Here is a 52,771-nt window from a genome sequence, read left to right on the forward strand (position 1 = left end):
TGATGATCGCGGCCGGCCGCGCCGTAGGCATCGACCCCTGGGAGTGGGTACTGCACGGGGGAGAAGACCACACGCTCCTGGCCTGCACCAATAAAGCCACCCCCTCGGGCTTCCGCACCATAGGAAAAATCCTCAGCGCGCAAAACAACCAACACCCGCAGGCAGACACACACAGCCCCATCACCCTGGACTCGCAACCCGTCCAGCCCCACGGTTGGGACAGCTTCGCATGAGCACCCCCGCTGAACACCATGGGTGCGACTACACAGAGTCAGCCCTGCTGGCCCCCATCGACCGCAGCTGGTTCGATGCCGGCCTGCAACCAGAAGCGCTCCGCGACGTCATCAATAATCTTGCCCAGGACACGCGCACGATCCACCCTAAACCCGAGCTAGTCCTGCGGGCTCTCAGCATGCCGGTTGCGCACGTCAAAGTGCTCATCCTCGGCCAAGACCCATACCCCACGCCAGGCCACGCCGTTGGCCTGAGCTTCGCCAGCGACGCACCCAGGCTGCCTCGAAGCCTCGCCAACATTTACAAAGAACTATACGATGACACAGCCACCACCCGAACCACCGGCAATCTTGATGACTGGGTCGACCAGGGTGTGCTGCTGCTCAACACCACCCTCACCGTGGTCTCCGGGCAGGCGGGCTCCCACAGTCGCATCGGGTGGAAGAAGGTCACTGACGCCATTATCGCTATCGTCGATCGCCCCGGCGTCGTGGCACTGGCATGGGGCGCCCACGCGGGACGCGCACTCGCAAACTGCCAGCACATGGAGGTCATCGCCAGCGCACACCCCTCGCCGCTGTCCGCGCGCAGGGGCTTCTTCGGCTCCCGCCCCTTCAGCCGAGCCAACGAGACACTCATCGCCGCTGGCCGTGAACCCATCAACTGGTAGAGTTTCACCCTATGGATTCAAAGGTTACGGGGGCGTCTGCGGATTCCCCCTATCCGACCGCCCTTGACGGCGCAGGCGTGTACCGCTGGGCATGCGTAGCAGCCTCCGCGCTGGAGGAGCGCCGGGCGGAAATCAATGCCATGAACGTCTTTCCCGTCCCCGATTCCGATACCGGATCCAACATGGCACACACCATGGCCGCTGCGGTGGAAGAAGTGCACCGGCGCTTCGGGCCCGACCCCGACGTAGAATCCCTCACTCTTGATGACGTCGCGGGGGCACTGGCTGCAGGCTCCGTGCGCGGCGCACGCGGAAACTCCGGAGTCGTCCTGAGCCAAGTGTGGCGTGGCATTGCCGAAGCAACCACCGGTGGTCGCGTGGATGGCACCACCATCAGCCGGGCCCTCACCCTCGCCCGGGACATGGTCGACCGGGCTATCGCGGAGCCCGTCGAGGGAACCGTCATCACCGTGCTGCGCTCCGCAGCAGTCGCCGCCGAAGACGCAGTCAACCACAACGCCCCCCTGTATGACGTCGTCCAACAAGCCACAACAGCTGCAAAAACGGCGCTACAAAACACCCCTTCGCAACTGAGTGCCTTGCGTGAAGCAGGGGTAGTAGACGCTGGCGGTGCGGGCTTTGTCGTGCTCCTGTCCAGCTTGCTGTCCTATCTCGAGGGCACACCTGTTGAAACCCACCCCACAGTCGTCCATGACCTAGCCAATCAGCCAGAAATGGAGGTCATGGCGTACCTTGAATCGACCGGGGAACAGCAGGTCGATTTCAATGCCCTGTACGCCGCACTCGCGGATATGGGCAACAGCCTGATTATCGCCCCCGCGGGAGACGCGGGAAACGCCGCCCAGATCCACATCCACACAACCCAACCAGGTGCGGTGGTGGAACTGCTGTTTGCTAGCGCCCCGAGCGTCACCGGCCTGAGGCTCGAAGTGCTTCCTCCAGCCCCCGCGACGTCACAACCCGAACGCGTCCTGGTCGCCGTGGTACCCGAAGGGTCGCTCGTCACGCTCTTCGAAGATGCAGGCGTCCGCGTGCTCAGCCCCCGCAACAACACAAGCCCTACAGCCACCTTCAACGAAGACGCAGTCAACACCTTTGCCGGATCCCTACGGGCAGAAGCGGCGACAGAAGTGGTACTCATCCCCAACGGTGTGCTCAGCCGCCGCGACCTGATTTCCGCGGAACTAGCATGCACCGCAGCAGGCAAGACCCTCAGCATCGTCCACAGTGACTGCCCCGTTCGAGGCATCGCCGCCCTCGCCGTGCACGACCCCGCATCCCCGCTTGCATTCGACTGCTTCAGCATGAGCGACGCGGCCTCCAGCATGAGGGTCGCGCGGATCGTCGACAACGCCGCCCCCGACATCTCTGACACCATTGACACTTATGCTTCTTACGCGGACTGGCAGTACGGAGCCTTCAACGCGCGCGTATTCGACGACGCACCACTGGCGACAGCAACCACCGTCCAGCAATGCATCTTGGACACCTGCACCCAGATGCTCCAACGGGGCGGCGAATTAGTCACCCTGCTGCAGCGCGAACCCTTCCTAGATGACAATGACGTCGCGGAACTACAGCAACAACTCAACCAGGCGCGCGATGGGCTCGACGTGGGCGAGATCTCCGTCGTCAGTGTCCATGCCGAAGGCATCCGCCCACTGGTTGAAATCGGGGTCGAATAATGCTCGGCTGGCACGACGACCGCCCACTCGGCAGCATCATCCCACCCAAACAAGCCACCAAACTCGATTTCGACAACGTCTACGAACTACTGACCTACTACCCGCGCGCCTGGGCATCCCACGGCAGTGGGGTAGATATTGACGCCGCGAACGACGGCGACATCGTCACCTTCGTCGGCACCATCGCCCGAGCCCAATCCGGCTACACATCCACCGGAAAATTCATGCATCGGGTCGACGTTCACGTCCAGTCACCCCTCGGCACACGCAGCATCAACGCCACCTTCTTCCAAGCTCGCCTGCCCGCCAAACAGCTCACCCAAGGCGTGCGCGTAATGATGTCCGGAAAAGTAAGATTCTTCCGCGGCAATCCCCAAGTCTCACACCCCACCTACGTTGTCATCACCGATCCGGACGCGCAGGACACCGCACCCCGCCGACGCACCCGCGGCGGAGGCGGCCTGACTCAACTCAGTGACTACGGATCCCCCGAACAACTCCAACAACTCATGGAGTCCCTGGATTACCTCGCCGTGTACCCCGCACGCAAAGGCACAACCTCCTGGGCTATCCTCGGCGCCGTCAACGCTGTCCTCCAATCCACTCCACCCATCCCAGAACCACTCGGCGACACACCAGAAGACCTCCCCAGCTTTGACGAAGCAATCCGCGGCATCCACCAACCAGACCACCGCGGCCCCCGCCCCTTCATCGACCGCATCAAATACAACGAAGCCCTCGCCCTCGCACTCGTCATGGCACTGCGCCGCGCAGACACCGCACACCGCACAGCACCCCCATGCCCACCCACACCAGAGCCCTCATGGCAGCAACTCACAGCAAGCCTGCCATTCGAGCAAACCAGCGGCCAACGCGACGTCATTGCTGATATCTCACGCGACCTCAGCAGCACCCACCCCATGAGCCGCCTGCTACAAGGCGAAGTCGGCTCCGGAAAAACACTGGTTGCACTCGCAGCCATGCTCCAAGTCGTCGACGCCGGCAAACAATGCGCCTTCCTCGCACCCACCGAAGTACTCGCAGTCCAGCACGCGCGCGGCATCACCAACATGCTCGGCCGCGCCGGGCTGGGAACCTCCGTGGTGTGCCTGACCGGATCCATGAGCACCGCCGCCAAACGCGACGCCCTGCTATCTATCGTCTCTGGCCAGGCGGACATCGTCGTTGGCACCCACGCACTCATCCAAGACAACGTCGAATTCTTCGAACTGGGGCTAGTGATCGTCGACGAGCAACACCGCTTCGGCGTGCAACAGCGAGACCGCCTGCGGCACACCGGTAGCGACGTCATACCCCACCTACTGGTCATGACGGCCACCCCCATCCCACGCACCATCGCGATGACAACATTCGGCGACCTGGACGTGTCTACCCTCACCCAGCTGCCCGGCGGTAGGAAGCCCATCACCAGCGTCGTCGTACCCGAAGAAAAACCCACCTGGGTGGCGCGCGCCTGGGAACGCATACGCGAAGAGGTACGTGCAGGCCACCAAGCCTATGTGGTGTGTCCGCGAATCGAAGGCGACGGTGGGGTAGAGGCCGTTGCCCTCATGCTTGAACAACAGATCTTCCCCGACCTGCGGGTAGCGGCGCTCCACGGCCGCATGCACCCAGAAGACAAAGATGCTGTGATGGCATCCTTCGGCCGCGGCGATATTGATGTTCTGGTGTCGACCACCGTCATCGAAGTCGGCATTGACGTACCCAACGCCACCGTCATGTACATCCGCGAGGCTGATAATTTTGGTGTGTCACAGTTGCATCAGTTGCGCGGACGTGTCGGGCGTGGCGGGCACGCGTCCTTGTGTTTGCTGCACACCCACCAGCCGATCGACAGTGATTCCTACACCAGGTTAAGCGACATCGCGGCCACCAGTGATGGTTTTAAACTCGCCGAACTAGATCTGCGCTCCCGCCACGAGGGCGACGTGTTGGGCACCGCCCAGTCCGGAAAAACAAAGTCTGTCAAGCTGCTGTCATTGATTGATGACGCCGCGTTGATTGAACGCGCAAACCGTGACGCGGCGTCATTAGTGGACAAAAATATTGAACTCGCCCGTCGCTTAGTCAGTGATGTGGAAGTAGACGCGCGCGAGTTCATCGACAAGAGTTAGACTTTATCCCCATGAATATTTGTGCCCCTTTCGCTGGCATCGTGCATTACCGGGTCGACCCCGGTGCACAGGTTAATACCGGCACTATTTTGGCGACGATTGAGGCAGTAAAGCTGGAGGCCCCATTGGTAGCCCCAGGCCCAGGTATCGTTGGGCAGAAATTGTGCGCCGACTATGCCGATGTCGAAGGCGGGCAAGCGGTGTTGACCCTAGAGGAAGGCTGACAGCACAGTGGGACAAACTCGAATAATTTCCGGTGTAGCCAGGGGACGCAAGATCAGCGTGCCGCCGCGAGGCACCAGGCCGACCTCCGATCGCGCACGGGAGGGGCTTTTTTCTTCCCTTGCTGTCCGTTTCGGATTCGAAGGACGCCGCGTGCTCGACCTGTTCGCTGGTTCAGGCGCGCTAGGGCTGGAGGCGGCCTCGCGCGGGGCAGAAGAGGTCATTCTGGTTGACGACTCCGCGGCCGCTGTCGACACAATCCGGCGCAATATCGCGGTCGTCGGGCACCCTCGTGTCAGCGTGCTGGAGATGAAGGCCTCCAGTTACGTGGCGTCTGCGCCGGCAGAATACTTCGATATGGTTTTGGCGGATCCCCCGTACGACCTAGCTGATGAAGCCGTCAACGAGATGGTGCGGGCGCTGCTACCGTCTTTGCGGGACGGCGCCGCCGTGGTTGTCGAACGCCATGTGGATTCCCCCAACACCGATTGGCCGGACTGTCTAGTTCCCACCACCCAGAAGTTAAAGAAACGTACGTTTGGCATCGCACGCATGGACATGGCTGTGTTCGATGCGGAACTATACGCTCCCACGAGCGGAGAGGAGTCCTAGTGCGCGTTGTATGCCCAGGCTCATTCGACCCTGTGACGATGGGGCACTTGGATGTGTTTGAACGAGCCGCACGGCAGTTTGAGCGCGTCACGGTGCTTGTAACGCACAACCCCAACAAGCAGGGAATGTTCACTGTCGAGGAACGCATGCAGCTGATCGAAGATGCCACTGCAGACCTAGACAACGTTGATGTTGATTCATGGAGTGGGCTGCTGGTTGATTACACCACCAAGCATGGGGTGAGCGCGCTGGTTAAAGGCTTGCGCAGCGGGTTGGATTACGAATACGAGCTGCCCATGGCTCAGATGAATCACCGTATGACAGGCCTGGATACGTTTTTCCTGCTCACCGACCCCAAGTATGGCTATATTTCCTCTACACTGAGCAAAGAGGTAGCCCGCTACGGTGGGGACACATCGGAGATTCTTCCACCGAACGTGGTTGAAGCTTTGAATAAGAAATTGGCTTAAGCGCTATGACGTTAGCGTTGGTCGTTGGGCTCGTTGTGGCGCTTGGAGCTGGTCTGCAACGTGTTGCGGGCATGGGGCTTGGCTTGATTGCCGCAACCATTCTGTCGATCGTTATCGGCCCCGTTGAAGGGGTGATGATTGTCAATGTGCTGGCGATTATCACGGCCTTCGGGACAGCCTGGGCCGCGCGCGCCGATATCGACTGGAGACATTTCGCGTTGATCGCGCCTGTACTTGTGGTCGGGTCGATCCCCGCGGCGTTATTAATCACTCGAATTGATAAATCGGGCCTGCAGGTACTCGTCGGAGCAACACTGCTGATAGCTCTCAGCACGGTGACATACGGGCAGCGCCATATTCCACGCGTGCATTCACCTGTGTGGGCTGTCATCGCTGGCATCATCGGCGGATTCACCAATACCCTTGCCGCTATCGCCGGACCCGTCATCACCGTTTATGCTCAAGCATCCCGCTGGGACCACCACAAGTTCGCGGCCACTTTGCAGCCTCTGTTCATTGTCACTGGTGCGGTGTCTGTGGCCACGAAAACTCTGTTTGGTGCCGGCAGTGTCGCGCATACGGCGCCCAGCGTGTGGGTGGCTGGTGTCATCGGCTTGACTGTTGGCCTCGTAGTAGGCGGTAAGGTGGCACGCTGTGTGTCACGGGAACGGGCCAGACAGCTGGCGCTCAGCGTCGCTTTTCTCGGGGCGATCGCTGCGCTGGTTCGTGGCCTAGTCGGCTAAAACAGCGCGGTGAGGCTCTCTTGTGGGGATGAGCCCCACCGATGAGAACAGTGGCCTAGAGCAGGTTAGACAAGAACTCACGGGTACGAGTGTGCTGGGGGTTGTCGATAACTTGCTCGGGAGTGCCATGCTCGACGATGACACCACCGTCGATGAACGCAACCTGGTCCGCGACTTCGCGGGCAAAACCAATTTCGTGCGTGACCACAAGCATGGTCATACCTTCGCGTGCAAGCGAGCGCATGACCTGCAACACTTCGCCCACCAATTCGGGGTCAAGTGCAGAGGTCGGCTCGTCGAAGAGCATAAGCTTGGGCTGCATCGCCACCGCGCGGGCGATGGCTACACGCTGCTGCTGACCACCAGACAATTGGACGGGGTAGGCATCGGCCTTGTGCGCCAAGCCGACTTGTTCGAGCAGTTCCATCGCGCGTTGCTTCGCCTCTGCTTGCGGCTGCGACTTCACGTGTACGGGCGCTTCAATAATGTTGTCCAGCACAGTGCGGTGGGGGAACAAGTTGAAGTTCTGGAAGACCATGCCGATGTCCGCGCGCTGGCGGGCGGCTTCCTTCGCAGAAATTTCATACAGGACGCCGTCTTTTTCCTTGTAACCGATGAGCTCGCCGTCCACATACAACCTGCCTGCATTGATTTGCTCAAGGTGATTGACGCAGCGCAGAAGCGTGGACTTGCCTGAGCCCGATGGGCCGATAAGGCAGGTCACGCTTCCACGGCGAACCTGGAGGTCGATTCCCTTGAGGACTTCCAGGTGGCCGAAGCTCTTGCAGACTTTCTGCGCATCGATCATGAGTTGTTCGTCAGTCATGGGAAGTCCTTAATGTTCGTCCGTGATTGTCACGTTTGCCGGCGGTTTGCCTTCAGCATCGGCAAGGGCCGCCAGTTGGCGCGCCGTCAGCTGCCGGGAAGCACCCCGAGAGAAGTAACGCTCAAGATAGTGCTGGCCGACCATCAACAGTGAGGTAATGACCAGGTACCAGGTTGCGGCGACGAGAAGCATCGGCACAGGCAGGAAGAGGTTGTTTGCGATGTCCATCGAGCGTCCGTACAGCTCGAGGCTGTAGGGGATCGCAACGACCAACGAGGTGGTTTTGAGCATGGAGATGAGCTCGTTGCCGGTAGGCGGGATGATGATGCGCATTGCTTGGGGAAGCACCGTGCGGCGCATGGTGAGCCACCAGCTCATGCCCAACGCCTTGGATGCCTCAGTTTGTCCTTCGGGGACGGCCTGGATACCAGCCCTGACGATTTCTGCCATGTAGGCGGATTCGTTGAGGCCTAAGCCGATGACGGCCAAGAAGAAGGCGTTTGAGAGGATAGTTTCGAGGCTGATCTGGGTAAAACCAATATCGATGAATTTATAGATGTTACTGAGCAGGCCCCAGAACACCAGCTGAACATAAACCGGAGTGCCGCGGAACACCCACAGGTAGGCGAGGCTGACCGCGCGTAAAACGGGGTTGGGCGACATGCGGAGCACAGCCAGGATCGCACCGAGTACCACACCAATGAGCATTGCCAGAATGGTGATTTCGAGGGTGTGCAGAGCAGCGACTGCCACTCGAGTGTCCAGGAGATACGCGAAGTAGGTGTCCCAGTGGTACGCCTCGTTAGTGGCGCTAGACCACACGAACTTCGTGGCAATGAGCAGGAGTATCGCGGCGGCGATCCAGCGTCCAGGATGATGAAGCTGCTTTGCTTCGATCGGTGCGGGCGTTGCGGGGGAAGAAGAATGTGTAGCCATTATTGTCCGTTCATTACAGCTGTGTCGACGGCGCCGGCTTCGACGCCCCACATGGTCAGGATGCGTTGGTAGTCGCCACTGTCGATGAGATGCTGCAGTGCAGCTTGTAGAGCGGGCCCAAGGTCGGAGCCTTTGGCCACTGGCCATCCGTAGGGTGCTGCATCAAAAATCTCACCCGTCAGCTCGATGGCCCCGTCGGAGCGTTCAACCGCCCAGGCGGTCACCGGTGAGTCAGCGGAAAAAGCATCAGCTTTGCCAAGCACGAGCGCTGTAGCGGCAGCATCGGAAGAATCATAGGCAAGTTTCTTGATGGGCTGTTTACCGGCTTCCACGCAAGCGTCTGATCGGAGAGTGATGTCGTCAGTATCGGAGACGGTAAGACGCTGAACCGACACAGTCAGTCCGCAGGCATTGTCGGGATCAACCGGTGCGCCTGTTTGAGAGGCCCACTGGATTCCAGCGTTGAGAAAATCCACAAAGTCGAATTGCTTGCGGCGTTCCTCGTTATCGGTAAAGCCCGAGGCTCCGAAGTCCACGGAGCCGGCCTGCACTGCAGGCAGAATCATGGGAAAGTCTTGGTCTTGAATGTTGAGCTCGAGGCCCATCACTGCGGCAGCTGCGCGAGCAAGGTCAATTTCGAAACCAATGATTTCACCGGCGGAATCCTTGAATTCAGCCGGCGCGAAGGGGGGATTGGTCCCGATGGTGATGGAACCTTTGTCTGCGATCTCTTTGGGCACGAGTGCCTGTACTTCAGCATCGGGGGCTGGGATGACAGGCTCCCACCCTTCTGGGTGCCCGCCCTCTTCATTGGTGACGCATCCCGCGAGCGCGAGTGCGCCAGCGAGCAGTGATGCGAGGGGAGCGAGGCCCCTGGGGCGAAGGATTTTCATGGGTGATAAGTCTAGTGAACCTGAAGCAAAGTTCATGCCTGTGTACCCCCGCTTAGGGCTTCAGCATGGTGTGTGGTGTGGAGTTGGTACTGGTTTAGCCCGCCAAGTGTGCGTGGGGCTCGCGCGGGTTTGTGGACCTTAAATGGCCCCCTAGACCCCACAACGAGAAATGAGCAACACTAAACGTGCTGCTCATTGGTGCCCCAGGTGAGACTCGAACTCACACTGGACGGGTTTTGAATCCGTTGCCTCTGCCAATTGGGCTACTGGGGCGCGCTTGGATAGTTTAGCGCATGGTCAACATTGTTCAAATTTAAGTAGGATCGACGCCGTGACTTCCCCCAAACGACTCATGCTCATCGACGGCCACTCCATGGCCTTTCGCGCTTTCTATGCACTGCCAGCAGAGAAATTTTCCACCTCTTCGGGACAATGCACGAATGCCGTCTATGGCTTTGTTTCCATGCTGTCCAACCTGATCTCCAAGGAAAAGCCGACGCATATTGCAGCGGCCTTTGACGTCGGGCGGACAACCTTCCGCAGTGAGATGTTTCCGGAGTACAAGGCCCAGCGGGAAAGCGCGCCAGAAGAGTTCAAGGGGCAAGTGGGGCTGATTAAGCAGCTTCTCGAGACACTCGGTATCGCAACCCTCGAGAAAGAAAACTACGAGGCAGACGACATCATCGCGACCCTCGCCACCGAAGCTACCGCCGAAGGGGATTTTGAAACCCTTATCGTTACCGGCGACCGCGACTCTTTCCAACTAGTCAATAGTGCGACTACGGTTCTGTACCCGATGAAGGGCGTCAGTGTGCTGCACCGCTTCACGCCGGAGGCTGTGGAGGAGAAATACGGGTTGACTCCCCAGCAGTATCCAGACTTCGCGGCGCTACGAGGGGACCCTTCGGACAACATGCCGGGGATTCCCGGTGTGGGGGAAAAGACGGCACAAAAGTGGATCGTTGGCTACGGCAGTCTCACCCAGCTGCTCGAACAAGCAGATTCCGTTAAAGGCAAGGTCGGCGAGAAGCTGCGCGAGCGTATCGAGCAGGTGCGTCTCAACCGCGAACTCACCGAGATGGTCAAGGATCTTGACTTGCCCTATGCTCCGCAGGACCTCCAGTTCCGCGAGGCCGACGTTGTTGCGATCGCGGACGCCTTCGATTCTCTAGAATTCGGCAATCAACTGCGTCAACGAGTGTTGGCCACACTGCCCAACTTGGGTGCCGCTACTGATCAGCAACAGCATGGCCAGTCGGATGCAGGGGAGTCCAGCGGTAGCGCCACTAGCGATGTTGATCTTTCCTCAGTCGAGCTTGTCGAAGAACCCCTTGCGGATTTTCTCAACAACCAGGGTGGTCGTGCGGTGGTGTGCGCGGGTAACGCGAAGCCGGGGGATGGCGACTGCACAGCGTTAGCGATTGTGGATGAGAACTATCGCGGCGTCATTATCCGTACGTCCGAGATGTCTGAAAACGACGAGCGCGCCTTGGCCCAGTGGCTGGCAAGCGAGCAGCCGAAGTTCTTCCACGGGGCGAAGGCTGCCTGGCACATGCTGCGCGGCCGAGGGTTCGACCTAGATGGCATTGCACACGACACCCTTTTGGCTGCCTACCTGCTGCTGCCAGGTCAGCGCACCTACGACCTGCACGATGTGTACCAGAGGCACACCAAGAAATCCCTCGAGATCGAGCAGCCTTCCGGCCAAATGTCTTTGCTTGATGACGCCGCGGATGATTCTGCTGCATTGAAGTACCTGCTGCACGAAGCGGCGGCGGTGATGGAACTGTCAGCCGTGCTCACCCAACAACTCCAGGAGATTGAATCCTTCGAGCTCTACGTCGACCTAGAGCTGCCACTAGTGCCGATTTTGGCGCAGATGGAGGCAGTGGGTATCGCTGTTGACATCGACAAACTGCAGGAGCTGAAAGACCATTTCCAGCTGAAGGTCAATGAGGCCCAGGATGCGGCACGAGAGCTTGCCGGGGATCCCAATCTGAACCTGTCCAGCCCCAAGCAGCTACAAGTGGTACTTTTTGACACCCTGGAGATGCCGAAAACCAAGAAGACCAAAACCGGATATTCCACGGCTGCGAAGGAAATCGAGGCGCTGGCTAAAAACTACCCGCACCCATTCCTCGATCAGTTGCTGGCTCACCGTGAAAACCAAAAGATGAAGACCACCCTGGAGGGATTGATCAAGTGCGTTGCCGCTGACGGTCGCATCCACACCACGTACAAGCAGACCGTGACCTCCACCGGACGCTTGTCTTCGACCGACCCGAACCTGCAGAACATTCCGGTGCGTACCCCTGCGGGACGCGAGATTCGCTCCGCTTTTGTGGTTGGGGATGGCTACGACACGCTGTTGACGGCTGACTATTCCCAGATTGAGATGCGCGTTATGGCGCACCTGTCCGAGGATGCAGGTCTAGTCGAGGCATACCGTCAGGGCGAAGACCTCCACAACTATGTTGGCTCTCGGGTGTTCGAGGTGCCGGTTGAAGAGGTCACCCCGGAACTGCGACGCAGGGTGAAAGCCATGTCTTACGGGCTGGTGTATGGCCTGTCCGCCTATGGCTTGTCCGGCCAGTTGGACATCACCCCTGGCGAAGCCAAGTCCATCATGAACAATTACTTCAAGCGTTTTGGTGGGGTCAAGGCTTATCTGGATGGTGCAGTGGCGCAGGCGCGCCAGTCGGGCTACACCGAAACGATGTTCGGGCGGCGGCGTTATTTGCCGGAGCTTGACAGCGATAATCGGGTTGTGCGGGAAAACGCGGAGCGTGCAGCACTTAATGCGCCCATTCAGGGCACTGCAGCTGACATCATCAAGGTTGCGATGCTGCGTGTTGACGCCGCGTTGCGTGACGCAGGCGTGCGCAGCCGGGTGCTGCTGCAGGTACACGACGAGCTAGTTGTTGAGGTGGCGAAGGGCGAGCTGGATAAGGTGCGCAGGATCGTTGAGGATGAGATGGACAACGCCATCGAGCTAAGTGTTCCTTTGGAAGTCAGCAGTGGGCACGGTTCTAACTGGGACGAGGCGGCGCACTAGGCGGCATAAGCAGCGGGTATGTGCTATTGTTGTTTCCGCGCGTCAGCTCGCGGTTTCGCAGCTCGGGTAAACACTAGGAAGGCCCGGCCGCGTCGCTAGCAGGAAAGCCTCTCGGCTTGGAATTATATCTTCCAGTTCAAGGGTGTTTTCTGACGTGCCTAATCTGTCCGTTTACAGACTTCCTAGGCCATTTTCGGAGCACTTTTACATATGCCCACCAATAACGTCCCTCAGGTAGCCATTAACGACATTGGCTCTGCTGAGGATTTCCTCGCCGCGGTCGACGCAACCATCAAGTACTTCAACGATGGTGACATCGTCGAAGGTACCGTCGTCAAGGTTGACCACGACGAAGTCCTTCTGGACATCGGATACAAGACCGAGGGTGTCATCCCCTCCCGCGAGCTGTCCATCAAGCACGATGTTGACCCCGGTGAAGTTGTCGCCGTCGGTGACCAAATCGACGCACTGGTCCTCACCAAGGAGGACAAGGACGGTCGCCTGATCCTGTCCAAGAAGCGCGCACAGTACGAGCGCGCATGGGGCGCCATCGAGGAGCTCAAGGAAAAAGACGAGCCCGTTACCGGTACCGTCATCGAGGTCGTCAAGGGCGGCCTGATCCTGGACATCGGTCTTCGCGGCTTCCTGCCTGCTTCCCTCGTCGAGATGCGTCGCGTTCGCGAGCTGGATCCGTACATCGGCCAGCAGATCGAAGCCAAGATCATCGAGCTGGACAAGAACCGCAACAACGTTGTTCTTTCCCGCCGCGCATGGCTCGAGCAGACCCAGTCTGAGGTTCGCTCCGAGTTCCTGCACCAGCTGCAGAAGGGCCAGGTCCGCAAGGGCGTCGTGTCCTCCATCGTCAACTTCGGTGCATTCGTTGACCTCGGCGGCGTTGACGGTCTCGTCCACGTCTCCGAGCTATCCTGGAAGCACATCGATCACCCCTCTGAGGTTGTTGCAGTTGGCGACGAGGTCACCGTTGAGGTTCTCGACGTCGATCTCGACCGCGAGCGCGTGTCCCTGTCTCTGAAGGCCACCATGGAGGATCCGTGGCGCGTCTTCGCTCGCACTCATGCTGTGGGCCAGATCGTTCCGGGCAAGGTCACCAAGCTCGTTCCCTTCGGTGCGTTCGTTCGCGTCGAAGAGGGCATCGAGGGTCTTGTTCACATCTCCGAGCTGGCTGAGCGCCACGTCGAGGTTCCGGACCAGGTCGTCGCCGTTGGCGAAGAGGTCATGGTCAAGGTCATCGACATCGACCTCGAGCGTCGTCGCATCTCCCTGTCCCTCAAGCAGGCTGACGAGGACTACACCGAAGAGTTCGATCCGTCCAAGTACGGCATGGCTGACTCCTACGACGAGCAGGGTAACTACATCTTCCCCGAGGGCTTCGACCCCGAGACCAACGAATGGCTCGAGGGCTTCGAGACCCAGCGCGCCGAGTGGGAAGCTCGTTACGCAGAGTCCGAGCGTCGTCACCAGCTCCACACCGCTCAGATCGAGAAGCACCGTGCTGCTGCCGCAGAAGCTGCAGAAGCCGGCGCAACCAACTACTCCTCCGAGACCTCTGAGGCAGCTCCGGCCGCAGAGGCTACCGAGACCGCTGGTTCCCTTGCATCTGACGAGCAGCTCGCTGCTCTTCGCGAAAAGCTCGCTGGTAACTAAAAACCAGTAGCTCTAGCTAGCACAAGCCGCCGGGTGCCATCCGCACCCGGCGGTTTTTTGTGTCCGCGTCGGCACAGAAGTGGAGCAGTAGAAAATCTGCGCCTATGTTGTTTTTCACACTTCTTTGGGGTCGTGTGGAGTATCGCTCAAGAAAAGCGCAGTAAGAAGCGTGCAATGTTGTTTTTCGCGGTCAGGGGTTTTGTTTTTTGTAATTGTTTGCTTCTGTTTTTGGGCAATACACTGGGTGAGACCATTAATTGAGCACAACTTAGAAAGGTTCGCTCATGCCGACAAACACCGCGACTGTGTCCCAGTTCATCCTGGACAAGGTCGGTGGCGCTGAGAACGTCACCAATTTGACTCACTGCGCGACGCGACTGCGCTTCCAACTGGCTGACCAATCAAAAGCCGACATTGACGCACTCGACAACAATGACGCCGTGATGGGCGTCGTGCCCCAAGGATCCACTGGTCTCCAGGTGATTATGGGCGGGGGAGTCGCCGAATACTACGCAGGCATCAAAGCATTGCCTGGTATGGCCGACTCTGATGCCAAGGCTGCATCCTCCAAGAAGGAATACGGTGGCGTTCGTGGAAAGTACTCATGGATCGATTATGGGTTCGAAGTTCTTTCCGACACGTTCCGCCCGATTCTGTGGGCTCTGCTGGGCGCCTCGCTGATTATCACCATGCTCGTCCTAGCAGACACTTTCGGTCTGCAGGACTTCCGCGCTGAGAACCAGCCGCCCACGTACCAATTCATGCACGCCATGTGGCGTTCGGTGTTCTACTTCCTGCCGATCATGGTGGGTGCCACCGCAGCTCGCAAGCTGGGCGCCAACGAATGGGTGGGTGCCGCCATCCCGGCTGCATTGCTCACGCCGGAATTCTTGAAGTTCTCCGATCCGGAGTACGCCAAGGGGCTCGCAGACATTTCCGAGGTGGCCGGTAGGACGGTATACACCTACCATGTCTTCGGGCTGCCGATGGTTATCAACGACTACGGCGGACAGGTTTTCCCACCGCTGATCGCTGCCGTCGCATTGTTCTTCGTGGAGAAGCTGTTTAAGAAGATTATTCCCTCTGCAGTGCACATGGTTTTCGTGCCCTTCTTCTCCCTGCTGGTGATGATCCCGGCTACCGCTTTCGTCTTTGGCCCCATCGGTATCGGCGTAGGTAACGGCATTTCTCACTTCCTCGAAGCAGTCAATAACTGGAACTCCTTCGTTCTTGCGATCATCATTCCGCTGCTGTACCCCTTCCTCGTTCCTCTGGGTCTGCACTGGCCGCTGAATGCCATCATGCTGCAGAACATCAACAGCCTCGGCTACGACTTCATCCAAGGCCCCATGGGTGCCTGGAACTTCGCCTGCTTCGGCGTCGTGACTGGTGTGTTCGTCATGTCCATCCGTGAAAAGAACACCACCATGCGCCAGGTATCCCTAGGTGGCGCACTGGCCGGGCTCCTCGGTGGTATTTCCGAGCCGTCCCTCTACGGTGTGCTTTTGCGTTTCCGCCGCTCTTACATCTCGTTGCTGCCGGGCTGTGCCCTAGGTGGCGCTGTGATGGGCTTCTTCAACGTCAAGGCGAGCGCTTTCGTGTTCACCTCCTTGCTGACCATTCCCGCGATGAGCCCGATGCTCGGCTACATGGTGGGCATTGCAGTTGCCTTCTTTACTTCTTTCTTCCTGGTTATTGCCCTGGATTACCGCACGAAGGAAGAGAAGGCTGAGGTCTTGGCGAAGCTTGCTGCAGAGCGCGGAAACGGTTCCGAGGCTGTCGCTGCCGAGGCCGCCGACGTTAACGAGGTCGTGGAGACCAGCGAACGTGTCGACGCTGCCGAGGACGCGGTCAATAATGGAGGCAACGTTGCCGCCGCAGCTGCCGGTGCTGACGCAGCCACTGCGGTAGCTGCTAAGCCCGCGAAGCCCCTCAAGCCCGCTATGCAGCCGGGGGCCGAGACCGTTATTTCCTCACCGATGGAGGGCACCTGCGTGGCCCTGTCAGAGGTTCCGGACGCCGGTTTCGCCTCTGGTGCTGTTGGCAAGGGGGTGGCCATCGAGCCGACTGGTGACAGCGTGTATGCCCCTGCCGATGGCGTTGTGGCGGTGGCTTTCCCCACCGGCCATGCTGTTGCTCTGAAGCTGGATAGCGGTGTGGAACTGCTGATGCACGTCGGCGTGGACACCGTCAACATGAAGGGCGATGGCTTCCAGCTGCACGTCAAGCAGAAGCAGCGCGTGTCCAAGGGCGACAAGCTGATCACTTTCGACCGTGACAAGATCGCTGCAGCAGGTTACCCGGCGATTACTCCGGTGCTGGTAACCAACCACAAGAAGTTCGGTTCCGTTGAGGGCATGAACTTCGGCACCGCAGGTCTTGGCACCGACGTTATTAAGGTCAGCGCTAAGGACGCCTAAGCCACGGCTGAGCGCCTATGTTGTTAGCGCAGCGGCTCCGAAGATTCTTCGGAGCCGCTGCGCTTGTTTCTATCTGCTGCTTCGTATACCGGTGGCTGTGCTTTGCTAGGGTTGCTGCCATGCTGAAAGTTGGGCTCACCGGTGGGATTGGTAGTGGCAAGTCGACGGTTGCCGCACAGCTCGTGGAGCTGTTAGGTGATGACGTCGCGTTGATTGATGCCGACCAGATCGCCCGCGACGTCGTCACGCCTGCGATGCCCGAATTGGTCCGAGCGTTCGGCCAGGGAATTCTCCAGGAAGACGGAAGCCTCAATAGAGGTGAACTTGCAGCCCGGGCGTTCGTCGATCGCGAGCACACCGACATGCTCAACGCCATCATGCACCCCAAAATCAACGAGCTCACCGAGCGTCGATTCCAGCACGCTTCGGCGGAAGGCAAGCTCATCGTCCTCTATGACAATCCCTTGCTGGTGGACATGGGCAAGCACGAGGATGTTGACGTGGTCATAGTGGTGGATGTGGATTCGCAAGAACGCGTCCGCAGGCTTGTGGCCCACCGGGGGCTTGATCCGGATGATGCTCGCCGCCGCATCGCCCAGCAGATCGACGATGATACTCGACGCGCCGCCGCCGATCTGATTATTGACAACAATGGGGGACTGGAGCAGCTCGAGCCGCAGGTCGCGCGCATAGTTAAACAGCTGCGCCAGCTAGCGCACACCACGCCTGCTGGCAATTAGGCAGGCGCGTAGAATATCCCGCATGGCCTTCGCTGCAGAAAACCCCAAGCTGTCCTATTCCGAGCACCGACCACTAGGCGAAGTAGAACGAAGCGATGCACGCTTTGAGGTCATTTCTGAGTATGAACCTGCAGGTGACCAGCCTGCAGCGATCAAAGAGCTGACCGAACGCATCAACCGTGGGGAACGCGACGTCGTGCTCTTGGGCGCCACAGGTACTGGTAAATCTGCAACCGCTGCGTGGCTCATTGAACAGGTGCAGCGACCGACCCTCGTGATGGCGCCGAACAAAACACTCGCGGCCCAATTGGCCAACGAACTTAAACAGCTGCTTCCGAATAACGCAGTCGAGTACTTCGTGAGCTACTACGACAACTACCAGCCGGAAGCCTACATCGTGCAGACGGACACCTACATCGAAAAGGACTCCTCCATCAACGAGGATGTGGAGCGTTTGCGGCACGCGGCGACCTCTGCGCTGTTGTCTCGACGCGACGTTGTGGTTGTTTCTTCTGTGTCGTGCATTTATGGTCTGGGTACACCGCAGTCATATTTGGATCGTTCGATTCTGGTGCGGGTGGGGGAGGAAATTGAACGCGACCGATTGCTGCGCCTGTTGGTCGATATCCAATATGGGCGCAATGACGTCGCGTTTACTCGCGGCACCTTCCGGGTCAAAGGTGACACGGTGGATATCATCCCCGCCTACGAAGAGCTGGCCGTCAGGGTGGAGTTTTTCGGTGATGAGGTCGATGCGCTCTATTACATTCATCCTCTCACAGGCGATGTTGTCCGGCAGGTTGACGAACTCCGCATTTTCCCTGCTACGCACTATGTTGCGGGTCCCGAACGGATGGAAAAAGCTGTCGCGTCGATCAAGGAGGAGCTTGCTGAGCGTCTTGATGACCTGGAGAATCGAGGAAAACTGCTGGAGGCTCAGCGGTTGCGTATGCGCACCGAGTATGACCTGGAGATGATCGAGCAGGTCGGTTTTTGCTCCGGTATCGAGAACTATTCCCGCCATATTGACGGGCGGGCCGCGGGCTCTGCACCAGCGACATTGATTGACTATTTCCCCGAAGACTTTTTGACGATCATCGACGAGTCGCACGTGACTGTTCCGCAGATTGGCGGGATGTTTGAAGGCGATGCTTCCCGCAAGCGCAACCTGGTTGATTTTGGCTTCCGTCTGCCTAGTGCCCTGGATAACCGGCCGTTGACCTGGGATGAGTTTGAGTCCCGTAAAGGCCAGTGCGTGTACATGTCTGCAACGCCGGGTAACTACGAGATGTCGGCTAGTGGGGGAGAGTTCGTTGAGCAAGTCATTCGCCCCACGGGTTTGGTCGACCCTGAGATCATTGTCCGCCCAACCAAGGGGCAGATCGATGACTTGATTGGGGAGATCAACACCCGCGTCGAGCGCAAAGAGCGCGTGCTGGTGACGACGCTGACCAAGAAAATGGCCGAGGACCTCACCGATTACTTCCTCGAGCACGGCATTAAGGTTCGTTACTTGCACTCCGACATTGACACGCTGCAGCGCGTGGAATTGCTGCGGCAGTTGCGCTTGGGCGAGTACGACGTGTTGGTTGGTATCAACTTGTTGCGTGAGGGCCTTGACCTGCCCGAAGTGTCCCTGGTGGCTATCCTTGATGCGGATAAGGAGGGTTTCCTGCGCTCAACACGTTCGCTGATCCAGACCATTGGTCGCGCCGCACGTAACGTTTCCGGCCAGGTTATCATGTACGCCGACAAGATCACCGATTCCATGGAGGAGGCGATCGGGGAGACCGAACGCCGCCGAGCTAAGCAATTGGCTTACAACAAAGAGCACGGGATTGATCCGCAGCCGTTGCGCAAGAAGATCGCCGATATTCTTGATGACGTCGCGGAGCTCGAGGGCAACACAACACCCGTGTCTGCAGCGCCCACGAGGGATATCAGTTCGATGCCTTCGGATCAGGTTCGCACGTTGATTGACGAGTTGGGCGTGCAGATGAAGGAGGCGGCGCGGGAGCTGAAGTTCGAGCTCGCTGGGAGGCTGCGTGATGAGATAGCTGACCTGCGAAAAGAGCTTCGAGCGCTCGAAGACACCGGAATGTAGGCACAGGCGGCGTTGGCTCCGCTAGAGTAAAAGACAGTTATTCATCCACTTTGGAAGGTTTTTCTATGAGCTCCTACAGCACGATCGTTGTTGGCACCGACGGGTCGAAGTCTTCGATCCTCGCAGTCGAGCGCGCAGCAGCAATCGCCGCCGCTTTCGATGCCACCCTCATCATCGGGTGCGCCTACTACGAAAGCAAGGAACAAGCATCCAAGACCCTCCGCCAGGACTCCGTCACGGTCCTCGGCGATGATCCCGCACAGCGCAATCTGGAGACCGCCGCTGATGCAGCGCGCGCTGTTGGGTGTGAAAACATCAAGACAGCCATCAAGCCCGGCACACCCGTGGAGGCCCTCATGGCAATCGTTAATGAGAATCAGGCGGATCTGCTGGTAGTCGGAAACCGCGGAATCAACTCCCTGACCGGTCGCCTTCTGGGTTCGGTGCCTGCCGATGTTGCGCGCCAGTCGGAGTGCGACGTCATGATTGTTCACACCGTCAAGTAACAAGTGTGTGGGTGGTGGTTACCGTCAGACAGGCAGTAACCACCACCACGGGGGATCGACGCGACTGCGGGGTTTAAGGCAGTTCGCCGATAATGTGCAGGCTATGGGTTGCCCGTGTTAGGGCGACGTAGAGGTTGTTGCGCCCCTGGGGGGACTCCGCGATCTGCGTTGGGTTAACCACAATGACGTGGTCGAACTCTAGGCCCTTGAACTGCTCCACGTTGCTCACATCGATGATCGCTACCAGCCCTTCGCCCACCTCAACACAGTCTGGGTCGGTGCCTTCGGGGTGAAAGACAACCGCTCCGCCTTCCCTAATGGACTGGCTGGCTGTTGCGCTGCCGTAGCGTCGGGCGACCTCCATGATCGCCGCAGGCGTACGGTAATTGACAGTGAGTTCATGCGTGCGCAGGCGGCAGCCGGACAGCTCAGCAATGTCAGACCAGGCATCCATTCCCGCCGGCGAGCTGGTTTGATCGGCATCACCAACCAGCGTCATCCACCGGGAGGGGCAACGCCTGAACACCATCCGCCATTCCATCGGAGTGAGCTCTTGGGCCTCATCGACAACGACGTGTCCGTAGGCCCATTCGCGGTCAGCCACGGATCGCTGCGCGGTGGAACGCACATCCTGCTCTTCCTGGCGGGCGGCTAGCGCCTGGGCATCGATCACGTCGTAGGCACTCAGAATTTCCGCGTCGAAACCATCATCGAGGTCGGCATGCTCGGAGCTGCGAAGCACATCCAGAGCATCCTGCGCTTCCTCAACAGCCGCTCGTGCAGCTGCCTTCTGTGCATCGCCTGCAGTCGGCGTGGGACCAAGAAGAACAGCGAGCTCGTCGAGCAACGCAGCATCTGAAGAAGACCAACGGGTGTCCTCAGCACCTTGGCGGTATAGCGCAGTCTGAGTGTCCTCATCGTATTCCGCGCACACCTGAGCGATGCGCTCGCGCGACCCCAGCAACTCAACCAACACGCCTTCGGGAGTCAGCATCGGCCAGAAAGTGTCGCACGCGCCCATAAAATGCTCGTCGGCTTTGAGATCATCATGCAGCTGCGCGATGTCGCCAGCGCCCAAAAGGTTCCCGCCCAAAGGATCAGCACCAATATCCTCGGCACAGGCCCGAGCAGCTAGGGAACACATCTCATCAACAAACACTGATCGAGCAAGATTATGGGGCTTGCGACTGCGACGCGCACGCGTTCGGGCACGCTTAACCATCGCGGCGTCAACACGCACATCCATATCGGCCGCGCGGAACTCCAAAGGTGCATCCGGGACAATCTGATACGCCTTCACCGCCTGGGACAGGATGTAAGCCATCTCCTCGCTGCCCTTGATCTCGCGAGTCAGCAGGGAATCTTCGACGCTCGGAACCATCCCGGGATACATTTCGCCGACCGTAGACAACACCACACCAGTCTCGCCGAGCTCAGGCAAAACCCGAGAGATGTAATCCAAAAAGCGACGATTCGGGCCCACGATCAGCACACCGGTTTTCTCCAACTGCTCGCGCCACGTGTACAAGACATAAGCCACACGATGCAGCGCCACAGCCGTTTTTCCGGTACCTGGGCCACCCTGCACCACCATGACGCCGCGAGATGGATCACGGATGATCGCGTCCTGCTCGCGTTGAATGGTCTCAACGATGCTGTTCATGTGGGTGCTGCGAGCCGCGCTCAACGCCCGCATCAACGCGGTCTCCCCGCCAATACTTAAGTCAACAGTCGAACTGTCTACATCACTCAGACAGCTGGAATCAGCCACCAGAATTTCATCGTTGATGTCCGTGACTGTGCGGCCCTTGGTGCGAATGTGGCGTCGGCGCACCACCGACTCCGGATGAGCGGTCGTTGCCAGATAAAAGGGGCGAGCCATGGGAGCCCGCCAATCCAACAACAACGTCCGGTAATTGTCCTCACGGTCGACGATCCCCAGACGACCGATATACACCGCGGCGCCACCCGCCGAAGACGCAGTACGGTCTGTATCCCCGTCCGCCTCCGAGGGCGTAGGGCAGAGGTCAATGCGGCCAAACACCAAACCAACCTGGGCCAAAGCTAGGGTGTCGAGTTTGGCATTAAGCGAGTGATACTCCGTTTCACGGCGGATCAAGTCCTCCGGATCAGGGTCGCACCGATCCACACGGAGCATCACGTCCCGCAAAGCAGCCTGGGCTTTAGAAACATCCTCGTCGATCCGAGCAAATAGCCCGTCGACGTAAGCTTGCTCTTCAGCTAGCACAACGCTGGGCTTTTGTCGTCCCACACCCACCACTAATTAGTGCTCGATGACGTTCATCGTAGCCTTGCGTGCCTTTTTGGTCGCCCGCAAAGCATCATCGGTAACATCTTCGACCAGCTTGTTTGCACGCCACTTCAAGCCGGGCTTGCCAGCGGTATCCGCAGAAGCAATCAGCAAACCGCCAAGCAACGCGACGTCACTAATAAAACCCGAACGGCGAAGGCGCTTGACCTCAGGATCCTGAGCCTCCCAGAAAGCATTGCGGCCAACCAGAGAAGGAACCTCTAGCGCAGCAAGCACGGCGGCGCTAGTGCGCGGCGCTTTACCCAGTGCAAGAGCCAGTGCAGCCACAATGCGGGCAGCGCCGATACCCTGGGTCAACACAACCGGATTGTTCGGCACAGCCAGACGGTACTGGCGGGGGAGCATCTTACGGACATGCTGAATCACGGTGGCGGTCGTGTCGACCTCTTGCTGCGCATTTTTGACAGTGCTCACACCATCCGCAATGTAGGCGGATGCGACCATGGGGCGGGCAATCTTCCTCAACATAAAAAACGCACCTTCACAACGACGTAAAACCGATAAAGACCATGTCCAACTCTACCAACCTCTACCAACCGCGTTCGCGCCAACGATCCAAACTGCCACGTTCTTTGGCAAGGGTGGTGGGTTCGCCATGGCCGGGATGAATGATCGCGTCATCGTAGCAGTCGAACAGACGGTAGGTGACATCGTCGAGCAACTGGTGGAATTCCTCAGGGTTCTCGGTCTTGCCGACACCTCCCGGGAAGAGGCTATCGCCCACAAAGGCGTGAATGTCACCATCGATTTCAGCGATGACGGCAACCCCGCCAGGAGTGTGGCCGCGCAAAATCCGCACGTCCAGTGTGGAATCACCCAGTGTGATCGTGTCCCCATCGTCCAAACGCACGTCTACTGGGGCGGGCAAAGCGTCTGCGTCTTGGGCGGATGCGTAGTGCTTGGCACCGGTAGCCTCCAGAATCTCCTGGAGAGCTCGCACATGGTCGTCATGGCGATGGGTTGTCAGCACGGCAGTGATCTTCGCCCCGGCCTGTTCAGCGAGCCCTAGAAGTGCCGCAGCATCATCGGCAGCATCGATGAGCAAAGCTTCCTCGCCATCCACCAACAAATAGCAATTGTTGTCCATCTCCGATACAGAGATTTGGTGCAGTTCGAGCTCTCTAGTTTTGGCACTCATGGCCTCAATGCTAGCCAAAGTGTTATCTTCAAGTGGTTTCTAGAGCGCAGCGGGCGCTCACACCCATAGAGGAGGCACGTAACGGTGGCAGACACACTCATCGTCAAAGGGGCGCGCGAGCACAACCTCAAGGGGGTTGACATCGAGATCCCCCGAGACACGCTCACCGTCTTTACAGGCCTGTCAGGGTCCGGCAAATCCTCCCTGGCCTTCGACACCATTTTTGCCGAGGGGCAGAGGCGTTACGTTGAATCTCTGTCTTCTTATGCGCGTCAGTTCTTGGGGCAGATGGACAAGCCCGATGTAGATTTCATCGAGGGTTTGTCGCCTGCAGTGTCTATTGACCAGAAGTCCACCAACCGCAACCCCCGATCTACGGTTGGCACAATTACAGAGGTTTATGACTACCTGCGTTTGCTGTATGCGCGCGCTGGTACTGCGCATTGTCCGGAGTGCGATGCTGTCATCGAACGTCAAACTCCGCAGCAGATAGTCGACCAGGTTCTTCGCATGGACGAAGGCCTGAAGTTCCAGGTGTTGGCTCCAGTGGTACGCACGCGCAAGGGCGAGTTCGTGGAGCTCTTTGCAGACCTCGCCTCCCAGGGTTATTCGCGTGTGATGGTTGACGGCCAGCTCCATCAGCTGTCCGATCCACCCAAGCTGGAAAAGCAAGTCAAGCATGATATTGACGTCGTGGTCGACAGGTTGCAGGTGAAGCCTTCGCAGCAGCAACGTCTGACGGACTCGGTGGAAACGGCTCTGTCCTTGGCTGATGGCGTCGTTGTGTTGGATTTCGTTGGTTTGGATGACGATGATCCCAACCGCGTGCGTCGTTTTTCGGAGAAAATGGCCTGCCCTAATGGGCACAGGCTGGGGGTCGACGAGCTCGAGCCGCGGTCCTTTTCCTTCAACTCTCCTTACGGTGCGTGCCCCACGTGTGATGGTTTGGGTACGGCTTTGGAGGTTGATGTCGATCTTCTTGTTCCCGACAAGCAAGCGCCTTTGCTGAAGGCCATCGCTCCGTGGGCTTCGAGCCCGAACCATAAGTATTTCGACAAGTTGTTGACGGCCTTGGCCGGAGAAATGGGCTTTGATCCGAAGACTCCCTTCGATGAGCTAAGTGATGAGCAGCGTGATGCTGTGCTTAACGGCAGCAGCACCCAGGTGAATGTGCGTTACAAAAACCGTTTTGGTCGTATGCGCAGCTGGACTGCGGCGTTTGAGGGCGTGTTGCCCTATCTTCACCGCAAGATCGAAACAGCGGATTCCGAGTCGCAAAAAGACCGCTTGATGGAATACATGCGTTTCGTTCCGTGTCCCGCCTGTGATGGGGCCAGGCTGCGGCCGGAGATTTTGTCCGTGCGCTTGGCTTCAGATGCGCATGGGCAGATGAGCATCGCTGACTTGACGCGTCTTTCGGTCGCGGATGCTGCAGCATTCCTTAATGATTTAACTTTGGGCAAGCGCGAGGAAATGATCGCCGGCGCGGTGCTGCGTGAGATTCAGGCCCGTTTGAAATTCCTTCTTGACGTCGGGCTGAATTATCTTTCCTTGGATCGTGCTGCTGGCACATTGTCGGGCGGGGAAGCCCAGCGTATTCGCTTGGCGACACAGATCGGTTCTGGCTTGGCTGGGGTTTTGTATGTACTGGATGAGCCTTCCATTGGTTTGCATCAGCGTGACAACCAAAGACTCATCGCAACCCTCGAGCATTTGAGGGATATCGGCAACACGTTGATCGTGGTCGAGCATGATGAAGACACCATTAATGCTGCCGATTGGTTGATCGACATTGGGCCGAAGGCTGGCGAATACGGTGGGGAAGTCGTGTATCAAGGTAAGCCTGCGGGCATCCTTAAGGCGCGCGACTCGATCACCGGACAGTATTTAAGTGGCAAGCGGGTACTTGGAGTTCCCGATAGTCGCCGCCCGATCGATAGCGAGCGGGTTCTTAAAGTTGTGGGCGCGCGGGAAAACAATCTTCAGGACATTGATGTCACGATTCCACTGGGGGTTTTGTGCGCGGTCACTGGAGTGTCAGGCTCTGGCAAGTCCACACTGGTGAATCAGATTCTGGCGAAGACTCTGGCAAATAAGTTGAATAAAGCCCGCCAGGTTCCTGGTCGGGCGACCCGTGTGGAGGGAATTGAGCATCTCGACAAGCTGGTCCAGGTGGATCAATCTCCCATTGGTCGTACGCCTCGTTCCAACCCAGCAACCTACACGGGTGTATTCGACAAGATCCGCACGCTGTTTGCAGAAACTACAGAGGCGAAGGTTCGCGGGTACAAGGCTGGTCGTTTTAGCTTCAACGTGAAGGGCGGACGCTGCGAAGCGTGCTCTGGAGATGGCACCTTGAAGATTGAAATGAACTTCTTGCCCGATGTGTATGTGCCCTGCGAACAATGCCACGGTGCTCGATACAATCGCGAAACACTCGAGGTGAAGTACAAGGGGAAGTCCATCGCAGAGGTGCTGGACATGCCGATTAGCGAGGCCGCCGAATTTTTCGCGCCTATCACCAGCATTGCCCGCTACCTGAACACCCTCGTCGATGTTGGGCTGGGTTATGTCCGGTTGGGTCAGTCTGCGACCACACTGTCGGGTGGCGAAGCGCAGCGCGTCAAGCTTGCCGCTGAGCTACAGAAACGATCAAATGGACGCACTATCTACATTCTGGATGAGCCGACAACAGGTCTGCACTTTGAGGACATCCGCAAATTAATGCTCGTCGTGCAGTCTTTGGTGGACAAGGGCAATTCGGTGTTGGTCATCGAGCACAACCTCGATGTCATCAAGGCTGCGGACTGGGTGGTTGATATGGGGCCCGAAGGTGGCTCTGGTGGCGGAACAGTTGTGGCGGAGGGAACACCCGAGCAGGTTGCTGCGGTCAAGCAGTCCCACACCGGGCAGTTCCTCAAAGCGATGCTCGATTAGCTTGGTGGATGTTGAGCTGGTGCTGATTCTTTCTTTTTGGAACTGCGGAGGGCGGATACGCCCAGCAGGGCCAAACCACCGAGAATAAAGGCGAGGACTCGGGGGACACCGCTCAAATTGCCTAAATCGAAGAAGATCAACTTGGCTGCTCCTGCTGCGGCAAGTACCAAGGCTGCGACCAGCGCTGCCGTGCTGTTGAGGAAGCGGCGACCAAGCATGAGGTAGGCCGCCAGAAGCAACCACGTAATAGAGACGCATGCATGGCCAACCATGAACCACAGTTTGATGGTGGACTTCGATCCACTCTCACCTGCCAGGAAGTAGCCCAAGGAACCACACAGGGTCACTACGGCAACCATGAAGAGCCACAGTCCACACGGAGCGACGATCAAGAGGCTTTCTTGGCTGAATCCCTTCAAAGCAGAGCGAGCTGCGAGCACTAGAGCTACAAGCACGAGCGCTGAGAGTGCATTGAACGGGGAGTCAAGGTCTTGGGCGTTACTTGGCGTTAGGCCTAGTGCGATACCACCGAGCGGGATCGAGGCAAGTGCAGCCGCCACCGCAACCATTAACCATGGCACCACCGTGAATCCTTCGCGTTTCCAGAGGACGAGCACTACGGCGATGCATGCCAGGAACGTTACCCACGGGTAGAAGGTAGTCATCGCGATGGCCGAAACCACCAACCACGCGGCTAGCGCGCTGTTTGCCAACGTCGGGGCGACGAAAGCAGCTGGGGATGGCGAGTCTGTGGGCGCAGGCATCCACGCTTTTTTGAAAGAAACCAAGAGGAGGGCCGCAGCCGCGACGGCGGGCCACAGCAGCCACCATTTAGCTACGCTAATGCTGCTCAATGGGGCATGCGCCGTGGTGTATGCGGCTTGGTGGATGAGGATTAAGGCCGGCACGAAGGCTGCTGACCATTGTTCGGTCCTTGCGACAGTCGGGCGGGGATCGCGCATGACAACCAGGGTGAGGCCCACGGCGAACGCTACTGATAGCGGAACATACCAGGAGACGGTGATCGGTCGCATGACGCTGTCAGCCACGTAAATAAAAGGCGGTGGGCTATTGGTAGGAACTACCCACGTGCCGACCAAGGCCAGGCCGGTAGCCCAGTTACGCAGCATCGAATTACCGCTTTTACGCGTGAGCAGCATCATCAGCAGACCGATGAAGACCATCGGGACAAGGACGATGCCTTGGGTTGCGTAGAAGGCCGTCAGTGCGACGAAGCCACTGACCCCAGAAATGATTAACAAGATATCCGAACGGAAGAACTTGGCGACCATAAGCGAAGCTATTACCAGCACTATGGCGATAGCCTCACCCAGAACAGATGGCATCCACTCTAAGAGACCGGTGATCGTGTGGGTCGTAATGATGGCAGTGATGAAACCAGTGAAGACGAAGGCCGAGCGGGCGATGGCGAAGCCATGGGAATCGCCGCCCTTCTTGGTGGGGGACTCGACGGCTGCATCCTGTGCTTTGTGGTTAAGACCGAAGGCTGCCAGAACTAGCAACGCGGAAATCGTGTAGGCCAATACGGTCCGCCCGACTGGGCCAAGAAGGCCCCGTTGGACGGCCAAGGCAACGAGGAAGCCAATACCAAAAATGGTCAGGATAGCGCCGGCGATCGCAACGAGACGAATGACAGTGGTTTCGTTGGAATACCAGGGGGCCTGTGGTGTGACTGCAGGTCGACGCGCAGGTGGTGGCGTGGACGCCAGGGGAGTGGCCGCCGAGTGAGCGTCAGTACTTGTGCCTGGGTGCTGTTGGTGAGGTGTCGTAGTGCTCGCCGTTGCCATGGCAGCTGCCGGTGCTGGCGAAGATGCCGGCTGAGGTGCGACAGGTCCCTCAGCAGTAGCCTGTTGATGCATGGGCTGCTGTACAGCGGGAGCTTGGGGTTGCTGAGCCTGCCGTGCACGTTGCGCACTGAGTTGCAGTCGAATGTGACCGAGCGTATTGTGCGCGCTGTTAACCAACGCCTGAGCACCAGCTAGTTCACGTTCGGCATTACCCAACTGTTCAATCAACGGATCGACACTGGGGTCATTCGTTGGGTTAGAAAAGTTGTTCATGTTGACGAGTCTACAAACGCTAGGCACATGAGGGTCCGGTTAGGGGTAACCGTTTCAAAATTGTGACCAGGCAGTGACACGATAGGGATGAACTAGAACCGCAGCACACCTCTAGTTTGTATGAGAGTTGTTGTATTGAAAGGTTAGAAACGTGACTCAAGATCCCACCCCTGGATCGCCTTTTCCCCGCCCCCTCCTCCTATGTCTGGCCGCGATGCGCAGTCTGGTTCGGCGGGACGCAACCCCTTCGAGCAGGGCGCGCCGCTGACCCAGGCGTTTCCGCCGGTGTATAACAACCACCCTCAGGCGCAACCGATGGGGCAGCAGCCAGGGCTAGCGCCATTCCAACCTGGGATGCTTCCTCCCACAGGCAAGCCGCGTTCTAAACTGCTGCCGATCGTGATCGGTGCGGTTGTGGCATTGGTGCTGGTTGGTGGAGGCCTGGTGTGGTTCTTTAGTAATTACAGCGTGAGTTTTGGTGGTGGTTCTAATGCAGCATCCGCTTCGTCAGTTGCTCCTGCCTCCGAGCCGGCTGCTGCAGTGAGTACTAGTGCGGAACCGAAGGCGACACCGCCTTCTGGTGCTCGCGCGTGCGGCAGTACCGATGCTTTTGACGTGTATGCGGCGACAGACGTGACGTCGTGTCCGTTTTCTGAAAGCGTCGCGGCTGCGGTCGGGTCACCGCGTGGTGGAGCGACTGTATACTCGGTCGACGCTTACAGTTCTGTTACCGGACGTAGTTACTCGATGAATTGCACAGAGAAAACCAACGGAGAGACCCGCTGCACAGGGGGCAACAACGCGGTGGTTGTGCTCATTGAACGCTAGACAGTTGATTGCTCTGGGGGATGCTCGGCGCTTGGTGGCTGCGATTGGCATGCTGGCGGCATGCGGATTGTCGGCCTGCACTATCAACGTTGAGCGAAATGAGCAAGGTAGTGCTAGGCCTACGGCTACGCAGACGGCGGTTGTGTCTCCGACGAGCTCTGAGCTTTCGGCGCCCCGGGACGCTGGGGTGTCTGATATCCAGCACACTATCAATCTTGCTGTTGAACAGGCGGTTGCAGATTTCGGCGGGCAGGCTTCGATTGCTGTGTCGACAGGTGATGGCGTCATGATCGCGGGGACTGACACCCCGGAACCCGCTTGGTCGACGTCCAAGGTGCCTCTGTCGATCGCCGCCTTGGATGCCGGCGTCGCTCCGGAAGGTGCGGTGTGGTCGGCGTTGACCGTGTCAGATAATGACGCCGCGTTGCAGCTCTGGAATGCACTGGGTGCGGGTGAGCAAGCGGCCGCTGCCGTAGATGAGGTGTTAGCCCGTTATGGTGACGACACTCTAGTGCAGTCGCAGGTGGTTCGACCGGGTTTTAGTGCTTTTGGCCAGACCATGTGGCCGGTAGCGAAGCAGGCTTCATTCATGAAGGCTTTGGCTTCTGATCCTGCTCCATCTGTGAGCGTTATGACCGTGCTGGATGCGATGTCGCATGTGGGTGCCGGGCAAGATTATGGATTGGGCACGATTGCTGGTGCCAGATTTAAAGGAGGGTGGGGCCCAGACGAATCTGGCGGTTACATGGCGCGCCAGATGGGCTGCCTCCCGGAGGTCGGGGTAGACGGATGCGTGGGTGTTGCTGTGCTGGCGCGACCCGCCGATGGTACCTATGGCACCGCGCAACAGATGCTGAATTCCATGGCGCGGTACATTAGCGGCGTACTGGAAGCAAGCGACACGTCGGCCGCTTGAGTTGTGTTGCTTTTAGGGGCATGTTAGTATCTCTTCTAACTACCGCCTCGACTTGTTTAAGGTCGGGGCCGCAAGTGGAGGTCCCTCCCACCAGAAGCCGCTACATTTTGTAGCTGGACAATGGTCGCAAGAGTAGCCTTAAAATCTGTATTCGCAGTTGCGGTTTACTATCAGGCCTGGCTTATAGCATGGTCGTTTTAAGGTTTGGATCTCCCGTTTACCCTTAGGTAAACGGGTTTTTCTCATGTCTTGTGGGGGATGTTGCTTGCGGTGAGCGTTAGTTCGCGTTTTACCTTTATATTCATTGCAACTTGAGGAGCAAACAATCAGCGCTGAAGCTCGAATTAATGAGCGCATTCGGGTACCTGAGGTTCGCCTCGTCGGCCCCGGAGGCGAGCAGGTAGGCATCGTTCGTATCGAAGATGCACGCAAGCTTGCCTACGATGCCGATCTGGACCTTGTTGAGGTCGCACCGAATGCCAAGCCGCCGGTCTGCAAAATCATGGACTACGGCAAGTTCAAATACGAGGCCGCTCAGAAGGCGCGAGAGTCTCGTAAGAACCAGCAGCAGACTGTCGTCAAGGAGCAGAAGCTTCGTCCCAAGATCGATGATCACGATTATGAGACGAAGAAGGGTAATGTCATCCGGTTCTTGGAAAAGGGCTCAAAGGTCAAGGTAACCATCATGTTCCGTGGCCGCGAGCAGTCCCGCCCGGAGCTTGGTTTCCGGTTGCTGGACCGCCTCGCTAATGACGTCGCGGAATATGGCGTTGTTGAGACGAAGGCCAAGCAAGACGGCCGCAACATGACAATGGTCCTTGGCCCAGTGCGCAAGGGCAAGAAGTAGATTTCTACTACTAAAAGCTACAAAGGAAGAGACTAATGAAGCAGAAGACCCACAAGGGCACCGCTAAGCGCGTCAAGGTCACCGGCTCCGGCAAACTCCGCCGCGAGAAGGCTAACCGCCGCCACCTGCTCGAGGGCAAGCCCTCCACCCGCACCCGCCGCCTGAAGGGCACCGCGGATGTCGACAAGTCCGACACCAAGCGCGTTAAGCGTCTGCTCGGCATGGCCTAATTGGTCGCCTGTTCATTTCCCACATAAATAAAGAAAAGGAAGTTTAACCGTGGCACGTGTCAAGCGCTCAGTTAACGCCAAGAAGAAGCGTCGCGAAATCCTGAAGTCCGCCAAGGGCTACCGTGGCCAGCGCTCCCGCCTGTACCGTAAGGCCAAGGAGCAGTGGCTGCACTCCATGACCTACGCTTACCGCGATCGTCGCGCTCGCAAGGGCGAGTTCCGTAAGCTGTGGATCCAGCGCATCAACGCTGCAGCCCGCATGAACGGCATCACCTACAACCGTCTCATCCAGGGCCTGCGCCTTGCAGAGATCGAGGTGGACCGCAAGATCCTCGCTGACCTTGCCGTCAATGACTTCGCTACCTTCACCGCTATCTGCGAAGCTGCTAAGGCTGCTCTGCCTGAGGACGTCAACGCTCCCAAGGCTGCTTAAAGTCTTTCCTTAAAGTTCTAACCCAGCACCCGCTACCTTCGCGGGGTGCTGGGTTATTGCTTTTTAGGATGCACACTGGGTACATTTATCGCGGTAAATATTGAATTGTATCGGAGGCTCTACGTGACAACCCCCAGCATCAACCCCTTTGACCCAAACTACATCGGGGGTTCTTCCCAGAACGGACCCCAAGGCTTAGGGGAGGGCGCTCCGTACCCGACCGGCAGCCAGCAGAATTACCCCGCGCAGCAGTCATACCAGCAGCAGGCCTACCCACAACCGGCATTCCAGCAGCAACCGGCCTTCCAGCAACAAGCTCCGATGCCGGCTCAATACAACCAGCCCGCCATGTATACAGGTGGTGTGATGCCTGGCATGCAGCCCAAGAGCTACGCGGTTGCTGCGCTATTGTGCTTCTTCCTCGGTGAGTTCGGCGGCCATGATTTCTATCTCGGTTACAACGGACGCGCCGTGTTCAAGCTGCTGTTGTTCTTCTCCTGGTTCATTCCCTTCGTAGATTTCCTTACGATCCCTCTTTTGCTCATCTGGGTGCTGGTTGATTTCATCTGTATTCTCGCTCGGGCCGGCGCCTACCAGGTGGATGCCCGCGGGATGCGCTTGAACTAACACCCTCCACTAAAGTGAAGGCATGCCGAGTCTCAAGGATGACCTAGATTTCGAAAACGCCTTCACTGAACGAACCCCTCGGATCGTTGCTGCAGCAAAATTGCTGAAGTCACAAGGTCGGCGCAAAGCCGATGCTTTTCTAGCCGAGGGGTTTAACTCTGTCGAAGCTGCGGTGGTCACTGGTGCAGCCTCCGATGTGTTTACTACGCAGAAGGCAGCCGAGCGCTACCCCGAGGTCATCGATGCAGCACGCAACATGGGTGTGTACCTGCACCCCATCAATGACCGCGCAGCGCACCACCTCAGCGATACGGTAACTCCAGCCGGACTATTTGCCCTCTGTTCTCCCGTAATGTGGCCAGCGAACGAAGTTCTGGGCAAGGCCCCTCAGATTGTTGCGGTCCCTGTGCAGACCAGCGACCCGGGTAACGCTGGAACGCTCATCCGGGTATCCGACGCCATCGGTGCAGACTGCGTGTTGTTCGCGGGGGAGACGACCGACCCCCAAGGACCCAAAGCAGTCCGCTCGAGCGCAGGCTCCTTATTCCATATCCCTGTTGCCCGCGATACCAACATCCAAGCCGTCATCGACCGCCTCAAGTCCAAAAACTTGACTATCCTTGCGACAACCGCAGACGGCGAGCATAGCCTCGACGACGAGCACTTCGAAAAAAGCGTGCTCACGCAGCCTGTCGCCTGGCTCTTTGGAAACGAAGCCCACGGACTACCTCAAGAACTGATCGACCGCGCCGACTACACCGTGCGCATCCCGATTCATGGGCGTGCAGAAAGCCTCAACCTGGTTACTGCCGCATCGATTTGCCTCTACGAATCCGCCAAACAGCGCCGCCGATCCTTAGACGGGGAGGGCGTGGGGTGGCATCAACACCACTGAGAGGGGTGCCGCCCATACCTAATGATCAGTCGGTCTTCTTTCTCGCGTACAATCTAGGGTTTAGCACTGGCCGACTACCACAAAGGGGATACGACGTGTCTGAAGATTTCAGCGCTCATCTCACCGAAGAAAAACTCAATGCCGCAGCACAAGAGGCCCTCGAGGCCTTTGAAGCAGCTGACAACCTCGAAGAATTGGCTGAAGCACGGCGAGCTCACCTAGGTGATGACGCTTTTATCCCCACGGCTCGTAAAACACTCGGTTCCCTCCCCAAAGATCAGCGCAAAGACGCTGGTCGACTAGTCAACATGGCTCGCGGCGCCGTCGAAAAGGCATTCGCAGAGACCAAAGTCCGCCTCGAGGAAAAGCGCAACGCTGAGGTCCTGGTTGCCGAACGCGTTGACGTGACAGTGCCAACGCGGCGTCAACAATTGGGGGCTTTGCACCCCATAACCCAATTGTCCGAGCAGATCTCTGACATCTTCATCGGTATGGGATGGGAGATTGCAGATGGGCCAGAAGTCGAAGCGGAATACTTCAACTTCGATTCCCTAAATTTCCTCCCCGATCACCCCGCGCGCACCTTGCAGGACACCTTCCACATTGCACCGCACGGCTCCAAGCAGGTGCTCCGCACCCACACCTCGCCGGTGCAAATGCGCACCATGCTCACGCGCGACGTGCCAATGTACATCGCCTGCCCCGGCCGCGTGTTCCGAACCGACGAACTAGACGCCACCCACACCCCGGTCTTCCACCAAGTTGAGGGCCTCGCCGTTGATAAAGGCCTTACGATGGCTCATCTGCGAGGCACCCTCGATCACCTCGCAAAGACCCTCTTCGGCCCCGACACCCACACCCGCATGCGCGCCAACTACTTCCCATTCACCGAGCCTTCCGCCGAGGTCGACGTGTGGTTCCCGAACAAAAAAGGCGGCGCGGGATGGATTGAATGGGGCGGTTGCGGCATGGTCAACCCCAACGTTCTACGCGCCGCAGGTATAGACCCAGAGGTATACACCGGCTTCGCTTTCGGAATGGGACTCGAACGCACCCTCCAGTTCTGCAACGGGCTATCCGACATGCGCGACATGGTCGAAGGCGACGTCCGATTCACCCTCCCCTTCGGCATCCAGGCCTAGCAACAAGCCTCAACAACCCATCCCCGCAAAGGAACCAACATGCTTATTTCTCGCCAATGGGTGCAGCGACTTCTGGGCCGCACCAACCCCAACTGGACCGTCACTGACGAAGAACTCGACGCAGGGTACGTGCGTGTCGGATTTGAAACCGAAGGCTACGCCCCGATTGAAGAAACCACCGGCCCGCTGGTGGTCGGACGTGTCGAGTCGATCGAAGAACTCACCGGCTTCAAAAAGCCCATTCGTCACTGCATGGTCAACGTCGGCGATGCCAACGGCACTGGCGAATTGCAGTCTATTGTGTGCGGTGCTCGAAACTTTGCTGAAGGCGATCTGGTCGTCGTCAGCCTGCCTGGTGCAGTGCTACCCGGTAACTTCGCGATTGCAGCCCGGGAGACCTACGGCCGCATGTCTGCCGGCATGATTTGTTCGGCCGCAGAACTTGGCTTGGCGGACAAGCAGACCAAAGGCATCATGACATTGCCCGAGGGCATCGCCGACCCCGGCACGGATGCCCGGGAGATCGTGGGGCTTGAGGACACAGTTTTTGATGTCAACATCACTCCGGACCGTGGCTACGCACTGTCCGCACGTGGGCTGACGCGGGAAATCGCATCCGCCTTCGGCCTTGTCTACAGCGATCCCGCAGAGGACGCATTCGAATTGTTTGACCTGCAGGCCCCGGAGGTTGAAGGGGCCTTGGACCGCGCAGTGGCCGTGCAGCCCGAAACGAAGGCGCGCCGCTTTGGTCTCCGTGCCGTGCGCGGAATCGACCCCACCAAGGAATCCCCACTGTGGATGCAGCGCGAGTTGATGCTGTGTGGCCAGCGCACTGTTAACGCTGCCACCGACGTCACCAACTACGTCATGCTGCTTCTGGGGCAGCCGATGCACGCATTCGACGGTGACAAGATCACCGGCGATTTGAGCGTCCGGCTTGCAGAAGAAGGGGAGAAGCTCCGCACCCTCGATGACGTTGAGCGCGAGCTTCACAGCGAGGACGTCGTGATTTGCGATGCGGCAGGTATTCAGTCGCTCGCAGGTGTCATGGGAGGTTCCACCTCCGAGATCAGTGACACGACCTCGACCGTGTACTTCGAAGCGGCTAACTGGGATCCAATCACCGTGGCGCGTACCTCGCGTCGTCACAAGCTCAGCTCTGAAGCCTCTCGCCGTTTCGAACGCGGAGTGGACCCGGCACTCATTGAGGTCGCACTGGATTTGGCTTGCGCCCTGCTTGTTGATATCGCCGGCGGCAGTGTAGATCGTGGTCGCCTCATCATTGGGGACACTCCCGCTATGCCGAGCATCAGCATGTCCGCCCAGCGCCCGGGCCAGATCGCTGGCGTTGACTACAGTGAAGCGACCGTAGTGAGCCGTTTGGAAGAGGTCGGCTGCGTAGTCGAGGCGTCGGAGGGAATGCTCTCTGTCACCCCGCCGACCTGGCGTGGGGACCTAACCATGCCCGCAGATCTCGTCGAAGAGGTCGTGCGCCTAGAGGGGCTGGAGGATATTCCTTCGATCGTCCCCACTGCCCCTGCAGGGCGCGGCTTGTCAGCTTCTCAGCGTCGCCGCCGTGCTATCGGCCATGCTCTGGCATACAACGGTTATGTCGAGGTATTGCCCACCCCATTTATCGCCAACGACGTTTTTGATGTGTGGGGCCTGGATGCCGACGACGAACGACGCAAGACGGTCCGGGTGCAAAACCCCCTGGATGCCGACTATGCGGTTCTGGGTACCACGCTGTTGCCGTCGTTGCTCGACGCTATCAAGCGCAATGTGGCGCGCGGGGAAAAAGACGTCACCCTGTTCGGGATCGAGCAGGTCACGATCGCGCGAGGTGAAGGCCGTTCACCGATGCCTTCGACTGCTCAGCGTCCCTCCGATGAGGAGGTCGAGAACCTGCTGAACTCTTTGCCGCTGCAGCCCTTGCACGTCGCAACTGTGGCGAGCGGTCTGATTGACCATCATGGGCCTTGGGGTGAGGGGCGCGCGTACACTTACGCCGACGCTATTGAGTCTGCGCAGGTTGTGGCGCGGGCCGCTGATGTTCAGCTTGATGTGGTTGCTGCGGAGCAGCTGCCTTGGCACCCGGGTCGTTGTGCCGCGTTGAAGGTTGGCGATCAGGTGGTTGGTTATGCCGGAGAGCTGCATCCCCAGGTGCTTGAGCGTGCGGGCTTGCCGCAGCGTACCTGCGCGATGGAGCTTAATATTTCGGCCCTGCCTTTTGCCCCGTCAACTCCGGCGCCTGTGTTGAGCGTATTCCCGCTGTTGTTGCAGGACGTTGCTTTGGTTGTGGACGAGGATGTTCCGTCCGAGCAGGTTCGTCGCGTGTTAGAGGAGCACGCTGGGGAGTTGCTTGAAAAGGTGGAGTTGTTCGACGTGTATCGTTCTGACGCTTTGGGTGAGGGCAAGAAGTCTTTGGCTTTCGCTTTGTCTTTCAGGGCTAATGATCGCACCCTCACTGACGACGAGTGCACCGAGGCGAAGATGGCCGCTGTCGATGCTGCACAAAAGGCGGTGGGGGCGCAGCTGCGCGCATAATTTTGTTAATGACGTCGCGGAGCGTGCTGCGGTGCTGGAAAGCGCTGCGCACGCCCGTCGGCGTTTTTGAGCTGTGTGTGGGGGTGCTGCGCGGGGGTGCTAAGCATGAAGGTTTTTTCAAAAATACTTTCTTTGTGGCGGGAATGTTGCTACGGTAGCTAGCACCACTAGTTAACAACTGTCACCTTGGCTAACAGTTGTAACTCTCTGAAAAGATTTTTATGCGCACCTCCCGTACACTTCGCCGCACGATCGCTCTCGGTGGCATGTGCCTACTGCTCGCTGGTTCTCTTGTTGCCTGTGGCGACAAGAAGGAAGGATGGCGAGTCCTCGACATCCACCACGACCAGCAGTGCCGCACCTTCGAAGAGTGAGGATGGTAGCGGCGAGACCAGGGGGGATGCGAACTCTGGCGGCAGCCAGGGTGGCGGAAATAACCATGGCGGCAGCAACGGTGGTTCTGCGGGTGGTAACTCCGGTGGGGGTGCGCCGGCCAACAATAATGGCGATGGCCATGCTGGCCACGCTGGACATGGCGAGCCGGGCAACCAAGGTGGGGGAGAATGCAAGCCGCAAGAGCTGGCCGCTCCCGCAGGTGCGGGTCAGGAGGCTAAGGATGGCGAAGTGAGCGTTCCTGGCGTGGAAGGCGACGGTGACAAGAAGCCCGCTGACGCAGACAAGCCTGCGGATAAGCCTGCCGATAAGCTTGCTGAAGGTGGCGACGCTGGCCGGGGTGCGGGTGAGAAGAAGCCCGCCGATAAGCCAGCCGAGTAAAAAAGCCGCCAGCGGCGCTTGCTGCATAATTTGCAATACCATGCATATTTGTTAGTATGGTGTGCATGATTACAGCAAGCGTCGTCGGCGTCACCGGATACGCAGGTGCAGAAATTCTGCGTCTTCTTCTATCTCACCCGCGCTACACCAGCGGCGAACTCACCATCGGGGCACTGACCGCAGGCTCCAACGCAGGCACCCCCTTATCCGACCACCTCCCGCACCTGCCGCAGCTCGCAGACCGGTTGGTCGAAGAAACAACCCCTGAGGTCCTCGCCGGCAGCGACGTCGTCTTCCTTGCCCTCCCACATGGGCACTCCGCAGTCATCGCCCGCGCACTCGGCCCAGAAACCATCGTGATCGACTGCGCAGCAGACTACCGACTCAAAAATAAAACAGACTGGGACGCTTTTTACGGCGGGACCTACGCAGGCAGCGCGCCCTACGGAATCCCAGAAATGCCTGGGCATCGCGAAGAGCTCTCCAACGCGCGAGTCATCGCCGTCCCCGGATGCTTCCCCACAGGAGCCACACTCGCGGCACTACCCGCAGTAGCCGAACGCATCATCACTCCGGACATCCGCGTCGTATCAATCACCGGAACCTCCGGCGGCGGAAAGAAACCTAACGTGGGCCTCCTGGGTGCCGAAACAATGAGCAACCTCAAGGCCTACAACACCGCGGGAAAACACCGGCACAACCCCGAAATCATCCAAAACCTCTCAGAAGTCGCCGACGAGCCCGTCACCTGCAGCTTCACGCCGGTACTGGCACCTCTGCCCCGCGGAATCCTCACTACCGTCACCGCCGAAGTGCATCCCCGCCTTGCCTACGGAGATCCCCGCGACGTCATCAAGCAAGCACGCGCAGCTTACGAGAAACACTACGGGGCAGAACCCTTTGTCCACCTGCTGCCCGAAGGTCAACAACCCCAAACACAAGCAGTGCAAGGGGCAAACACCTGCCACGTACAGGTCGAATATGACCCCGCAGCAGGGGTGGTCCTGATGACCTCCGCCATCGACAACCTCACCAAGGGAACCGCAGGCGCAGCAGTGCAATGCATGAACCTCGCCCTCGGATTCGAAGAAACCACAGGACTGCCCATCGGCGGTCTGGCCCCCTAACCACAGCACCCCGCACACCAACGAGCTACACCAAGGAACACGCCATGAGCACACCCCAAGGCTTCTCTACATACGCGACCACCGCCGGTATTAAAGCCAGCGGCAACCCCGACATGGCTCTCATTATCAACAACGGGCCACGCTACGACGCAGCCGCAGTATTCAGCCGCAACAAAGTCGTCGCCTCACCGCTTAAACTCACCCGGAAACACGTAGCCGACGGCAGCCTTCGCGCCGTCCTATTCAACTCCGGAAACGCCAACGCCTGCAACGGCGCACAAGGAGACGTCGACGCCCTCGCCTCAGTTGAGGCCGTCGCGCAGCAACTAGGGTGCGCAACCACCGACGTTGCCGCATGCTCCACAGGCCTTATCGGCGACGTCCTGCCCATGGACACCATCCACGCTGGCATCGACGCGATGTGCGCCGTAGCAACCGCAACTACTCCGACCGCAGGCGCTCAGTTGCACGTCAACGAAGGTCAAGACGCCGCAGCTCAAGCCATTATGACGACCGACACCGTGCCAAAACAAGCGCACAGTGACGGCGTGGGATTCCGAGTCTCAGGCATCGGCAAGGGGGTCGGCATGATGGCCCCGAGCCTCGCGACCATGCTGGTGACCGTCATGACCGACGCCGTGGCAACACCCGAAGCGCTGAGCACCGCGCTCAACAGCGCAGCCTCCACCACCTTCAACACCCTCGATATCGACGGTGCGACCAGCACCAACGACACCGTCATCGTCATGGCCTCCGGAGCCTCCGGGGTAGAGCCCAGCCAAGAAGAACTCAACCGGGCCATCCACGCAGTGTGCGCATCACTTGCCGATCAGATGCAGGCTGATGCTGAGGGAGTCACCAAGCGGGTGCGTGTAGAGGTCACCGGAACAACCACCGACGACATGGCGGTCGAAGCAGCCCGCACCGTCGCACGCGACAACCTTTTCAAGTGCGCAATGTTCGGGTCCGATCCCAACTGGGGTCGTGTCCTGGCAGCTGTCGGGATGGCACCGGTAGATATGGACCCAGACAACATCAGCGTCAGCTTCAACGGTCACACCGTGTGCCGAAACACCACCGGAACCCCCGACGCACGCGAGGTCGACCTGAGCAGTGCCGACATTAGCGTCATCATCGACCTTGGAACCGGTGGCAGCGGGCGGGGTTTCGTCCGCACAACTGACCTGTCCCACTCGTATGTCGAAATCAATTCGGCCTACTCGACCTAAACGCTCCAAACGCAGTAACCCCACACAGCGACCCGCCCCAGCGTATCTTCGCAAGCACAAGAGAAAGAACATCGCACACTAATGAGTGACCTACCAGAAGCCCTCACCCCGCACATGCGGGCGACCGTCCTTGCGGAGGCACTACCGTGGCTGCAACACCTGCGCGACAAAATCGTCGTCGTCAAGTACGGCGGCAACGCCATGGTCGATGAAGACCTCAAAGCAGCCTTCGCTGCAGACATGGTTTTTCTTCGCACCGTTGGGGCAAAACCCGTGGTCGTGCACGGGGGAGGGCCCCAGATTTCCAGCATGCTGGAACGCGTGGGGCTTAAGGGCGAGTTCCTCGGAGGTTTCCGGGTAACCACCCCAGAGGTGATGGAAATCGTGCGCATGGTTTTGTTCGGCCAGGTCAACCGCGAACTTGTCGGCTTGATTAACTCCCACGGCCCCTACGCTGTAGGAACCAGCGGTGAAGACGCCGGCCTGTTTACCGCCACAAAAAGGTTGGTGGAGGTCGAAGGCGAACTCACCGATATCGGCTTGGTTGGCGACATCGCCCACGTTGATGCAACCGCGCTCATGGACCTCATCGACGCTGGCCGTATCCCGGTGGTCTCGACTATCGCCCCGGATAATGCAGGCCAGGTGTACAACATCAACGCCGACACCGCAGCGGGGGCTCTAGCAGCTGCGATCGGTGCGGAGCGTTTGATCATCCTCACCAACGTCGAGGGGCTCTACACTGACTGGCCCGATAAATCCTCCCTGGTGTCTGAGCTGGACACCGAACAGCTGGCGTCTATTCTTCCTAGCCTGGATTCTGGCATGATCCCGAAGATGGAGTCCTGCCTCGACGCTGTTAACGCAGGTGTTAAAGGCGCGCATGTTATCGACGGGCGCGTCGCTCACTCTGTGCTTCTCGAATTGTTGACGTCGGGTGGCATCGGCACCATGGTAACCCCCGCTCCCCAAGGATAAAAGGAAAACAACAATGCTTGATTCAACCGTGTGGCCCGACCATTTGATGAACAACTATGGCACCCCGCCCATCACCATCGACCACGGTGAGGGCTGCTACCTCATCGACAGCGAAGGTCGTCGACACATCGACATGTTGGCAGGGATCGCAGTCAACGCCCTGGGGTACGGACACCCCGCCATTGTTGACGCCGTCAGCGCTCAGCTCGCACGCGGCAGCCATGTGTCCAATCTTTTCGCATCCGAACCACCTCTGGCACTCGCTAGCAAGCTGCGGGAGATCGTCGGCGAGGATTCTTCCCGTGTGTTCTTCTGCAACTCCGGCACCGAAGCGAACGAGGCCGCCTTTAAGCTAGCCAGGCTCACCGGAAGGCCTACGATTCTTGCCGCCGAGCACGGTTTTCACGGTCGCACCATGGGCTCGCTGGCACTGACGGGGCAGCCGGCAAAGCAAGCTCCCTTCGCGCCACTGCCCGGGGGCGTGGAGTACTACCCCTACGGCGACATAGACGCCCTTCGTCAGCGTGCGGACCTTGACCAGGTGGCCGCCATTTTCCTCGAACCCATTCAGGGTGAAACCGGCGTCATCCCAGCACCCGACGGTTTCCTCAAGGCCGTGCGCGAGCTCTGTGACGAGCACGGAATCCTCATGGTGTGCGATGAAGTGCAGACTGGCGTGGGGCGCACCGGAACATTCTTTGCCTACCAGCACGAACGCGGCGTCATTCCCGATATCATCACCATGGCCAAAGGTCTGGGCGGTGGGCTACCCATCGGTGCAGTCATCGCCAGGGGAGCAGCAGCCGAACTATTCACCCCCGGCATCCATGGCACAACATTCGGCGGGAACCTTGCCGTCTGCGCCGCAGCACTTGCGGTCCTTGACGTAGTCAACACGCCAGAGTTCCTCGAATCCGTTCGCGACAAAGAACAACACCTACGCACTGCGCTGGAAGCCCTCGACGGTGTCGACCACGTGCGCGGCCGTGGACTCATGCTAGGAGTCGTGCTGAAGCAACCCTGCGCCAAGGAAGCAGTGACCGAAGGATTCAACCACGGAGTTATCCTCAACGCCCCAGCGGACAATGTCCTACGACTCACACCACCGCTAATCATCGATCAACAACAGTGCGACGCAGCCATCGACGCAATCAGCACAACGTTGCAGACCGTGCAGTCAGCAACCAACTAGGAGAACAGCAGTGAGCACCTACAGCAACCTCCGGCACTTCCTCACGGACGATGACCTCACCCCACAAGAACAAGCTGAGGTTCTGACCCTCGCGCGAGAACTCAAACAAGCCCCACTGTCTGCGCGCCCCTTGGAAGGCGGCCGAACAGTTGCCGTGCTATTCGACAAAACCTCCACCCGCACCCGCTTCAGCTTCGCCACCGCAATCTCCCATATGGGTGGCAGCGACATCACGGTAGACACCAGTGCTAGCCAAATGGGAAAAGGCGAAACCTACCAAGACACCGGGGCGGTGCTGTCCCGCTTCGTTGAAGCCATCGTCTGGCGTACCTACGCCCAAAGCAACCTAGAAGAGATGGCGCAAACCGCCACCGTACCCATCGTCAACGCGCTCACCGACGACTTCCATCCCTGCCAAATTCTCGCCGACCTGCAGACCTGCATTGAACACCTCTGTCCAGAACAAGGACCGGAAGGGCTGCGGGGACTCAAAGCTGTCTACCTCGGGGACGGAAACAACAACATGGCGAACAGCTATATGCTGGGCTTCGCCACAGCGGGAATGGACATCACCATTTGTGCACCCGAGGAATTCCAGCCGCAACAGCAATTCATCGACCGTGCACGGCAACGCGCCCAAGAAACCGGGGCTACTGTCACCGTGAGTGCAGACGTCGCCCAATCCGTAGCAGATACACACGTCGTCATCACTGACACTTGGGTATCAATGGGGATGGAAAACGATGGACTGGATCGCACCACCCCCTTCAAGCCCTACCAAGTCAACAGTGCCGTCATGGCGCAGGCCGACCCACAGGCGATCTTCCTGCACTGTTTGCCTGCATACCGTGGCAGCGAGGTAAGCGCCGATGTGATCGACGGGGACCAATCAGTTGTGTTTGATGAGGCTGAAAATCGCCTACATGCCCAGAAAGCCCTGTTGGTGTGGCTCATGGAGAAATCCCGATGAGCTCCAGTAGGGTTGCACGGCATCAGCACATCCTGAATCTGCTAGAGCACCACGTTGTGCACAACCAGCAGCAACTGCAGTCGTTGCTCGACGAAACAGGAATGGCTGTCACCCAGGCTACTCTGTCCAGAGATCTCGACGAGCTGGGGATAATTAAAGTCAAACCCAGCGACGGCTCGGGCGCACGCTATGCCGTGCCGCACAGTGATGCTCCCATAACTGAGGGCAGCAGCGGGCCCCGTGACAAGCTTCGGAAAGTCCTCGATGATCTATTGGTCAGTGCGGACTCTTCGGAAACTATGGCAGTGCTCAAAACCCCGGCCGGGGCCGCACAGTTTCTAGCCAGCTTTATCGACCGCGCTGCACTGCGTAACGTCGTGGGATGCATCGCAGGTGACGACACGATTTTCGTGCTAGCCCGCAGCCCCTATACAGGGGAGCAACTAGCCGAACAGCTGCGCACTGGGGATGGACTCGAATAACCCCGCCCGTGCTAGTCTGAGTTCTATGACAGTACGCGAAGTTGCTCAGTTCTTTATCAAAGAGGGATCCGAAGAAGACTTCAAGCAGGGGTGGGAGCGCGGCATTGTACACATCCTCGAGTCCGAAGGTGTACACCGGGCGGAACTAACCCAGGGGGTAGAGACACCCACCTGGTTCGTTCTGCTTATCGAATGGGAGTCCCTCGAAGCTCACCAAAAGTTCCGTGACTCCGACAGGCTCGGCAAATGGCGCGGCGAAATCACCGAATACTTCGCCAAGCCCCCGCATGTGGAGCACGTGGTGCAGGTCGCAGCACGTACTCCCTAATGGTCGCGCACCTTTAGGCTTTAGTGTTGATCGCCTCGAGGACCACCTCACCGCCGCGCACATTGACCCCCTGGACCAAGTGGGGATTGGCTTCAAGCGCGGCGTCAACACCCCCGGCAAGTGCCCGGACATGGGGGAGTGTTTCGGCTGCCAGCGCCAGGGTTGCGGTCACTGGTGCTGCCCCGGCATGTTAGTGACGCAGTACATGGTGGTCGTACCGTGAGTAAACGTGGGTTCCGAATGGCTCGTAGGCCGCGAAGCCACGGTGCAGCCGCCCTGATCAATGGCGATGTCCACGACCACAGCACCTTCGGGTAGTGCCCCAAGCACGGCGTCATCAAAACCAGAACCAAGCCCGTTGCCTTGTTCCACCACAACCTCGTGGTCCGCAGATAGTTGCGCGACCCCAGCGGGGGTGACACCTACTCGCCGTTCGTTGTCTTTGCGCTCCCGAGGAACACCGATCCGAATACCCATAAGTGGTTACTTCTAGCCTTGTACGTTGGCGCCGACCACAGAGGGGTGACCTAACAACACTCAAGGATGCCGAGAAATCCGATATCAGCCCCGAGCTTTACCCCCACCCATGACGTCAAGCAGTACTGCGGCGGCACCCCAGCCAGGAGCCGCAGGCGACGATGCAAGCGCACGCCAACGCGCATACCCCCATTGCCACTGCGGGCGAAGAGCCAACACCCGTCAGGGGGCTGACCAACCCCGCAACCATGAACTGAGCAAAACCCATTAATGCGGCCCCAGCCCCTGTGCGCGGCGCGGCAGCACCCTGGCCCAAGGCTGCGGAATTACCAAGGATGAAGCCCAAAGTGGTGACCACAATAAACACGGTAGGGGCAAGAGTCCATATCGAAGGCTGTACGAGAGCGCAGCACACAAGCACTATGCTGGCCGCCACCAACACCCACGAGGCTCCCAACAACAGTGATTCTGGGCTGTGAGCACGCAACAGCCGGGCATTCAGGCCCGAACCGATGACGAGGCCAAAAGAATTCACGCCGAACAATAAGGAATAGGCCAGCTGGCTCATGCCTAACTGATCCTGAAAGACAAAGGGTGAGGCACTGATGTAGGAAAACAACGTGCCTAGACCAAAATCGAAACTCAAAGTGAACGCGGCGAAAGCGGGAATCTTGATCAAACCAAACATTCGGGTGACAGTGGTTGCGATTGGCTCTTGCTTTCGACGCTCGGGCGTCAAAGTTTCTGGAACGAACAACACTGTCGCGACCAGTTGAAGGGCATTGATACAGGCCAAGGCAAAGAATATGCCCCGCCATCCTCCGTGCGTGGCTAGTAGTCCGCCGGCCACAGGTGCGATCACCGGGGCAAGTCCCTGAATAGTCATCATGATGGAAAACGCGCGGGCAGCTTCGCTTCCATGGGTGACATCGGGAATTACCGACCGGGCGATGACGACGCACGCACCGCCACCAATGCCGAGCAGAATACGGCCGGCTATGAGGATGGCGATAGTAGGAGCGAGGGCACAAAGAATCGAGGCGAACACGGATAGGGCAGCGCCTGACAGTAGTAAAGTTCGTCTTCCCAGGCGGTCAGACAGTGGGCCGATGAATAGCTGTCCTACACCCATTGCCATCATGAAACCACTGAGCGTGTAGGGCACCGCGTTGGTGCGGAGATCGTCTGCGATGGCAGGGAACGTCGGCAAGTACATGTCGATCGCGAATGGCCCAGTGGCTGCCAGCAACGCCAAACTGAGCAACATTGATCTGCTCATGCCACCTGGATGTGGTCGGCTGTTGCTGTTGTGAGCTGTGGTGGTCGAGTCGTCTGTCACTACGTCCTCAAGGATTGGAGGTGATGTAAAAGTCTACGCGCTTTGTTGGAAGCGCTCACATATTAGCACGCCTGCGATGGTAGTAATGGCCAAGAAGTGAAATGTATAATTTGCACTTAGTTAAATATATGCATTATTGTTCTGGGGGTAGATCGGCGGTAGCATGACTACCTAGCCGCAGCACGTGCAACCCCGCACGCACCTGCGTGAACAAACAATAAAAACTAGAGGAGCATCCCTTGAGCGCACGCGTCGTACTCGCATATTCCGGTGGCCTTGACACCTCCGTCGCCATCCCATACCTCGCCAAGATGACCGGCGGTGAGGTCATCGCTGTGTCCCTCGACCTTGGCCAGGGCGGCGAGGACATGGAGAGCGTTCGCCAGCGTGCCCTCGACTGTGGTGCAGTCGAATCCATCGTGATCGATGCCAAGGACGAATTCGCCAACGAATACTGCTTGCCAACCATCAAAGCGAACGGCATGTATATGAAGCAGTACCCCCTGGTGTCCGCAATTTCTCGCCCGCTCATTGTCAAGCACCTCGTGGAAGCAGCCAAGGAATTTGGCGGCACACACGTCTCCCACGGCTGCACCGGCAAGGGCAATGACCAGGTTCGCTTCGAGGTTGGTTTTATGGACACCCATCCTGATCTCGAGATTATTGCTCCGGCTCGTGACTACGCCTGGACCCGCGACAAGGCCATCGCCTTCGCGGAAGAAATCAACCTCCCGATCGAGCAGTCCAAGAAGTCCCCGTTCTCCATTGACCAAAACGTGTGGGGCCGTGCAATCGAGACCGGCTTCCTTGAAGATCTTTGGAATCCCCCGACGAAGGATCTCTACGCTTACACCGAGGAGCCCACGCTGGGCAATGCCCCGGATGAGCTTGTTATCAGCTTCAAGGGCGGTAAGCCGGTTGCAATAGACGGTCGCCCGGTAACGGTTCTGGAAGCAATCGAAGAGCTCAACCGCCGTGGCGGTGCCCAGGGCGTTGGCCGACTCGACATGGTCGAAGACCGCCTCGTCGGCATCAAGTCCCGTGAGGTCTACGAAGCCCCCGGCGCCATGGTCCTCATCGCCGCTCACCAGGCTCTCGAAGACGTCACCATGGAGCGCGAGCTGGCACGCTACAAGCGCCTGATCGATGCCCGTTGGTCTGAGGAGGTCTACGACGGCCTGTGGTTCGCACCCCTCAAGCGCTCCCTCGACGCGTTCATCGAGTCCACCCAGGAGCACGTCACCGGCGACATTCGTTTGGTTCTGCACCAAGGCCGCATCACCGTTAACGGCCGTCGCTCCGAGGAGTCCCTCTACGACTTCAACCTGGCCACTTACGACACCGGCGACACCTTCGACCAGACGCTGGCCAAGGGCTTCGTGCAGCTGCACGGCCTGTCCTCCAAGATCGCGTGCAAGCGCGATCGCGAAGCTTAAGAACCCTTAAAGGACAACCATGTCGGAAGTGAACGCCGAAAACAATCCCGCCGCGCACGGCACAAACCAGGGTGCTCTGTGGGGTGGTCGATTCTCCGGCGGCCCCAGCGAGGCAATGTTCGCCCTGAGCGTCTCCACCCACTTTGACTGGGTGCTCGCCCCCTATGACGTCCTCGCGTCGAAGGCTCACGCGAAGGTGCTCAACAGGGCCGGTTTGCTCTCTGATGGCGACCTGGAGGCCATGCTCGACGGACTCACCACACTCGGTGAGCGCGTGGCTAGCGGTCAGTTCGTCCCGGAACCTACTGATGAGGATGTTCATGGCGCCATGGAGCGCGGACTCATCGACATTGTGGGCCCGGAGCTCGGTGGTCGCCTTCGCGCCGGCAGGTCTCGGAACGATCAGGTTGCGACGTTGTTCCGCATGTGGGTTCGTGACGCCGTGCGTGACATCGCTGCTGATATCAGCGACCTGGTGGATGCTCTGGCTGCTCAGGCAGCGGCGCATCCTGATGCGATCATGCCGGGAAAGACTCACTCGCAGGCGGCGCAACCTGTGCTGTTGGCTCACCAACTCTTGGCCCACGCGCAGCCACTGCTGCGGGACGTTGAGCGTCTCCGTGACCTGGATAAGCGCCTGGCGGTCTCGCCCTATGGGTCTGGCGCCTTGGCTGGTTCTTCGTTGAAGTTGGATCCGGAAGCCATCGCAGCCGAATTGGGTTTTGACGCCGCGTGCGACAACTCGATCGACGGAACATCCTCGCGCGATTTCGCCTCGGAAACCGCCTTTGTTCTTGCTCAGATCGCGGTAGATATGTCGCGCTTGGCTGAAGAGATCATCTACTGGTGTACCCCGGAGTACGGCTATGTCACCTTGGATGACGCATGGTCGACTGGGTCGTCGATTATGCCTCAGAAGAAAAATCCTGACGTCGCGGAGCTTACGCGCGGCAAGACGGGCCGTCTGATCGGCAACCTGGCTGGTTTGATGGCCACTTTGAAGGCCCAGCCATTGGCGTACAACCGTGACCTGCAGGAAGACAAAGAACCGATCGTTGATTCGGTGGCGCAGCTCGATCTGTTGCTTCCGGCTATGACGGGACTCGTGTCCACGCTGGTGTTCCACACTGATCGCATGCACGAGCTAGCGCCCGCAGGTTTCACGCTTGCTACTGATCTGGCGGAGTGGATGGTTCGCCAGGGAGTGCCCTTCCGGGAGGCGCACGAAGCTTCTGGTGCGTGCGTACGGTTGGCTGAAAGCCGTGGTTGTACGTTGAATGACCTGAGCGATGAAGATTTCGCCATGGTTGACCCCCGCCTGACGCCCGCAGTGAGGGAAGTGCTCACGGTAGAGGGCGCGGTGGCATCCAGGGCCACCCGTGGAGGAACCGCTGGACCTCGCGTCGCAGAGCAACGGCAGCGTGTTGAAGCGGCATCCGCCGAGCATCGACGCTGGGCCACAACACCCGTCCGCTAAATATAAAAAATCCCCCGAAATGGAGCTCAGTTCATTCAGAATGAACCGAGCCGCCGGGGGATTTTTTGTATCTTTACAGTGTGGCAAGCCTTCTGATGGCTTCCTCCAACACTTCGTCTTTTTTACAGAAAGCAAAACGCACCAAATGCGAAAACCTGGATGCGTCTGTGGAGGAGGCAAAAGCAGACACTGGGATGGCAACCACACCGGCATTCAACAGCGGGCCTAGACAGAAATCCTCAGCCGACGCGACGTCATACTTATCCATCAGCGCGGACACATCAGCGACGATATAGTAGCCACCCAGAGTATCCCAGGTGCTCATGCCCGCCTGCTCCAATGCGCTGTGCAGACGATCCCGCCGCACCTGCAGACTGTTGGCTAGCTCCCGAGTCCAGTCTGACTCATTGTCTAATGCGTAGGCGACAGCCAGCTGCACGGGGCTCACACCCACGAAAGACATAAACTGTTTCGCCGCAAGCACCCCATCGATGAGGTCCTTCGGAGCAAGAGCCCACCCCGTTTTCCACCCGGTGACGTTAAAACACTTCGCGGCGGAAGACACCGTGATCGTTCGTTCACGCATGCCAGGCAAGGAGGCGATGGGGATGTGTGCCTCATCGAAGGCGAGCTTTTCGTACACCTCATCGGACAAGACCAGAAGATCATGCTCGATAGCTACCCGAGCAATGGCATCAAGATCCTGGGCCCCGAGCATGGTGCCGGTGGGGTTGTGGGGACTGTTGATGATAATCATCGCTGTCTTGTCCGTGACCGCCGCGCGCAGGGCATCTTCATCGACCCCAAAGCGCGTGCCATGAGCTTCGAGCGCGACCGGAACAAACGTGGCACCAGCCAGAGCGACCGCCGCCGGGTAAGAATCGAAGTAGGGCTCGAAGGCGATAACTTCAGCCCCGGGCTCGACGAGCCCCAGAATTGACGCCGTTAGGCCCTCTGTCGCACCAACGGTGACGAGCACTTCGGTGTCGGGATCGTATTCAGTGCCGTAGGAGCGGAAGCGATCATCGGCGATGGCCTGCCGCAATTCGGGAAAACCGCGGCCGGGTGCGTACTGGTTATTCCCGGACGCGATTTCTTTTTGTGCGCGTTCAAGCATGGCTGCCGGGCCGTCAGCATCGGGAAAACCCTGACCCAGGTTGATGGCCTGGTGCTTAATCGCGAGTTGTGTCATTGTAGCGAAAATGGTTTCGCCTAGGTGTGATAACCGTTGGACAACCATCAGCAACCTCCGGAAATACGTAGATGAATTAACGAGGGCCCGTTGACGCGCAATGCCTGCGCGACGGTGTCTTGAAGGGTGTCAATGTTTGCGGAAAATCCGCGCGCGCCGAAGGCCTCCGCTAACTTTACCCAGTCGGGTTGGCAGAGGTTCACAGCGACGGGCTCTATGCCGCGTTCGATTTCGTTGTTGCGGATTTCGCCATATCCGCCGTTGTCGACGCAGATGATTGGCAGATCGAGGTTGTTTTCTACAGCCGTCATGATTTCTTGTACGGCGAACATGAGGGCGCCGTCGCCAAGGAGACAAACAACTGGTCGGTCGGGGGACGCTACTTTTGCGCCGATCGCGGCGGGGAGACCGTAACCCAGGGTGGCGTAGGTGCCCATGTTGAGCAGCGAATTCGACTGTTGCGGTGGCTAGTTGGCAGAGGGTTTTCGGCAGCCAATCATGGTCCGGTAGCGTGGTTGCATTTTGATGCCCACTTGGACACCTGGGACACCTATTTCGGGGCGGAGTACACGCACGGGACTCCATTCCGACGAGCCTTCGAAGAGGGAATCGTCGATACAGATGCTTTGTGCCATGTGGGCACCCGTGGCCCTCTGTATGGCACGAAAGATCTGGAAGATAATAAGCGCTTTGGCTTCGGCATCGTGACAAGCGCGGACATTCACAGGCTTGGCGTAGACGAAGTGGGTGCGCTCCTGCGTGAGCGAATTGCTGCATAAGGCGATTGACCGCGGGGTCGTATTTGTACCAGGCAGTGCTTTCTTCTCGAATCCGCACGACGGCGCCGGAACTCTGCGTTTAGCGTTTTCTTAGGGTGATCCAGAAACCCTGGCGGAAGGCATCCGCAGACTTGGCCAAGCCCTCAAAGACTAAGCAGTGAGGGTAGGCGGGTAGCATTACACACCATGACGATTGATCAGAAGCTACTTGACGTGTTGGCTTGCCCCCAAGACAAAGGGCCGCTGAGCTATGACGAAGCCCACCAGGTACTGGTCAATGATCGGCTCGGAATTGCCTATCGTATCGACGACGGTATCCCGGTGATGCTCGCAGATGAAGCAATCGCTTGGCCCCCGACTGCCTAAAAGTCAGCACTCTAGAGAAAGTTGATATTTTCCCAATGTCTAACGACGCCACTGCGCCAGCACACACGAACATTATTGATGAACTCAGCTGGCGTGGACTGATTAATCAATCCACTGACCTTGACGCCTTGCGTGAAGCTGCTGAGCAACCAATCACGCTCTACTGCGGATTCGATCCGACGGGCCCCTCGCTCCATGCCGGTCACCTCGTTCCATTGTTGATGCTTCGCCGATTCCAAAAAGCCGGGCACACCCCAATCGCCCTCGCTGGTGGAGCAACCGGAATGATCGGCGACCCTCGCGATGTAGGGGAGCGCAGCATGCTGTCCGAGGAGACAATCCAGGACAACATTGAGCGCATTAAAGTTCAGCTCGCGCGGTTTGTCGATTTTGGTTCCACCGGCGACGGTGGAGAGGGCAAGGCTGTATTAGTAAACAATGCGGATTGGACCCGCGGGTTGGATGTGATTTCTTTCCTCCGCGATGTGGGTAAGCATTTCTCTTTGAACACGATGTTGAACCGAGAGACGGTGAAGCGCCGTCTCGATAACGACGGTATTTCCTACACCGAGTTTTCCTACATGCTCTTGCAGTCGAATGACTACGTGCACTTGCATCGGGATTTCGGCTGTGATTTGCAGATCGGTGGCGGTGACCAGTGGGGCAATATTGTGTCGGGTGTTGATCTTGTCCGCCGCGTGACTGGTGACAGTGTCCATGCGTTGACGGTGCCGTTGGTGACGGACTCTGAAGGCAACAAGTTCGGCAAGTCGACGGGCGGGGGCAAGTTGTGGCTAGACCCGGAGATGACGAGCCCGTACGCCTGGTACCAGTACTTCCTTAACGCTGCGGACGCCGATGTTATTAAGTACTTGCGTTGGTTCACCTTCCTCAGTAAGGAAGAGCTCGATGCGTTGGCCGTGGAAGTCGAGGAGCGCCCCTTTAAGCGTGAAGCTCAGCGCCGTTTGGCTCGAGAGATGACCAACTTGGTCCATGGCGTTGAAGCCACTGAGGCTGTGGAGTTGGCGGCTCAGGCGCTGTTCGGTAAGGCAGATTTGGCCGAGCTCGATGAGAAGACGCTTGCTGGTGCTTTGGCGGAGGCTGGTGTTGTCGAGCTCGAGGCGGCTGGCACCCGTTCGGTTGTAGATGTCGTTGTTGCTTCTGGTTTGTGCGCGTCTAAGGGCGAAGCTCGACGCACTATCAAGGAGGGGGGCTGCTATGTCAATAATGAGCGTGTTGCTGATGAAGACGCCACGATTGATGACGCCGCGTTGTTGTCTGGCGGTTACGTAGTGTTGCGTAGGGGAAAAAAGAACTTCGCCGGGGCCCGCTTCGTGTAGCGAGTGCCTGTTGAGTTCTTGAGCGCCGGCTGATTCAGCCGGCGCTTTTTTATTTCTATTGCACAGTGTGAGTAATTTTTCGCCTCTGGCCTGGGGGTTTGTGTGTTTGGTGTGGGGTGTGTAAATTAATCGGGGTCGCTACGGCAGCTGGTTGCACAGGTTGTGTGCGGTCTGGTGGTTGTGGTGGTGTTGTTTGAGAACTCAATAGTGTGCCAATGTACTTTTTTTAAGTATTTTTTCATGCGCCATGGCACGTTTGTCTGCTGCCTTGTGGTGGTGGTTGTGTTGTGGTGTTTGTTGTTTGTGTGTACCAGCAGCTTGCGCTTGGATGCTCTTTTTGTGGGTGTTTTTGTGTGGTTGGCTGTGTAAATATGAACTGTTTTGGTTGTGGTGGT

The 52,771-nt window shown here is 58.5% G+C and carries 47 protein-coding genes, 1 tRNA gene and 2 pseudogenes (1 of these 50 cut by a window edge); 37 read left to right on the forward strand and 13 right to left on the reverse strand.

Translation table 11 applies throughout. From position 1 onward, the window contains the following. The 8 genes in view from L1C91_RS04065 to L1C91_RS04100 are tightly spaced (at most 11 nt apart) and all read left to right on the forward strand, a layout consistent with a single transcriptional unit that may run on beyond the window. Positions 1–233: the end of a thiamine-phosphate kinase gene (locus tag L1C91_RS04065; RefSeq protein ID WP_234858133.1), read on the forward strand. 760 nt of this gene lie to the left of the window's left edge; the window shows 233 of its 993 coding nt (coding positions 761–993); its start codon lies beyond the left edge, outside the window; its stop codon occupies positions 231–233. Continuing rightward, positions 230–904, forward strand: a complete 675-nt coding sequence (locus L1C91_RS04070) for a uracil-DNA glycosylase (protein ID WP_234858134.1) — start codon at positions 230–232, stop codon at positions 902–904. Before L1C91_RS04065 ends, L1C91_RS04070 begins: the two co-directional genes overlap by 4 nt. An 11-nt stretch (positions 905–915) precedes the next feature. After that, positions 916–2,610 carry a DAK2 domain-containing protein gene (locus tag L1C91_RS04075; protein WP_234858135.1) on the forward strand — a complete coding sequence of 565 codons (1,695 nt, stop codon included), beginning with the start codon at positions 916–918 and terminating at the stop codon, positions 2,608–2,610. After that, complete coding sequence (locus tag L1C91_RS04080; RefSeq protein WP_234858136.1) at positions 2,610–4,745, forward strand: ATP-dependent DNA helicase RecG; 2,136 nt, start codon at positions 2,610–2,612, stop codon at positions 4,743–4,745. The genes L1C91_RS04075 and L1C91_RS04080 overlap by 1 nt, the downstream gene beginning before the upstream one ends. An 11-nt stretch (positions 4,746–4,756) precedes the next feature. After that, entirely contained in the window at positions 4,757–4,969 is a 213-nt protein-coding gene (locus tag L1C91_RS04085) for an acetyl-CoA carboxylase biotin carboxyl carrier protein subunit (protein ID WP_234858137.1), read from the forward strand. A 7-nt stretch (positions 4,970–4,976) separates the two neighbouring features. Continuing rightward, positions 4,977–5,579, forward strand: coding sequence for an RsmD family RNA methyltransferase (locus tag L1C91_RS04090; protein WP_234858138.1), 603 nt, complete (start codon positions 4,977–4,979; stop codon positions 5,577–5,579). After that, entirely contained in the window at positions 5,579–6,049 is a 471-nt protein-coding gene (coaD, locus tag L1C91_RS04095; RefSeq protein ID WP_234858139.1) for a pantetheine-phosphate adenylyltransferase, read from the forward strand. The genes L1C91_RS04090 and coaD overlap by 1 nt, the downstream gene beginning before the upstream one ends. 5 nt (positions 6,050–6,054) lie before the next feature. Beyond that, complete coding sequence (locus L1C91_RS04100; protein ID WP_234858140.1) at positions 6,055–6,792, forward strand: sulfite exporter TauE/SafE family protein; 738 nt, start codon at positions 6,055–6,057, stop codon at positions 6,790–6,792. A 55-nt stretch (positions 6,793–6,847) separates the two neighbouring features. Here the strand turns inward: L1C91_RS04100 and L1C91_RS04105 are convergent, their stop codons facing one another. From L1C91_RS04105 to L1C91_RS04120, 4 genes are all read right to left on the reverse strand, one after another. Beyond that, entirely contained in the window at positions 6,848–7,618 is a 771-nt protein-coding gene (locus L1C91_RS04105; protein WP_328219579.1) for an amino acid ABC transporter ATP-binding protein, read from the reverse strand. 9 nt (positions 7,619–7,627) lie between these two features. Further along, positions 7,628–8,554, reverse strand: coding sequence for an amino acid ABC transporter permease (locus L1C91_RS04110; protein ID WP_234858141.1), 927 nt, complete (start codon positions 8,552–8,554; stop codon positions 7,628–7,630). Continuing rightward, positions 8,554–9,447 (reverse strand): ABC transporter substrate-binding protein, encoded by an 894-nt coding sequence (locus tag L1C91_RS04115; RefSeq protein WP_234858142.1) that lies wholly within the window; start codon positions 9,445–9,447, stop codon positions 8,554–8,556. The genes L1C91_RS04110 and L1C91_RS04115 overlap by 1 nt, the downstream gene beginning before the upstream one ends. A 196-nt stretch (positions 9,448–9,643) precedes the next feature. Continuing rightward, positions 9,644–9,720, reverse strand: a tRNA-Leu gene (locus L1C91_RS04120). Between the two features lie 79 nt (positions 9,721–9,799). On the opposite strand from L1C91_RS04120, the gene polA reads away from it, so the two are divergent. From polA to L1C91_RS04150, 6 genes are all read left to right on the forward strand, one after another. Continuing rightward, positions 9,800–12,502 carry a DNA polymerase I gene (polA, locus tag L1C91_RS04125; RefSeq protein WP_234858201.1) on the forward strand — a complete coding sequence of 901 codons (2,703 nt, stop codon included), beginning with the start codon at positions 9,800–9,802 and terminating at the stop codon, positions 12,500–12,502. Positions 12,503–12,712: 210 nt separating this feature from the next. Beyond that, the gene (gene rpsA / locus L1C91_RS04130) at positions 12,713–14,167 is read left to right on the forward strand and encodes a 30S ribosomal protein S1 (protein WP_234858143.1); all 1,455 of its coding nucleotides are present in this window, start codon (positions 12,713–12,715) and stop codon (positions 14,165–14,167) included. Between the two features lie 284 nt (positions 14,168–14,451). Next, positions 14,452–16,587 (forward strand): glucose PTS transporter subunit IIA, encoded by a 2,136-nt coding sequence (locus tag L1C91_RS04135; protein ID WP_234858144.1) that lies wholly within the window; start codon positions 14,452–14,454, stop codon positions 16,585–16,587. 119 nt (positions 16,588–16,706) lie between these two features. Next, complete coding sequence (gene coaE, locus L1C91_RS04140) at positions 16,707–17,327, forward strand: dephospho-CoA kinase (RefSeq protein ID WP_234858145.1); 621 nt, start codon at positions 16,707–16,709, stop codon at positions 17,325–17,327. Positions 17,328–17,349: 22 nt separating this feature from the next. Further along, a complete protein-coding gene (uvrB, locus tag L1C91_RS04145; protein ID WP_234858146.1) occupies positions 17,350–19,431 on the forward strand; it encodes an excinuclease ABC subunit UvrB in 2,082 nt (693 codons plus the stop codon). 65 nt (positions 19,432–19,496) lie between these two features. Beyond that, a complete protein-coding gene (locus tag L1C91_RS04150) occupies positions 19,497–19,937 on the forward strand; it encodes a universal stress protein (protein WP_234858147.1) in 441 nt (146 codons plus the stop codon). A gap of 73 nt (positions 19,938–20,010) precedes the next feature. On the opposite strand, the gene L1C91_RS04155 is transcribed toward L1C91_RS04150, so the two are convergent. From L1C91_RS04155 to L1C91_RS04165, 3 genes are all read right to left on the reverse strand, one after another. Then, entirely contained in the window at positions 20,011–22,209 is a 2,199-nt protein-coding gene (locus L1C91_RS04155; protein WP_234858148.1) for a HelD family protein, read from the reverse strand. A 12-nt stretch (positions 22,210–22,221) separates the two neighbouring features. Then, entirely contained in the window at positions 22,222–22,737 is a 516-nt protein-coding gene (locus tag L1C91_RS04160; protein ID WP_234858149.1) for a DoxX family membrane protein, read from the reverse strand. Positions 22,738–22,798: 61 nt separating this feature from the next. Next, the gene (locus L1C91_RS04165) at positions 22,799–23,407 is read right to left on the reverse strand and encodes an MBL fold metallo-hydrolase (RefSeq protein ID WP_268836306.1); all 609 of its coding nucleotides are present in this window, start codon (positions 23,405–23,407) and stop codon (positions 22,799–22,801) included. An 84-nt stretch (positions 23,408–23,491) separates the two neighbouring features. Here L1C91_RS04165 and uvrA point away from each other — a divergent pair, with 84 nt between their 5' ends. After that, complete coding sequence (gene uvrA, locus L1C91_RS04170; RefSeq protein ID WP_234858150.1) at positions 23,492–26,344, forward strand: excinuclease ABC subunit UvrA; 2,853 nt, start codon at positions 23,492–23,494, stop codon at positions 26,342–26,344. On the opposite strand, the gene L1C91_RS04175 is transcribed toward uvrA, so the two are convergent. After that, the gene (locus L1C91_RS04175; protein ID WP_234858151.1) at positions 26,341–28,425 is read right to left on the reverse strand and encodes a DUF2339 domain-containing protein; all 2,085 of its coding nucleotides are present in this window, start codon (positions 28,423–28,425) and stop codon (positions 26,341–26,343) included. The genes uvrA and L1C91_RS04175 overlap by 4 nt on opposite strands. A gap of 201 nt (positions 28,426–28,626) precedes the next feature. Between L1C91_RS04175 and L1C91_RS04180 the strand changes: the two genes are divergently transcribed. The 17 genes from L1C91_RS04180 to L1C91_RS04260 all read left to right on the forward strand — a co-directional run bounded on the left by L1C91_RS04180 (position 28,627) and on the right by L1C91_RS04260 (position 43,970). Next, positions 28,627–29,253, forward strand: a complete 627-nt coding sequence (locus tag L1C91_RS04180) for a hypothetical protein (protein ID WP_234858152.1) — start codon at positions 28,627–28,629, stop codon at positions 29,251–29,253. Further along, positions 29,243–30,169, forward strand: a complete 927-nt coding sequence (locus L1C91_RS04185; RefSeq protein ID WP_234858153.1) for a hypothetical protein — start codon at positions 29,243–29,245, stop codon at positions 30,167–30,169. The genes L1C91_RS04180 and L1C91_RS04185 overlap by 11 nt, the downstream gene beginning before the upstream one ends. A gap of 304 nt (positions 30,170–30,473) precedes the next feature. Beyond that, positions 30,474–31,016, forward strand: coding sequence for a translation initiation factor IF-3 (gene infC / locus L1C91_RS04190; protein ID WP_234858154.1), 543 nt, complete (start codon positions 30,474–30,476; stop codon positions 31,014–31,016). A 35-nt stretch (positions 31,017–31,051) separates the two neighbouring features. Beyond that, the gene (gene rpmI, locus L1C91_RS04195; RefSeq protein ID WP_020976158.1) at positions 31,052–31,246 is read left to right on the forward strand and encodes a 50S ribosomal protein L35; all 195 of its coding nucleotides are present in this window, start codon (positions 31,052–31,054) and stop codon (positions 31,244–31,246) included. A 49-nt stretch (positions 31,247–31,295) separates the two neighbouring features. Continuing rightward, positions 31,296–31,679, forward strand: coding sequence for a 50S ribosomal protein L20 (gene rplT / locus L1C91_RS04200; RefSeq protein ID WP_046204553.1), 384 nt, complete (start codon positions 31,296–31,298; stop codon positions 31,677–31,679). 123 nt (positions 31,680–31,802) lie between these two features. After that, a complete protein-coding gene (locus L1C91_RS09450) occupies positions 31,803–32,306 on the forward strand; it encodes a TM2 domain-containing protein (RefSeq protein WP_234858155.1) in 504 nt (167 codons plus the stop codon). Between the two features lie 22 nt (positions 32,307–32,328). After that, entirely contained in the window at positions 32,329–33,201 is an 873-nt protein-coding gene (locus L1C91_RS04210) for a TrmH family RNA methyltransferase (RefSeq protein ID WP_234858156.1), read from the forward strand. A 95-nt stretch (positions 33,202–33,296) separates the two neighbouring features. After that, positions 33,297–34,343 (forward strand): phenylalanine--tRNA ligase subunit alpha, encoded by a 1,047-nt coding sequence (gene pheS, locus L1C91_RS04215; protein WP_234858157.1) that lies wholly within the window; start codon positions 33,297–33,299, stop codon positions 34,341–34,343. A gap of 39 nt (positions 34,344–34,382) precedes the next feature. Continuing rightward, entirely contained in the window at positions 34,383–36,890 is a 2,508-nt protein-coding gene (pheT, locus tag L1C91_RS04220) for a phenylalanine--tRNA ligase subunit beta (RefSeq protein WP_234858158.1), read from the forward strand. Between the two features lie 300 nt (positions 36,891–37,190). Next, positions 37,191–37,664 (forward strand): hypothetical protein, encoded by a 474-nt coding sequence (locus L1C91_RS04225; RefSeq protein ID WP_234858159.1) that lies wholly within the window; start codon positions 37,191–37,193, stop codon positions 37,662–37,664. A gap of 56 nt (positions 37,665–37,720) precedes the next feature. Beyond that, a complete protein-coding gene (gene argC, locus L1C91_RS04230) occupies positions 37,721–38,791 on the forward strand; it encodes an N-acetyl-gamma-glutamyl-phosphate reductase (RefSeq protein WP_419178704.1) in 1,071 nt (356 codons plus the stop codon). A 44-nt stretch (positions 38,792–38,835) separates the two neighbouring features. After that, positions 38,836–40,020: a bifunctional glutamate N-acetyltransferase/amino-acid acetyltransferase ArgJ gene (gene argJ, locus L1C91_RS04235; RefSeq protein WP_234858161.1), complete on the forward strand. Its 1,185-nt coding sequence runs from the start codon at positions 38,836–38,838 to the stop codon at positions 40,018–40,020. Positions 40,021–40,101: 81 nt separating this feature from the next. Then, positions 40,102–40,998, forward strand: coding sequence for an acetylglutamate kinase (gene argB / locus L1C91_RS04240; RefSeq protein WP_234858162.1), 897 nt, complete (start codon positions 40,102–40,104; stop codon positions 40,996–40,998). Positions 40,999–41,011: 13 nt separating this feature from the next. Next, positions 41,012–42,190, forward strand: coding sequence for an acetylornithine transaminase (locus L1C91_RS04245; protein ID WP_234858163.1), 1,179 nt, complete (start codon positions 41,012–41,014; stop codon positions 42,188–42,190). 10 nt (positions 42,191–42,200) lie between these two features. Next, positions 42,201–43,160 (forward strand): ornithine carbamoyltransferase, encoded by a 960-nt coding sequence (argF, locus tag L1C91_RS04250; protein WP_234858164.1) that lies wholly within the window; start codon positions 42,201–42,203, stop codon positions 43,158–43,160. Continuing rightward, entirely contained in the window at positions 43,157–43,642 is a 486-nt protein-coding gene (gene argR, locus L1C91_RS04255) for an arginine repressor (protein WP_234858165.1), read from the forward strand. Before argF ends, argR begins: the two co-directional genes overlap by 4 nt. A 25-nt stretch (positions 43,643–43,667) precedes the next feature. Then, complete coding sequence (locus L1C91_RS04260) at positions 43,668–43,970, forward strand: putative quinol monooxygenase (RefSeq protein ID WP_234858166.1); 303 nt, start codon at positions 43,668–43,670, stop codon at positions 43,968–43,970. Positions 43,971–43,983: 13 nt separating this feature from the next. Here L1C91_RS04260 and L1C91_RS04270 read toward each other — a convergent pair. Further along, positions 43,984–44,447: pseudogene (locus L1C91_RS04270) on the reverse strand (hypothetical protein). Positions 44,448–44,562: 115 nt separating this feature from the next. Next, entirely contained in the window at positions 44,563–45,726 is a 1,164-nt protein-coding gene (locus L1C91_RS04275) for a multidrug effflux MFS transporter (protein WP_234858169.1), read from the reverse strand. 299 nt (positions 45,727–46,025) lie between these two features. On the opposite strand from L1C91_RS04275, the gene L1C91_RS04280 reads away from it, so the two are divergent. Together L1C91_RS04280 and argH are read left to right on the forward strand one after the other, a co-directional pair. Further along, positions 46,026–47,222, forward strand: a complete 1,197-nt coding sequence (locus L1C91_RS04280) for an argininosuccinate synthase (RefSeq protein WP_234858170.1) — start codon at positions 46,026–46,028, stop codon at positions 47,220–47,222. Positions 47,223–47,241: 19 nt separating this feature from the next. Continuing rightward, complete coding sequence (gene argH, locus L1C91_RS04285) at positions 47,242–48,699, forward strand: argininosuccinate lyase (protein ID WP_234858171.1); 1,458 nt, start codon at positions 47,242–47,244, stop codon at positions 48,697–48,699. Between the two features lie 73 nt (positions 48,700–48,772). Here the strand turns inward: argH and L1C91_RS04290 are convergent, their stop codons facing one another. Next, positions 48,773–49,939, reverse strand: coding sequence for a pyridoxal phosphate-dependent aminotransferase (locus tag L1C91_RS04290; protein WP_268836307.1), 1,167 nt, complete (start codon positions 49,937–49,939; stop codon positions 48,773–48,775). After that, positions 49,939–50,337 (reverse strand): thiamine pyrophosphate-dependent enzyme, encoded by a 399-nt coding sequence (locus tag L1C91_RS04295; protein WP_268836351.1) that lies wholly within the window; start codon positions 50,335–50,337, stop codon positions 49,939–49,941. The genes L1C91_RS04290 and L1C91_RS04295 overlap by 1 nt, the downstream gene beginning before the upstream one ends. A gap of 42 nt (positions 50,338–50,379) precedes the next feature. On the opposite strand from L1C91_RS04295, the pseudogene L1C91_RS04300 reads away from it, so the two are divergent. The 3 genes and pseudogenes from L1C91_RS04300 to tyrS all read left to right on the forward strand — a co-directional run. Beyond that, positions 50,380–50,661: pseudogene (locus tag L1C91_RS04300) on the forward strand (arginase family protein); the annotation flags it as partial. Between the two features lie 195 nt (positions 50,662–50,856). Then, positions 50,857–51,036 (forward strand): Trm112 family protein, encoded by a 180-nt coding sequence (locus tag L1C91_RS04305; protein WP_234858174.1) that lies wholly within the window; start codon positions 50,857–50,859, stop codon positions 51,034–51,036. A gap of 35 nt (positions 51,037–51,071) precedes the next feature. Then, positions 51,072–52,376: a tyrosine--tRNA ligase gene (gene tyrS, locus L1C91_RS04310; RefSeq protein ID WP_234858175.1), complete on the forward strand. Its 1,305-nt coding sequence runs from the start codon at positions 51,072–51,074 to the stop codon at positions 52,374–52,376. Positions 52,377–52,577: 201 nt separating this feature from the next. On the opposite strand, the gene L1C91_RS04315 is transcribed toward tyrS, so the two are convergent. Further along, positions 52,578–52,771 (reverse strand): hypothetical protein (locus tag L1C91_RS04315; protein ID WP_234858176.1); only part of this gene is annotated, 194 nt, incomplete at its 5' end.

This window comes from Corynebacterium argentoratense (genome assembly GCF_021491455.1).
Classification (GTDB): Bacteria; Actinomycetota; Actinomycetes; order Mycobacteriales; family Mycobacteriaceae; genus Corynebacterium; species Corynebacterium argentoratense_A.

Excerpts from the sequence above, each read along its gene's own strand:
- L1C91_RS04070 (WP_234858134.1), top strand. The coding sequence starts at position 230 with ATGAGCACCCCCGCTGAACACCATGGGTGCGACTACACAGAGTCAGCC.
- L1C91_RS04075 (WP_234858135.1), top strand. The coding sequence starts at position 916 with ATGGATTCAAAGGTTACGGGGGCGTCTGCGGATTCCCCCTATCCGACC.
- L1C91_RS04080 (WP_234858136.1), top strand. The coding sequence starts at position 2,610 with ATGCTCGGCTGGCACGACGACCGCCCACTCGGCAGCATCATCCCACCC.
- L1C91_RS04085 (WP_234858137.1), top strand. The coding sequence starts at position 4,757 with ATGAATATTTGTGCCCCTTTCGCTGGCATCGTGCATTACCGGGTCGAC.
- L1C91_RS04100 (WP_234858140.1), top strand. The coding sequence starts at position 6,055 with ATGACGTTAGCGTTGGTCGTTGGGCTCGTTGTGGCGCTTGGAGCTGGT.
- L1C91_RS04105 (WP_328219579.1), bottom strand. The coding sequence starts at position 7,618 with ATGACTGACGAACAACTCATGATCGATGCGCAGAAAGTCTGCAAGAGC.
- L1C91_RS04110 (WP_234858141.1), bottom strand. The coding sequence starts at position 8,554 with ATGGCTACACATTCTTCTTCCCCCGCAACGCCCGCACCGATCGAAGCA.
- L1C91_RS04115 (WP_234858142.1), bottom strand. The coding sequence starts at position 9,447 with ATGAAAATCCTTCGCCCCAGGGGCCTCGCTCCCCTCGCATCACTGCTC.
- polA (WP_234858201.1), top strand. The coding sequence starts at position 9,800 with ATGCTCATCGACGGCCACTCCATGGCCTTTCGCGCTTTCTATGCACTG.
- rpsA (WP_234858143.1), top strand. The coding sequence starts at position 12,713 with ATGCCCACCAATAACGTCCCTCAGGTAGCCATTAACGACATTGGCTCT.
- L1C91_RS04135 (WP_234858144.1), top strand. The coding sequence starts at position 14,452 with ATGCCGACAAACACCGCGACTGTGTCCCAGTTCATCCTGGACAAGGTC.
- coaE (WP_234858145.1), top strand. The coding sequence starts at position 16,707 with ATGCTGAAAGTTGGGCTCACCGGTGGGATTGGTAGTGGCAAGTCGACG.
- uvrB (WP_234858146.1), top strand. The coding sequence starts at position 17,350 with ATGGCCTTCGCTGCAGAAAACCCCAAGCTGTCCTATTCCGAGCACCGA.
- L1C91_RS04150 (WP_234858147.1), top strand. The coding sequence starts at position 19,497 with ATGAGCTCCTACAGCACGATCGTTGTTGGCACCGACGGGTCGAAGTCT.
- L1C91_RS04160 (WP_234858149.1), bottom strand. The coding sequence starts at position 22,737 with ATGTTGAGGAAGATTGCCCGCCCCATGGTCGCATCCGCCTACATTGCG.
- L1C91_RS04165 (WP_268836306.1), bottom strand. The coding sequence starts at position 23,407 with ATGAGTGCCAAAACTAGAGAGCTCGAACTGCACCAAATCTCTGTATCG.
- L1C91_RS04175 (WP_234858151.1), bottom strand. The coding sequence starts at position 28,425 with ATGAACAACTTTTCTAACCCAACGAATGACCCCAGTGTCGATCCGTTG.
- L1C91_RS04180 (WP_234858152.1), top strand. The coding sequence starts at position 28,627 with ATGTCTGGCCGCGATGCGCAGTCTGGTTCGGCGGGACGCAACCCCTTC.
- rpmI (WP_020976158.1), top strand. The coding sequence starts at position 31,052 with ATGAAGCAGAAGACCCACAAGGGCACCGCTAAGCGCGTCAAGGTCACC.
- L1C91_RS04210 (WP_234858156.1), top strand. The coding sequence starts at position 32,329 with ATGCCGAGTCTCAAGGATGACCTAGATTTCGAAAACGCCTTCACTGAA.
- pheT (WP_234858158.1), top strand. The coding sequence starts at position 34,383 with ATGCTTATTTCTCGCCAATGGGTGCAGCGACTTCTGGGCCGCACCAAC.
- argC (WP_419178704.1), top strand. The coding sequence starts at position 37,721 with ATGGTGTGCATGATTACAGCAAGCGTCGTCGGCGTCACCGGATACGCA.
- argJ (WP_234858161.1), top strand. The coding sequence starts at position 38,836 with ATGAGCACACCCCAAGGCTTCTCTACATACGCGACCACCGCCGGTATT.
- argB (WP_234858162.1), top strand. The coding sequence starts at position 40,102 with ATGAGTGACCTACCAGAAGCCCTCACCCCGCACATGCGGGCGACCGTC.
- L1C91_RS04245 (WP_234858163.1), top strand. The coding sequence starts at position 41,012 with ATGCTTGATTCAACCGTGTGGCCCGACCATTTGATGAACAACTATGGC.
- argR (WP_234858165.1), top strand. The coding sequence starts at position 43,157 with ATGAGCTCCAGTAGGGTTGCACGGCATCAGCACATCCTGAATCTGCTA.
- L1C91_RS04260 (WP_234858166.1), top strand. The coding sequence starts at position 43,668 with ATGACAGTACGCGAAGTTGCTCAGTTCTTTATCAAAGAGGGATCCGAA.
- L1C91_RS04275 (WP_234858169.1), bottom strand. The coding sequence starts at position 45,726 with ATGAGCAGATCAATGTTGCTCAGTTTGGCGTTGCTGGCAGCCACTGGG.
- argH (WP_234858171.1), top strand. The coding sequence starts at position 47,242 with ATGTCGGAAGTGAACGCCGAAAACAATCCCGCCGCGCACGGCACAAAC.
- L1C91_RS04290 (WP_268836307.1), bottom strand. The coding sequence starts at position 49,939 with ATGGTTGTCCAACGGTTATCACACCTAGGCGAAACCATTTTCGCTACA.
- L1C91_RS04305 (WP_234858174.1), top strand. The coding sequence starts at position 50,857 with ATGACGATTGATCAGAAGCTACTTGACGTGTTGGCTTGCCCCCAAGAC.
- tyrS (WP_234858175.1), top strand. The coding sequence starts at position 51,072 with ATGTCTAACGACGCCACTGCGCCAGCACACACGAACATTATTGATGAA.